The following is a 57671-nucleotide window of genomic DNA, read 5'->3' on the forward strand; positions in this document are numbered from 1 at the left end:
CCGTATTCCAGAGCTTTGGGCCCAGCGAGTCAAATGGCCGCCGGGTGGACTATTCTACCTTCTTGACTGAGGTGAATCAGGAGCAGGTCCGTGAAACACGTATTAACGGGCGTGAGATCAACGTTACAAGAAAAGATGGCAACCGCTACACGACCTTTATTCCTGTTAACGATCCCAAGCTACTGGATAACCTGCTGACCAAGAATGTGAAAGTGGTTGGTGAGCCGCCGGAAGAGCCGAGCCTGCTGGCGTCGATCTTCATCTCCTGGTTCCCGATGCTGTTGCTGATTGGCGTCTGGATTTTCTTCATGCGTCAAATGCAAGGCGGTGGCGGTAAAGGCGCCATGTCCTTTGGTAAAAGCAAAGCACGCATGCTGACGGAAGATCAAATCAAAACCACGTTTGCCGACGTCGCTGGCTGTGATGAAGCCAAAGAAGAAGTCAGCGAACTGGTGGAGTACCTGCGTGAACCGAGCCGCTTCCAGAAGCTGGGCGGTAAAATTCCAAAAGGTATCCTGATGGTGGGGCCGCCGGGTACCGGTAAAACCCTGCTTGCCAAAGCTATCGCTGGCGAAGCGAAAGTGCCGTTCTTCACCATTTCCGGTTCTGACTTCGTTGAAATGTTTGTGGGTGTCGGTGCTTCTCGCGTGCGTGATATGTTCGAGCAGGCGAAGAAAGCTGCGCCTTGCATCATCTTTATTGATGAAATCGATGCCGTAGGTCGTCAGCGTGGTGCGGGCCTGGGCGGCGGTCATGACGAACGCGAACAAACACTGAACCAGATGCTGGTTGAGATGGATGGTTTTGAAGGCAACGAAGGCATTATCGTGATTGCCGCTACCAACCGTCCTGACGTGCTTGACCCTGCGCTGTTGCGTCCGGGCCGTTTTGACCGTCAGGTCGTTGTTGGTCTGCCGGATGTGCGTGGCCGTGAGCAAATTCTGAAAGTGCATATGCGCCGTGTTCCGTTGGAGACTGATATCGATGCATCAGTGATTGCGCGCGGTACGCCGGGTTTCTCCGGTGCCGATTTGGCGAACCTGGTGAACGAAGCTGCATTGTTTGCAGCGCGCGGTAACAAACGCGTTGTCTCCATGGTGGAGTTTGAGAAAGCCAAAGACAAGATCATGATGGGTGCAGAGCGCCGCTCTATGGTCATGACGGAAGAGCAGAAAGAATCTACCGCCTATCATGAAGCGGGCCATGCGATTATCGGTCGTTTGGTGCCGGAACACGATCCGGTGCATAAAGTCACTATTATCCCGCGCGGTCGTGCGCTGGGTGTGACCTTCTTCCTGCCGGAAGGCGATGCGATCAGTGCTAGTCGTCAGAAGCTGGAGAGTCAAATTTCCACGCTGTACGGCGGTCGTTTGGCGGAAGAGATTATCTATGGTCCGGCCAAGGTTTCGACCGGGGCATCCAACGATATTAAAGTAGCGACGTCTATTGCGCGTAACATGGTGACGCAGTGGGGCTTCTCAGAGAAACTGGGTCCGTTGCTGTACGCTGAAGAAGAAGGCGAAGTGTTCCTGGGTCGCTCTGTGGCCAAGGCAAAACACATGTCTGATGAAACGGCACGCATTATCGATCAGGAAGTGAAACTGCTGATTGAGCGTAACTATCTGCGTGCGCGTGAGCTGCTGATGGCAAATATGGATGTGCTGCATGCCATGAAGGATGCGCTGATGAAATATGAAACCATTGATGCGCCGCAAATCGATGACCTGATGTTGCGCCGTGACGTTCGTCCGCCAGCGGGATGGGAAACGCCGTCAGCCAGCAGCAATGAGCCGGGTAATGGCGGCGGTGCGCCGACCGCAGCACAGCCAAGCTGATAAGCGACAGGTGCAGCCCAAGGCCTGCATGGTTATAGCAGCGTTACGTGATAGTGTTGTCCGGTCGTAGCGCTGTTGGCCACTTCTTTTAAAACCCCGGCAAGCCGGGGTTTTTCTTTTTTATACAACCGGCAGTTAAAGGAAGATGGTGATGAAACTTATTGCCCGTGATGCCATTCTGGATCTCACTCATCCTCAAGTGATGGGAATTATCAACGTTACGCCGGATTCATTTTCCGACGGCGGAAAATACACTACGCTTGATGAAGCAATACGCCATGCGCAAGAGATGGTGAACGCGGGGGCCACTCTGATTGATATCGGCGGCGAGTCTACCCGTCCCGGTGCTGCAGACGTCAGCGTGCAGGAAGAGTTGGATCGCGTTATTCCGGTGGTTGAAGCGTTAGCGGCGCGTTTTGATGCCTGGCTCTCCGTTGATACGTCCAAATCTGAGGTGATTACTGCTGCGGCACAGGCCGGTGCGCACCTGATTAATGATATTCGTTCATTGCAGGAACCGGGGGCGCTGGAAGCCGCGGCGGCAACGGGGCTGTCGATTTGCCTGATGCATATGCAAGGCCAGCCGAAAACCATGCAGCATAATCCTCACTATGACGATGTGGTGGCCGAGGTGAACACCTACTTCCAACAGCAGATCGCACGCTGCGCTGAGGTTGGTATTGAAAAAGATCGCCTGCTGCTGGATCCCGGATTCGGTTTTGGTAAGAATTTATCGCATAATTATCGCCTCCTGGCGCATTTGCAGGAATTGCATCACTTTGGTTTACCGCTGCTGGTCGGGATGTCGAGAAAATCCATGGTGGGACAACTGCTTAATGTTCCCCCGCTCCAGCGCGTACATGGTAGTGTCGCCTGTGCGGTGATTGCCGCGATGCAGGGTGCTCATATTATTCGCGTGCACGATGTAAAAGCGACGGTAGACGCTATGCGAGTTGTCGAGGCCACGTTGGCAGAGAAGGAATAACAACGAATGAGTAACCGCAAATATTTTGGTACGGATGGTGTGCGTGGCAAAGTGGGTGAGACGCCCATTACTCCTGATTTTGTGTTAAAGCTTGGTTGGGCCGCCGGTAAAGTGCTGGCAAGTCACGGTTCACGCAAAATCATTATCGGCAAAGATACTCGTATTTCTGGCTATATGTTGGAGTCCGCGCTGGAAGCAGGGCTTGCCGCAGCCGGATTATCGGCCTCCTTCACCGGCCCGATGCCGACACCCGCCGTGGCGTATTTGACGCGCACCTTCCGTGCTGAAGCGGGCATCGTTATCTCTGCATCGCACAACCCCTACTATGACAACGGCATCAAGTTCTTCTCTATCGACGGCACGAAACTGCCGGATGAAGTGGAAGAGGCTATTGAAGCTGAGCTGGATAAACCGCTGACTTGCGTGGAGTCGGCAGAGTTGGGTAAAGCGAATCGTATTGTGGATGCCGCCGGGCGTTATATCGAGTTTTGCAAGAGCACCTTCCCGAATGAACTGAGCCTCAGCGGATTAAAAATTGTGGTGGATTGTGCCAACGGTGCAACCTACCATATTGCGCCAAGTGTGTTGCGTGAACTGGGTGCGAAAGTGATTGCTATTGGTTGTGAGCCTGATGGCATGAACATCAACGAATCCTGCGGTGCAACAGATGTGCGCCAGCTTCAATCCCGCGTGCTGGCGGAGAAGGCGGACGTTGGTCTGGCGTTTGACGGTGATGGCGATCGGTTGATCATGGTGGATCATGAGGGTAATAAGGTCGATGGCGATCAGATCCTTTATATTATCGCTCGTGAAGGATTACGTCAGGGACAATTGCGCGGTGGCGCTGTGGGCACGCTGATGAGCAATATGGGCCTGGAGCTGGCATTGAAGCAACTTGGCATCCCCTTTGCCCGAGCCAAAGTGGGCGATCGCTACGTGCTGGAAAAAATGCAGGAGAAAGGCTGGCGCATCGGCGCAGAAAATTCTGGGCACGTCATTCTGCTGGATAAAACCACCACGGGCGACGGCATTATTGCGGGGCTTCAGGTACTGACTGCTATGGTGCGCAACCATATGTCACTGCACGATCTCTGTAGCGGCATGAAATTGTTCCCGCAGGTGTTGGTCAACGTACGCTTTACGGGCAATAGCGATCCGCTGGAAAGTGATACCGTGAAAAACGTGGTGCTGGAGGTGGGAAAAACGCTGGCCGGGCGTGGTCGCGTGCTGCTGCGCAAGTCTGGTACGGAGCCGCTAATTCGCGTGATGGTAGAAGGGGAAGACGAAGCGATGGTTATCCGTCTTGCCAATCAGATTGCCGATGTGGTGAAGGCGGCGCATTAATTTTTTGGGGGTCGGGTTGCCTTTGGTACGTCTAACGGAGACAACCCCATCACCCATTGATGCATTTAGCCGTTTTTTTCCGCAATCGCATTGATCTCTCTAAAATACACTTGCGTCGCCCAGAGGGTTTGGTTAGTATTCAGACCCGCTCTACCAGGGACAAACGCTGTCCGTCGAGCGAGATGTGTGCGGTTTTCCGCGAGAATTTAGCATCCTCATCTGACGATGAGGAAACAGTTACGGGTACTATCATGTACGAAGCTCTTTTAGTCATTTTCCTGTTGGTTGCATTAGGCCTGGTGGGTCTGATCATGCTGCAACAAGGTAAAGGTGCTGATATGGGCGCCTCGTTCGGAGCTGGGGCATCGGCAACGTTGTTCGGTTCGAGCGGTTCCGGTAACTTTATGACACGCATGACCGCTGCTTTGGCGACGCTGTTTTTCGTCCTCAGCCTGGTCTTAGGGAACATGAGTTCACATCAGGGCAAAAGCGGTAGTGAGTGGGATAATCTGAGCCAACCTGCTCAGGTTGAACAGCCTGCTACGCCGGCAGCACCTGCTGCACCTGCGAGTGATATTCCCAAATAATTGCTAGATTTCGGATGCCGGGGTGGTGGAATTGGTAGACACGCTACCTTGAGGTGGTAGTGCCCGATTGGGCTTACGGGTTCAAGTCCCGTCCTCGGTACCAATATATAAAAAAGACGTCGATTGACATCTTTTTTTATTTCAGTGACTTTATTCACTTGCCTGGTATTGCGTCTATTTTTCTGGCCGCTGTCTCCACTCTTGATGATTCCTTCCTATACCGTCTGCCGTATGAATTTATCGGCGGTTTGTTTATGCCTAATTGCTGAAAGGCGTTCTTTTAAAATTCCATTGTGCTGGTTATGGAATAATCAGCCTCACAAACGTTACCGCTATCTTGGTTATCAACATAGTCGTTAGTCGTGAAATGATATAATGAGCAACTCAATGTAAAGGTGGGATTATGGAAGTAGCATATGGAGTGAATACAATACCACAGCATATGAAGCGGGCAGCGACTATAGGCATCAAGGACGATACGCTTAGTAATCATGCTGAGGAAACGAGGGAATTACCGAAAGGTAAACTGCAACAGCTATTGACTGGCATCAGCAATAGTTCGCGCTCCTTTTCTAACGCGGTGAAAAATACGTTTATTAGTGTGGGAGAGGTCTTCAAGAGAATTGCTACGAAATTAGGTGACGGGGCGTCCAATCCTTCTCGCGTGTACACGAAAAATACATCTGCGGGTGATGCGATAGCATTGCATAATGCGGCGTTGCTCACGCTGGTCTCTGATTCGAGAGCAAATACCGTAACGCCAAAAAGCATCTTGAGTCCGCTGCTTAACGACGGAAAATCAGGCAGTAAAGATGAACAGCTTATTTTCGATTATCTCATCAAGAACCCGACTAGCCACTTGTTTAGCAGCGACAATATCCGTTGTCAGGGGGATAGCATTTATTTCAAGAAACCTATTTCGTTAGTTCGGCAGGGAGACGCGATCTTATTTATCACTAACCCGATGGAAGGAAGGGCGATCTCAAGGGTAAAGATTGACATGCGCAATGGGTCTAACGGGGAATTCCGTGGTGAAACCGCCATGAAAGTTTTGCGAGACGAAACGCTAGCATTCAATAATCTGGAAGATCTATGCCAAAAAATGACCGTTAATCCGCAACGCAATATCAGTGCGATGATGACGAGTCATATACTTAAAGATCTCTTTAATGCAGACAAAACGCAGGCAAAATCATTGCTAGCCGGTGAGCACGCGGAGCGTTTCAAAGCGTTTGTTTCATTGGCACCTTCCGGGCATTACGTCTCGAAATACCCCATTACCGATCTGGCGCGTCCGACGCAATGGCACAGCGCTGGGGCGGGCAGTGAGAATATTTATTCTCGTGCGAATGCTATGCCAGACAAAGCGTCACACGGTGTATCCGGCAATAACCTGTCTGCAACCCGTCGTACTATCAGTCCTGGACCAAGGCATGTGCGAGAGATGGCTAAGCGTTTTGACGTGCAAAAAAGTATCACCGATGACACTACCGTCCTGCATGATGTACAAGCCCGCAAACAGGATGTATCTCCTGCGATTAAGGCTCTACAAGAGAAATTGGCGGCGAACGCTAATCAGGGCAAGCCGCTACGTGGCGGTATTCGCCAGCGGTAGCGGTGAGTCGTACGGCAAAAACTCCACATAGGTGTAAGCGACTTCCAATTCGCGTGCCGTGGCGAATAACATGGCAGCCGAAACGCGCTTTCCTTTGATGGTCGACTCAATCCGAGCCGTTTCTTGTGCCAGTTCAGGGTAGCCACCTTCAACGATGACGCCTGATGGCACGGCATACAACTGTTCTGAACCTTGCGGCGCGTGCTGGCCCGTTGTCGCAGGCAATGTTATTCGCCCACTATCCTGTTGCTGAACCGACGCGTAGGTGGGTTGTGCTAATTGGCCTGCCGTTGGCGCGGTCGATGCCGCGTTGGTGTTAAGGCTGATACCGATGCACAGGCTGAGCAGTGTCGGTGATAAAAATGCGGGTGCGGTTTCTTAAAAGGGGCATACAATTGTAATGCTGCTTTTATCGCCATTTTGGCGCTAAAAGAGGGGATTTTTGTCAGTGTTTCGTGAGCGTGCGGCGGGCTGTTTTTCGAGGGTTGACAACTGTCTTTTCTTTTCAATAAAATAGAGAAAGATTTCAGATCTTGTCCTCGCATCATCTCTGATTGATAGCTTGCATTTTCACGGTTGGCGGCGTACTATTGCCACGTTTTCGGACGCGGGGTGGAGCAGCCTGGTAGCTCATCGGGCTCATAACCCGAAGGTCGTCGGTTCAAATCCGGCCCCCGCAACCAAATCACTTTTTTCGCTTAAGTTTTTTTCAAATGAACTGTGAGTGGCGGTATGATACCTACACCAGCTTTTTGAAAAAATCCTTGCGAGAAGTTATGCCGCAGCCTGTAGCGGTATATAGGGTCCAGTTGCATAAAACCTCGATATTTCGGGGTTTTTTGTTATTTGACAACAGCATGACTGGGCTTTTAGCCCTTTTTTTATGTCTTGGGGGTGGGCTTGTCCACATTAGAACAGAAATTGACAGTGATGATCTCGGCACCGGTTGAAGCGTTAGGCTATGAACTGGTTGGCATTGAGTTTATCCGTGGTCGCCAATCGACGCTGCGTATCTATATTGATAGTGAAGACGGCATCACAGTTGATGATTGTGCTGATGTCAGCCACCAGGTGAGTGCGGTGCTGGATGTTGAAGATCCCATTACGGTTGCCTATAACCTGGAAGTGTCATCACCTGGTCTGGATCGTCCTTTATTCACTGCGGGACACTATGTGCGTTTCCTCGGCGAAGAAGTGACTCTGGTGTTGCGCATGGCGGTACAAAACCGTCGTAAATGGGCGGGAATTATCAAATCCGTTGAAGGTGAGATGATTACCGTAACAGTGGAAGGCAAAGATGAAGTGTTCGCGCTGAGCAACATCCAGAAGGCGAACCTGGTACCCCACTTTTAAAGTTTGGATGAGGCAACTAGGATGAACAAAGAGATTCTGGCTGTTGTTGAAGCGGTTTCCAACGAAAAGGCCGTTCCGCGCGAAAAAATTTTTGAAGCACTGGAAACTGCGCTGGCAACAGCAACAAAGAAAAAATACGAGCAGGAAATTGACGTTCGTGTTTGCATCGATCGCAAAACCGGCGATTTCGATACGTTTCGCCGTTGGGTTGCGGTTAACGAAGTGACGCAGCCAACGCGTGAAATCACGTTGGAAGCGGCTCAGTTCGAAGATCCGTCTATCGAGCTTGGCGGCTATATCGAAGATCAGATCGAATCCGTCACGTTTGACCGTATCACCACGCAAACCGCTAAGCAGGTTATCGTGCAGAAAGTGCGCGAAGCTGAGCGCGCCATGGTGGTCGATCAGTTCCGTGAGCAGGAAGGGGATATTGTTACTGGCGTGGTCAAGAAAGTGAACCGCGACAATATTTCTTTGGATCTGGGCAACAACGCGGAAGCGGTGATCAGCCGTGAAGATATGCTGCCGCGTGAAAACTTCCGCCCGGGCGACCGCATTCGCGGTGTGCTGTATTCGGTAAGACCGGAAGCTCGCGGTGCACAGCTGTTTGTCAGCCGTTCGCGCCCTGAGATGCTGGTCGAACTGTTCCGTATCGAAGTACCGGAGATTGGCGAAGAAGTTATCGAGATTAAAGCCGCGGCCCGCGATCCGGGTTCTCGTGCCAAAATCGCTGTGAAAACCAACGACAAGCGTATCGATCCAGTCGGTGCGTGTGTCGGCATGCGCGGTGCGCGCGTCCAGGCGGTTTCCAGCGAACTGGGCGGTGAGCGTATTGATATTATCCTGTGGGATGATAATCCGGCGCAGTTCGTCATCAATGCCATGGCACCGGCAGACGTCGTTTCCATCGTGGTCGATGAAGATACCTGCACCATGGATATCGCCGTAGAATCCAGTAATCTGGCGCAGGCGATTGGCCGTAACGGTCAGAACGTGCGTCTGGCTTCTAAGCTGCTGAAACAACACCGTTCGGATGAGCGCTGGGAACTGAACGTGATGACCGTGGAAGACTTGCAAGCCAAACATCAGGCTGAAGCGCACGCGGCAATCGACGTGTTTACCAAGCACCTGGACATCGACGAAGAGTTCGCCACCGTGCTGGTTGAAGAAGGTTTCTCCTCACTTGAAGAGCTGGCCTATGTGCCCATCAAGGAACTCCAGGAGATCGATGGTCTGGATGAGGAAACCATCGAAGCACTGCGTGAACGTGCCAAAGCGGCATTGACCACCTTGGCGTTAGCGCAGGAAGAGAGCCGTGGCAGTGGCCAACCGGCAGAAGATTTGCTCAGTTTAACGGGTTTGCCGCGCGAGTTGGCATTCACTCTCGCCGCGCGTGGAGTATGTACGCTGGAAGATCTTGCTGAGCAGGGCGTTGACGACCTGACAGATATCGAAGGGCTGAACGATGAGAAGGCCGGTGAATTGATCATGGCCGCCCGTAATATCTGCTGGTTCGGCGACGAAAACGAATAACGACACTGTAGCAGGAAAGGAACAGCATGACAGAAGTGACCGTAAAATCGCTGGCCGTAAAGATTCAGACTCCGGTAGACCGCCTGATACAGCAATTTGCTGATGCGGGAATAACCAAGTCTGCATCGGATAACGTGTCCCAGCAGGAAAAAGAGACGCTGCTGGCGCATTTGAACCGCGAACGTGGTTCTGCGGCCGGTAAGCTGACTCTGCAACGTAAAACGCGTAGCACCTTGAATATTCCGAGCACTGGCGGAAAAAGTAAATCAGTGCAGATTGAAGTCCGCAAAAAACGCACGTATGTTCAGCGCGATCCGTTGAGCAGTCAGCAGGCTGAAGAAGAGCGTGCACGGCAGGAAGCGGAAGAACTGGCTCAACGTGAAGCTGAAGAGCAGGCCCAACGCGAAGCTGAAGCAAAAGCTCAGCGTGAAGCGGCTGAAAAAGCGAAACGTGAAGCTGAAGAGCAAGCCAAGCGAGAGGCCGCTGAAAAAGCCAGGCGTGATGCAGCGGAAAAAGAAAAAGTGAGCAACCAACAAAATACCAGTATGACGAAATCTGTTCCGGCGACAGAGAAGGCCCGCCGCGAGGCAGAGGCTGCTGAACTGAAGCGTAAAGCTGAAGATGCCGCTCGCCGCAAGGTCGAAGAAGATGCCCGCCGTGTTGCGGAAGAAGCGCGTCGTATGGTGGAAGAAAACGCTGCCAAATGGGCGAACGAGCAGGGTGACGATGAAGATAGCACCGACTATCACGTAACGACGTCTCACCATGCTCGCGTTGCAGAAGACGAAAACGATCGTGAAGTCGAGAGTAATCCTCGCGACCGCACGCGCAGCGCCAAAGTCACCAAGCAGAAGAAAGGCAACCGCCTGTCTGAAAGCAAGGCTGACCGTGAAGAAGCGCGTGCCGCGACCCGTGGCGGTAAAGGCAAGCGTAAAACCAGCACGTTGCAGCAAGGTTTTAATAAACCGGTTCAGGCTGTTAACCGTGACGTGATGATCGGCGAAACCATTACCGTTGCTGAGCTTGCCAACAAAATGGCAGTAAAAGGCTCTCAGGTCATCAAAGCCATGATGAAGCTGGGTGCTATGGCAACCATCAACCAGGTTATCGATCAGGAAACCGCGCAGTTAGTGGCGGAAGGAATGGGTCACAAGGTTATCCTGCGTCGTGAAAACGAGCTGGAAGAAGCGGTAATGAGTGACCGTGATATGGGGGTTGCCGCAGAAGCGCGCGCACCGGTTGTGACCATCATGGGTCACGTTGATCACGGTAAAACCTCTCTGCTGGACTACATTCGCTCCACAAAAGTGGCGGCGGGCGAGGCCGGTGGGATTACCCAGCATATCGGTGCTTACCACGTCGAAACCGACAATGGCATGATCACTTTCCTGGATACCCCGGGTCACGCCGCGTTTACCGCAATGCGTGCACGTGGTGCTCAGGCAACGGATATCGTGGTATTGGTTGTTGCTGCTGATGACGGCGTGATGCCACAGACCATTGAAGCTATTCAGCACGCCAAAGCGGCCAAGGTGCCGGTGGTTGTTGCGGTCAACAAGATTGACAAGCCAGAAGCCGATCCGGACCGCGTTAAAAACGAACTGACGCAATACGGCATTATCCCGGAAGAGTGGGGCGGTGATTGCCAGTTTGTCCCTGTGTCAGCCAAAGCCGGTACCGGTATTGATGATTTGCTCAACGCCATTCTGCTGCAAGCAGAAGTGCTGGAGTTGACGGCAGTTCGCAAAGGTATGGCAAGCGGCGTGGTGATCGAATCCTTCCTGGATAAAGGTCGTGGCCCTGTAGCAACGGTACTGGTACGCGAAGGTACGCTGAACAAAGGCGATATCGTGCTGTGCGGTTTCGAGTATGGCCGCGTGCGTGCCATGCGTGATGAACTGGGCCGAGAAATTACCGAAGCGGGTCCGTCCATTCCGGTAGAAATCCTCGGTATGTCCGGCGTTCCGGCTGCGGGTGATGAAGCGACCGTGGTCCGTGATGAGAAGAAAGCCCGTGAAGTGGCGCTCTATCGTCAAGGTAAATTCCGCGAAGTGAAACTGGCACGCCAGCAGAAATCCAAGCTGGAAAACATGTTCGCCAACATGACCGAAGGCGAAGTGTCTGAACTGAACATCGTGATGAAAGCAGACGTTCAGGGTTCTGTGGAAGCGATTGCCGATTCGTTGCAGAAACTGTCCACCGACGAAGTGAAAGTGAAGATTGTTGGTTCTGGCGTGGGGGGTATCACCGAAACCGACGCTACGCTGGCAGCCGCATCCAACGCTATCATCCTGGGCTTCAACGTCCGTGCCGATGCTTCTGCGCGTCGCATTGTGGAAGCGGAAAGTCTGGATCTGCGTTACTACTCGGTCATCTATGATCTGATCGATGAAGTGAAGCAGGCGATGAGCGGTATGCTGGCACCGGAATACAAGCAAGAGATCATCGGTCTGGCCGAAGTTCGCGACGTGTTCAAATCACCGAAGTTTGGCGCAATCGCGGGCTGTATGGTGACGGAAGGTATCGTGAAACGTCACAACCCGATTCGCGTGCTGCGTGACAACGTGGTTATCTACGAAGGCGAGCTGGAATCTCTGCGCCGCTTCAAAGATGACGTTAACGAAGTGCGTAACGGCATGGAGTGTGGCATCGGCGTGAAGCACTACAACGACGTGCGCGTTGGCGATAACATTGAAGTGTTCGAAGTTATCGAGATCAAACGTACTATCGCCTAACCTTTCAGAGCATGGCGAGAGGTGCAATGTTTGCACGTCACATTGATTTATAGGGGGCCTAGTGCCCCCTGATTTTTCCTTGAGGACTCGATTATGGCTAGAGAATTCAGTCGCACTCAGCGCGTGGCGCAAGAGATGCAGAAAGAGATCGCCATTATTCTTCAGCGTGAAGTGAAGGATCCCCGTGTAGGCATGGCGACGGTTTCCGGCGTCGAAGTGTCACGCGATTTGGCGTATGCCAAAGTGTTTGTTACGTTCCTGAACGATAATGAACCCGAGCAGGTAAAAAATGGCGTCAAGGCTTTGCAGGATGCCTCGGGTTTTATTCGTGTGTTGCTCGGTAAGGCAATGCGTTTACGCGTGGTGCCGGAATTGACTTTTGCCTACGATAATTCGTTGGTGGAAGGGATGCGTATGTCCAATCTGGTGACGAACGTTTTACGCAATGATGCCGAGATGCGTTCTGCCAACGGTGACTACGATCGGGAGGATTGATGGGTCGTCCTCGTCGTCGCGGCCGTGATGTTCACGGTGTGCTGTTGTTGGATAAGCCGCAAGGTCCGTCATCCAATGACGTGCTGCAAAAAGTAAAGCGCATTTTTAATGCCAACAAGGCTGGGCACACGGGGGCTCTGGATCCGCTTGCCACTGGAATGCTGCCGATTTGTCTGGGAGAGGCCACCAAGTTCTCTCAGTATCTGCTGGATTCGGATAAACGTTACCGCGTGATTGCTCGTCTGGGACAGCGCACAGACACTTCCGATGCTGATGGCAACGTGGTGGAAACCCGCACGGTGAATTTTACCGAGCAGGCGTTGGCTGAGGCGCTGGAAGGTTTTCGTGGCACCACGCAGCAAGTACCATCGATGTATTCCGCGCTGAAACATCAGGGGCGACCGCTGTATGAGTATGCACGTCAGGGGATCACCGTCCCGCGTGAAGCGCGCGACATTACCGTGTATGAGCTGTTGTTTATTCGTCACGAAGCGGATGAATTGGAACTGGAAATTTACTGCTCCAAAGGTACCTATATCCGTACCATCATTGACGATCTCGGTGAAAAGCTCGGCTGTGGCGCGCATGTGATTTACCTGCGCCGCGTGCAGGTTGCCACCTACCCAACAGAACGCATGGTGACGTTGGAGCATCTGCAAGCCCTGTTGGCGCAGGCGCAAGCGGAAGAGCAACCCCTTGAGGATGTGCTGAATCCGTTACTGATGCCAATGGACAGCCCGGTCAGTGATTATCCTGAGGTGAACTTGCCGCTCGCGGTGGCGGGTTACCTTAAGCTCGGGCAGGCCGTTGCGGCAGCAAATGCACCCGACCAAGGGATGGTTCGCATCACTGAAGGGGATGCGCGTACCTTTATCGGCATGGGGATTATCGATGATGCGGGACGCGTGGCTCCCAAGCGTCTGGTGGTCGAATTCTCGGAATAAGGCTTACCGTGTCTGCCTTGCGATCGGCCATGGCTGAGAGTAGAATAGCGCGGCCTATTTTTAATAGGTTACATAGGTTGCTGAATTAGAGATCGGCACCTGTTTTTTTATCTATACTGTTTTGGAGTATTACAATGTCTCTAAGCGTTGAAGCTAAAGCAAAAATCGTCGCAGAATTCGGTCGTGGCACTAACGACAGTGGTTCTACCGAAGTGCAGGTTGCTCTGTTGACTGCGCAGATTAACCATCTGCAAGGCCACTTTGCTGAGCACAAAAAAGATCACCACAGCCGTCGTGGTTTGCTGCGCATGGTTTCTCAGCGCCGTAAGCTGCTGGACTACCTGAAGAGTAAAGATGTAGCGCGTTATGCTACCCTGATCGAGCGTCTGGGTCTGCGTCGCTAATCTGGCGAGTTTCAGTGGAAAGGGGCCTCATCGGGCCCCTTTCTTCTAGGAAGTGCTTGCAAAACAGAGTAATGTATTACCGACTTTGTCATTGCCGTTCGCTACAGAGGTTCGCGCGGCTAATGAGAGGCTTTACGTCCCTTTTTGGACCTGTTCCAGCATGGCGTGAAGGTTGTCATTAGTCGCGAGGATGTAGTGAAATAGTTTGTAATCAACGGGGAGATGCTGTGCCGAACACATGTTGTGATGAACAGCGGAAACGGCTGGTATCTGGTAAACCCGAGAATGATAAACCCTGAGTAAAGGATATTATTTTGCTAAATCCTATCGTAAGTAAGTTTCAATACGGTCAGAATACCGTCACGCTCGAAACGGGCATGATGGCACGTCAGGCCACTGCTGCCGTGATGGTGAGCATGGATGACACCGCAGTTTTCGTTACCGTTGTCGGGGCGAAAAATGCCAAACCCGGTCAGGATTTCTTCCCGCTGACCGTTAACTACCAAGAACGTACTTACGCTGCGGGCCGCTTCCCGGGTGGGTTCTTCCGCCGTGAAGGCCGTCCGAGCGAAGGCGAAACCCTGATTTCCCGTCTGATCGACCGTCCGATCCGTCCGCTGTTTGCCGATGGTTTTGTCAATGAAGTGCAGGTTATCGCAACGGTTGTTTCTGTAAACCCGCAGATCAACCCGGATATCGTGGCGATGATCGGTGCTTCTGCTGCGCTGAGCCTGTCTGGTCTGTCGTTTAATGGACCGATTGGTGCTGCACGCGTTGGCTACATTAACGACCAGTTTGTGCTGAACCCGACTACGGATGAGCTGAAACAGAGCCGTCTGGATCTGGTTGTTGCCGGTACGCAAGGTGCCGTGTTGATGGTGGAATCCGAAGCGGATCTGCTGAGCGAAGATCAGATGTTGGGCGCTGTAGTATTTGGCCACGATCAGCAACAGGTTGTTATCGACAACATCAATGAACTGGTGGAAGAAGCGGGTAAACCGCGTTGGGATTGGCAGGCGCCGGCGGTTAACGTTGAACTGCTGGAGCGTGTGAAAGCGCTGTCTGAAGCGCGTCTGGGTGATGCTTATCGCATTACTGAGAAACAAGAGCGCTACGCACAGATCGACGTCATCAAAGCTGACGTTGAAGCTCAATTGCTGGCCGCTGATGAAACGCTGGATGCCGGTGAAATTCAGGACATCCTGGGTAGCATCGAGAAAAACGTTGTGCGCAGCCGCGTACTGCGTGGTGAACCGCGTATCGATGGTCGTGAAAAAGACATGATCCGTGCGCTGGATGTGCGTACTGGTGTGCTGCCGAGAACCCACGGTTCTGCGTTGTTCACCCGTGGTGAAACTCAGGCGCTGGTGACGGCAACGCTGGGTACTGAGCGTGATGCACAGAATATCGATGGATTGACCGGTGAAACCACCGATCGTTTCCTGCTGCACTACAACTTCCCTCCGTACTCTGTGGGTGAAACCGGTATGGTCGGCTCGCCGAAACGTCGTGAAATTGGTCACGGTCGTCTGGCGAAACGTGGTGTGCTGGCAGTGATGCCTACCGCAGCTCAGTTCCCGTACACCGTGCGTGTGGTGTCTGAAATCACTGAGTCCAACGGTTCTTCTTCCATGGCTTCCGTCTGTGGTGCCTCTCTGGCGCTGATGGACGCGGGTGTGCCGATCAAAGCCGCCGTTGCGGGTATCGCGATGGGTCTGGTGAAAGAAGGCGATAACTTTGTGGTGCTGTCCGATATTCTGGGTGATGAAGATCACCTGGGCGACATGGACTTCAAAGTGGCAGGTAGCCGTGAAGGCGTTACCGCGCTGCAAATGGATATCAAGATCGAAGGCATCACCCGTGAAATCATGCAGGTCGCGTTGAATCAAGCCAAAGGCGCTCGTCTGCATATTCTGGGCGTGATGGAACAGGCGATCGGCGCGCCGCGTGGCGACATTTCTCAGTTCGCACCACGTATCCACACCATCAAGATCAACGTTGACAAGATTAAAGACGTGATCGGTAAAGGTGGTTCTGTGATTCGTGCGTTGACCGAAGAAACGGGCACCACGATTGAGATCGAAGATGACGGTACGGTGAAAATTGCCGCAACTGACGGCGAGAAAGCGCGTCATGCCATTCGCCGCATTGAAGAGATCACCGCTGAGATAGAAGTCGGTCGTGTATACCAAGGTAAGGTAACGCGTATTGTTGATTTCGGCGCGTTCGTTGCTATTGGCGGCGGCAAAGAAGGTTTGGTACACATTTCTCAAATCGCTGACAAGCGCGTTGAGAAAGTCACTGACTACCTGCAAATGGGTCAGGAAGTTCCGGTTAAAGTGCTGGAAGTTGATCGTCAAGGCCGTGTACGTTTGAGTATCAAGGAAGCAACAGCTCAATCTCAGGATGCCGCAGCTGCAGCCTCTTCTGAGGAAGAATAACAGCCGTTTCGCTGTTGTTTTGCAACTCCCCGCCCAGGCGGGGAGTTGGGCATTTTGTAAGGCGCGGATAGCCTTACGTTGAGCGTGCGGGGACAGGATGTTCATCCAATGTTTGTCTTCGGGAGTGGGAAATGAAGCTTTTCTTGCGCTGGTGTTATGTTGCGACAGCACTTATGCTGGCAGGATGCAGCAACACGGATTGGCGTAAAAACGCGGTATTGGCAATTCCAGTGCAGCCTGCTTTACAGCAGGAAGTCATTTTGGAGCGCATGGAACAAATTCTTGCCAGTCGGGCGTTAACCGATGACGAACGCGCACAGCTGTTATATGAGCGCGGAGTGCTGTATGATAGCCTCGGACTGAGAGCGTTAGCGCGTAATGATTTTTCACAAGCGCTATCAATCCGTCCGGATATGCCGGAAGTGTTTAACTATCTCGGCATTTACTTAACGCAGGCAGGCAATTTTGATGCTGCCTATGAAGCGTTTGATTCTGTACTAGAGCTTGATCCAACTTACAATTATGCGCGTTTGAACCGGGGCATCGCCTTGTATTATGGCGGTCTTTACCTGTTAGTGCAGGATGATCTGCTGGCGTTTTATCGAGACGATCCGAACGATCCTTTCCGTACGTTATGGCTGTATTTGGCAGAGCGGGAGATAGATCCCAACAATGCCAAGGCCGCGCTGAAGAAGCATTACGACAGTGCAGAAAGAGGTCCGTGGGGATGGAATATTGTCGAATTCTACCTGGGCAACATCAGTGAAGCTGTGCTGATGGAGCGCCTGAAGGCAGAAGCAACGGATAACACTTCGCTCGCTGAGTATCTCAGTGAAACTGACTTCTATTTAGGTAAGCACTACCTAAGTCTGGGGGACAAGAACAGCGCCATGGCGTTGTTCAAGCTGACGGTTGCCAACAACGTACATAACTTTGTTGAGCACCGCTATGCATTGTTGGAATTGACGTTGTTAGGCCAAGAGCAAGACGACCTATCAGGAGCGGACCAGCAATAGCTGACGAACGTAATCAGCCGGAACCACTGTTTCTATCGCCTTAACGGGCGAGGGCTTTTTTGTTCGTTTTTTAATCTAATTTGAGCCAGTTCACACTTTTCAATGAAAATGACTGAGTATTTTCTCGACAAGTTACGTAGACTGGCCGCCATTTCACTATGAGGCACGTTTACATGGCAGAGTTTGAAACCTCTTTTGCTGATCTGGGGCTGTCTGCTCCTATTCTGAATGCACTGTCGGATCTGGGATATGAGAAACCCTCTCCCATCCAGGCAGAATGTATTCCTCATTTGCTTAATGGTCGCGACGTGCTGGGTATGGCCCAGACCGGTAGCGGCAAGACAGCCGCGTTTTCATTGCCGCTGCTGCACAATATCAAACCTGAACTGAAAGCACCGCAAATGCTGGTGCTGGCGCCGACCCGTGAGTTGGCGGTGCAGGTGGCTGAAGCCTGTAATGATTTCTCTAAACACATGCACGGTGTGAATGTGTTAGCGCTCTATGGCGGCCAGCGCTATGACGTTCAATTGCGTGCGTTGCGCCAGGGTGCGCAGATTGTGGTCGGTACGCCGGGACGTCTGCTGGATCACCTGAAACGCGGTACGCTGGATCTCTCCAACCTGAGCGGTCTGGTGCTGGATGAAGCGGACGAAATGTTGCGTATGGGCTTCATTGAAGATGTTGAAAACATCATGGCCCAGATCCCGGCCGAGCACCAGACAGCGCTGTTCTCTGCGACCATGCCGGAAGCGGTTCGCCGTATTACGCGCCGCTTCATGAAAGATCCGCAGGAAGTGCGTATTCAGTCAAGCGTGACGACGCGCCCGGATATCAGCCAGAGCTACTGGACTGTGCACGACATGCGTAAAAACGAAGCGCTGGTGCGTTTCCTGGAAGCGGAAGATTTCGACGCAGCCATCATTTTCGTGCGAACCAAGAACGCCACGCTGGAAGTGGCCGAAGCCCTGGAGCGCAGCGGGTATAACAGCGCGGCGCTGAACGGTGACATGAATCAGGCGCTGCGTGAGCAGACGCTGGAGCGCCTGAAAGACGGTCGTCTGGATATTTTGATTGCGACCGACGTTGCGGCGCGTGGCCTGGATGTGGAACGTATCAGCCTGGTGGTGAACTACGATATTCCGATGGATGCCGAATCCTACGTGCACCGTATTGGTCGTACTGGTCGCGCGGGCCGTGCAGGTCGTGCATTGCTGTTTGTGGAAAACCGTGAACGCCGTCTGCTGCGCAACGTTGAACGCACCATGAAGCTGACGATTCCTGAAGTGGAATTGCCGAACGCTGAACTGTTGGGTCAACGCCGCCTGGCGAAGTTCGCAGCCAAAGTGCAGCAACAGCTGGAAAGTAGCGATCTGGATATGTACCATGCGCTGCTGGCTAAACTGCAACCGGCTGAAGAGCTGGATATGGAAACGCTGGCTGCGGCATTGTTGAAAATGGCTCAAGGTGAGCGTCCGCTGATTCTGCCGCCGGATCCGGTGATTGAGCGTCGTCCGCGTCGTGAATTCCGCGATCGTGGCGACCGTCGTCATGGTAATGATGGTGACCGTCCTCAGCGCCGTGAACGCCGCGATGTGGGTGAAATGCAGTTGTATCGCATCGAAGTGGGTCGCGATGACGGTGTTGAAGTTCGCCATATTGTGGGCGCGATTGCCAACGAAGGGGATATCAGCAGTCGCTATATCGGTAATATCAAGCTGTTCGCATCGCATTCCACCATCGAATTGCCGAAGGGCATGCCGGGCGATTTGCTCACGCACTTTATCCGCACGCGTATTCTGAACAAGCCGATGAACATGCAGTTGTTGGGTGATGCTCAGCCGTTCGAACGTCGTGAGCGCAGTGACAGCCGTGGCGGACGCCCATTCTCTGGCGGTGAACGCCGTGAAGGTGGACGCCGTTCTTTCGGTGGTCAGGGTGATGCGCGCCGTGAAGGTCAGGGTGAACGTCGCGAACGCAATTTCAACCGTGATGGTCAACGCAGTGAAGGCCAGCGCGCTCCGCGTCGCCGCCCGGCTGATGTTGGTTAATAAAAATCACATCGGGTAATCGGCGTATTGGCTTACCTTTTGGGGCGAAGTTAAACACTTCGCTTCAAATGGTAAAATAGTGCATTGCACAACTTTTACCCTTGGTTTTTTTTGGTATAAGAAGCAGCCCTCCAATAATGGTGGGCCGCTTTTTTTGTGACTCACCAGCTGATCTTAATTTTATATTAAGGTGTTAAACGGATAGTAATGCTCTCTGGCGTTGTTTATTGCTGCGTTGGAAGAGATGCAATCAAAAAATAGACCCAATTAAAGTAGTGCTATTTGGCGCTGCATAAAAAATAACAACGTTGTGTGGAATTAAACATGTCTGAACTCTTTTTTAAAGAACGTTTTAGTTGGCGTTCGCTCGGATGGATTTTGCTCTATTTTTGGTTTTTTTCTTGCGCACTCCAGCTTGTCATTGTTCTGACCGGACATAGCGGCACTACAGGATTACTTGATTCATTACTCTACAGTTTGCTATGGTTAATCCCCGTTTTCCTTTTCCCCGCTCGAACCAAAGTCATCAGCAGCATATTGGGTATCCTGTTATGGGCTACTTCTTTGATCGCACTTGGTTATTACTCTAATTTATAAACAAGAGTTCTCACAAAGCGTAATGTTTGTGATGTTCGAGTCTAATAGCAAAGAAGCCGGTGAATATGTAAGCCAATATTTCAGTCTGAAAGTTTTGGCTATATTGCTTTTTTATACGGTGATTGTCGGATTTCTGTGGCGTAAAGTACGCCAGGTTTATTTACCGTTTAAATATAAAGTGACGGTCTGTTCCTTAATTGTTGTGGTGCTGTTTGGCGTCCCTCTTTATAAAAAAATGCACAACGAGGGTGAAACACTGGCTGAGGCCAGCGGTTATCTGGCAAGCCGTATGTCCACCACCGCGCCGTGGCAGTATATTGCGGGTTATGTTGAGTACCGCCAGCAACTGGAAAGTATGACGGAAATGCTCAAGCAGAATGCCGCGTTGCCACCTTTGGCAAACCTGAAAGATGCTAAGAGATACGCCGCGTACGCTGGTGTTAGTGATCGGTGAATCAACCACCAGCAGCCGCATGAGCCTGTACGGCTATGGCCGTCAGACCACCCCACGTCTGGATGCGCTGCGTAAAAGCGATCCCAATCTGGTGGTGTTCAACGATGTGGTGACTTCACGTCCCTACACCATTGAAATCTTGCAGCAGGCACTGACGTTCGCCGATGAGCAGCAACCGGATCTTTATCTGAGTAAGCCCTCGCTGATGAACATGATGAAACAGGCCGGATACAAAACGTTCTGGATCACCAATCAGCAGACGATGACCAAACGTAATACGCTCCTGACGGTGTTTTCTCAGCAGACGGACGAATAGTTCTATATGAACAATCAGCGCACACAAAGTGCGCGGCAATACGATGACGTCGTGTTCGCTCCGTTTGAAAAAGTGCTGGCCGACCCCGCTGAGAAGAAATTCATTGTGGTGCACCTGTTAGGCACGCACATGAAATACAAATTTCGTTATCCGGAAGAGGCAACTAAGTTTGTTGGCCGAGAAGGGGTTCCCGATGGCGTGAACGACAGCGATGTCGAAGTCTATAACGACTACGATAATGCTGAGCTGTACAATGATTATGTTGTCGAAACGCTGATCCGATCTTTTGAAAAAACGCAGCCTAATGGCTTCCTGCTCTACTTCTCGGATCACGGTGAAGATGTTTACGAGACGCCGCCGCACAACGTGCTGGGGAGAGATGAAGCTGCACCGACGCGCACCATGTACACCGTGCCGTTTATTCTTTGGATCTCACCGCAGTGGCAGAAAGATCACCCGATCGACTATGCCCCTTATGTCGACCGGAAATACAGTAACGCGCATCTGCTGCACACTTGGTCAACTCTGGCGGGGCTCAGCTACGATCTTCAGGAGCCTGAAAAAAGCCTGGTCAGCCCTGCATTCCGTGAATCAGAGCGCTGGATAGGCAATCCCTACAGTAAGAAAGGGCTGCGCACCTTTGACAGCTTGCCTTACACCGCAGGCGGCAAATAATTCTCAGGCTGCAACCGTGGTGGAGAGGGTGAGCCCTCTCCACCGTATCGCGTTGGGTAGGATTGCGTTAGCCAATCACATCCTGACGTATCTGCATGACCCGCTCGAAGGAGTCTTTGCGGGCTTGATGATCAAAAATCTGTCCGTTGATCATCACCTCGTCTGCTTTTGTCTCCCGCAGCAAGCTGCGCAAACCATGCTGCACTTTACTCTTGTCCCCCACGATTGCCAGACGTAGCGCTTGATCCACACCAAACTGTTCGGCAGGAGACCAGAGTGACTCCATATCTTGCACCGGCGCGGGCAGCGGGCCGGGTTGCCCGCGGCGCAAATTAAGAAACTGCTGCTGTATCGAGGTGAACAAGAAGCGCGCATCGCGTTCGCTTTCAGCCGCAATCACATTCACGCACACCATGGCATAAGGCTTGCTCAGAGTGGCAGAAGGTTTAAATTTTTCCCGGTACAGCGCCATCGCCTGAAGCAGCATATCGGGAGCGAAATGCGCCGCGAAGGCAAACGGCAAACCCAATGCTGCCGCTAATTGAGCGCTGTAGAGACTGGAGCCCAAGAGCCAGAGAGGCACCAGTAAGCCTTGGCCCGGCACGGCGCGTACCGTTTGGTCTGGCTGAACATCGGCAAAATAGCGTTGTAATTCCTGTGCATCACGGGGGAAATCGTCAATTTCCGCATTCTGGTGGCGACGCAAAGCCATCATGGTGCGTTGATCGGTGCCGGGCGCACGTCCCAGACCTAAATCGATACGCCCGGGGTAGAGCGACTCCAGCGTGCCGAATTGTTCGGCGATCACTAACGGAGAGTGGTTCGGCAGCATAACACCGCCGGATCCTAGCCGGATGCGCTCCGTTCCGGCAGCAAGATAGCCGATCAGCACCGAGGTTGCGGCGCTGGCGATACCGGTCATGTTGTGATGCTCAGCTAGCCAATAACGGTGGTAGCCCCATTTTTCCGCGTGCTGCGCCAGATCGAGCGAGTGATGAAACGCGTCTCTGGGCGTTGCCCCTTGCGGGATCGGCGCTAAATCCAGAATGGAAAACGGGACATCGTGAGAAAACAGTGCGGTTTGGTTATAGGTTGACATTGTGGCAGGCTCACTGTGTTTTTTTCACAGTATTGCGCACGTTCGCACATTTTTATATTCAAAAGGAGCGAGTCGGGCGCATCGACGCCCGACTCGCATCAGGACAGCAATTCCAGACCGGCAACGCGTCGCCAGTAGCCGTTACAATCGGCATTCTGCGTCAGGGTCAGTGGTGCATGCCCCTGTTCGTTCGCACGGAAGCTATCAACCATGGTCAGCGTATCCAGCGATTGCGGCGACAAACGGACGATATCCACCAAGCCTCGCATGGACGCCAGTTCATTACCGAGGTTATAACAGTAGCCGCTTTGCGTCTGGATACCATTGAGCACAAACACCTGCTGGTTTTCCTGCGACAACATGGCGCGCCCCTGCGGGTACTTGATGCAGCAGGTTTCACACTCATCCTTGGCGAGGTTTTCTGAACGGGCGGTAAAGCAGCGCGCCGAGTAGGCCAGAGGTGGGTGCCCGTAGCCCAACACTTCCACTTCGAACTGATGGCGGAAACCGAGTTCATCACATTGGTTGAGCAGATCGCTTAGCCAGTCGCGGGAAAGCTCTACCGGCATGCACCAGCGCATCATTCCTTGCTTATGCAACAGGCGCAGCGTATGGGCGTTATAGCAGTTGAGCGCGTGGCCAGCGACAAACGGTAAATGCCGATCCACGGCCATGTTTACCGCGCCGAGATCGTTGGCCTCCAGCAGGAACTCACCATTCTCCACATAGCGTTTCAGCTCACTGAGCTCTGAGGGGGCCTGAATCAACGCCAGCGTAGACAACACAATTTGCTTGCCGCTGGCGGCAAGCTGTTTCGCCAGATCAAGCCAGTCGCCCACTTTGATGGCGCGTCGCTTGCTGCACACTGTCTCACCCAGATAGATAATATCTGCGCTGCTCTGGCTGGCTGATAAAAGGCTTCCACATCCGTTTTTTGCCAATAATAGAGGATGGCACCTAACGCATATTTCATACTGTTCTCTTCTCTCACCTGCCACTTATTGCCATTTGCGGTGGTACGCGCCCAGCGTGGTTTGCGTGCCTTCCGCCATCGCCCCTAATGCCGACATCCACTCTGCACTTGGGGCGAAGGCGTTGGGGGAGGCGATGCCAGCGATCAATGGCTTGTCGCCATACGCGCGTGATTTGGCTGACGTAGGCCGGACTGCGTTGGCGTCCTTCGATTTTCACCGAGGTAATATTGGCTGCCAGTAGCTCTGGCAGTAATTCCCGCGTATTCAGACTGGTCGGTTCTTCCAGCGCATGATAGCGCTCGTCGCCGACCAGATAACGCCCTTTGCACAAGGTCGGGTAACCGGTATTTTTATCATCCTGATATCTGTCGATCAGGACATTGTTCAAGCGCGATTCCATCCCTTTTTCGGTTTGCTGCCAGCGCACAAAACGGGCGGGCGAACAGGCTCCTACGGTATTGGGCGATTCCCCCGTCAGGTAGGAAGAGAGGTAACAGCGTCCTTCGGCCATGATGCACAGGCTGCCGAACGCGAAAACTTCCAGCGGCACCGGGTTGGTACGCGCCAACTGTTTGACCTGGTGGATCGATAACACGCGGGGCAACACGATGCGATGAACCGCAAAGTGGCGCTGATAAAAACGAATTGCCTCTTCGTTAGTGGCAGATGCTTGCACAGAGACGTGCCGTTCAATATGCGGATAGCGCTCTGCGGCATACTCAAGCATGGCAAGGTCGGCCGGGATCAGCGCATCGGCACTCATCTGCGCCGCCATATCGACAGCGCGCTCCCAACGTTGATAGCCATTAGGGTGGGCAAAGGTATTGATGGCGATATGCAATTTGCGCTAGTGGCGATGCACATAATCGCTCGCTTCCTGCAACTTCTTGTTAGTGAAGTTCAACCCGGCAAAGTGGCGTGCGTTGGTATCGTCTTTTAGCCCGATGTAAACGGCGTCGGCACCGTTATCGATTGCCGCTTTCAGTGCGGGCAGGTTCCCTGCGGGACACAGTAATTCCATACGGGTTTCCTCATTCATCAGGCTGCCTGATGTCATGTCAGGGCTGATGCAGGGCGGGGGCATGCGGAAAATGGGAATAACAATCGATTATCAACGCATGACCCTTTTTTAACGTTAGGGAATCTTAATTAACCCGCTGGTGCAGGACTTTGATTTAGGCCAGCTTATCGTGTAATGAATAGGGATTGCTTGCATGTATTACCGAGATTTCCGTGCATAATAATGAAATTATTGACCCGGTATTGCTTCTGCTTTACTGGGCTGTGGCAAAATAGAGTGATGAGAAAAACAGCACATGCGCTGCGCATGCCCTGAGTGGCCATGTGTCCAGCGGGTGAGTGGCTTGGATTGAACGGTTTGCTTGATAAGGGGTACGTCAGTGTTGGAAAAACTACGGGCACAGATTGTGCGTCAAGGTCCTGGCTTGTTAGGTAAGCCTCTGAAGTTCACCCCATTTGTCTTACAGCGGCAGGTGTTGGAACGGGTGCTGGGTTGGCAGTTTCAGCAGGCACTAGACGAAGGCGAACTATCATTTCTGACAGAACGCTGGCTGAAAGTGGAAGTGCGTGATGTCGGGCTGACCTGGTTTGTCACATTGCGAGACGAGCGTCTGGTGGTGAGCCAGCATGAGGTGGAAGATGTCAGCTTTAGCGCCGAAGCCAACGATCTGGTGCTGATCGCTGCACGCCATGAAGATCCCGATACGTTGTTTTTCCAGCGTCGCTTGCGTATTGAAGGCGACACCGAACTGGGGCTGTATGTTAAAAAACTGATGGATTCTATCGATCTGGATGACATGCCTGCGCCGTTGCGTATTGGCCTGCTGCGTTTGGCCGATTTTGTTGAGGCGGGATTACATGAGGGCGCGGTGCACGCTGACGATCGCGCGCCTACCACATGTTAGTACGTGTGGAAATTCCGGTAGATGCAGCGGGTATTGATGCGTTGCTGCGTCGTGCGTTTCCCACCTCGGCAGAAGCCGATCTGGTTCATCAACTGCGGGAAGACGGGCTGTTAACGCTTGGCGTTGTCGCGACGGACGACGAAGGCGTGGTGATGGGGTACGTCGCTTTTAGCCCGGTGACCATTGCTGATGAAGACAGGCAATGGGTTGCTATGGGCCCGCTGGCGGTGGATGACACGCTGCGCCGTCAAGGGTGGGGAGAAAAGCTGGTTTACGAAGGGTTAGATGCGTTAAACGAGTTTGGCTACACCGCCGTGGTGGTGCTGGGCGATCCTGCTTATTATGCCCGTTTTGGCTTTGTTCCTGCTCGGGAGCAGCAGTTACGCTGCCGCTGGCCTGACAGTGACGCCGCCTTCCAGATGTACCCCCTTTCTGACAACCATTTCGAAGGTGTCAGTGGAATCGTGGATTATGCCGCCCCGTTCCAACGTCTTTTCCCCTGAAGCTTTACGGGGCATCAACGCCCATATAGTCGCAGAGTGCCGCAGGCTGGTCGTGTACCAGCCTCTCTTTTTGTTGTTTGCTCAGTTGCTTAAGACGATATTCCAGCCGCAATGCGGTAGCATGATCGCCAGCCTCACAGTGATACACCAGCGTCAGTTCACCTTTCCCTCGTAGTGCCTTCGCGCCTTTTCCACTTTGATGCTGCGCCACACGGCGCGATACATCGCGTGTGATGCCGGTATAAAGTGCGCTGTTAGCGGTGCGCAGCATATTAAAGTTGCCACTGTGGGCGTAAGGCGTCTGTCATTGTCGGCGGTAAATTGGTTAATAGCGGTAGCGGCAGTGTAACTTGATTTAGGCGTATATGCGTAGTTCTCCTCAGTTGTCTTGCTAATCACCCTATACTTAAAAAAGCAGTTACAAGAACAGTGACACTCACCCCACAAATGTTTTTTAAATTACATTAAACTTATTTTTTGTTATAATTTTCATAATTAAACGTGAAAAACCATGATATACAGGACATTGCTATGACTGACTTAACTGCTGTAGCGCAACGCGCGCTGGGGCTAATGGATTTGACTACCTTGAACGACGACGACACGCAAGCGCGGGTGGTCGCACTCTGTCAGCAGGCGCGTAGCACGGCAGGAAATACCGCCGCTATCTGTATTTATCCCCGTTTTCTTCCTCTGGCGCGTAAAATCCTGCGTGAGCAAGGCACGCCGGAGATCCATATTGCAACCGTAACCAACTTCCCTGAGGGCGGCGACGACATTGATATCGCCTGCGCGGAAACTCTGGCTGCGATCGCTTATGGTGCTGATGAGGTGGACGTGGTGTTTCCCTATCGTGCATTAATGGCTGGGGACACTGAAACCGGCCATACGCTGGTGGCGGCCTGCCACACGCTGTGCCAGAAGGCTGGCGTGGTGCTGAAAGTGATTATTGAAAGCGGCGAGTTGAAAACCGATGCCTTGATTCGTCAGGCGAGTGAAATTGCCATCGATGCCGGAGCGGATTTTATTAAAACCTCCACGGGGAAAGTGGCGGTTAATGCGACGCCACACAGCGCTGAAATCATGCTGCAAACCATTCGTGATAAAAACGCTGGCGATCGGGTGGGCTTCAAAGCCTCAGGCGGTGTGCGCACCGCACAGGATGCGGCGATTTACCTGAAACTGGCTGATGACATTATGGGAGAAGGCTGGGCAGATGCACTCCACTTCCGCTTTGGCGCGTCGGGCTTATTAAGCGATCTTCTTACCACACTGGGGCAGAAGGCCTCTTCCTCGTCATCTGGCTACTGATCGCGCGATGCGTAACGACAGTTTGATCAGGAGGCATGGTCGTGTTTCTGATTCAGGAAATCATTCGCAATAAGCGTGATGGCAAGACGCTGAGCGAAGATGAAATTCGTTATTTCATCAATGGGATATGTGATAACAGTGTCTCTGAAGGGCAGATCGCCGCGCTGGCGATGCGCGATGCGCGATGCGGGCAGCCGACTACACTGGCGCGATCTCAATCTTGATGGCCCGCTGGTAGATAAGCACTCGACGGGCGGCGTAGGCGACGTCACCTCCCTGATGCTGGGGCCAATGGTGGCGGCGTGCGGCGGTTATGTACCGATGATCTCAGGACGCGGTTTGGGCCACACCGGCGGAACGCTGGACAAACTGGAATCGATTCCTGGCCTCAACATCTTCCCTGAAGACGAGCAGTTTCGTAACATTATCCGTCAGGTTGCCGTGCTCAGTAAACCGGTATTTGCAACACGCAGCGGGATTGTCACCGCAATGGATACGCGTGCGCTCGGTATGGCGGTGGTCGCATTAGGTGGCGGGCGTCGTCAAGCAGGGGATGCTATCGATCACAGCGTGGGGTTAGACACCGTCATCAGCCTGGGCGATAGCGTGGATGCGGGGCGGCCTTTGGCGGTGATTTGCGCCAACAGCGAAGCCGCGTGGCAAGAGGCGGCGCAGGCGGTTCGCAGCGCGATCAGCATCGGTGATGAGGCCTCAATGGCAATGCCGATGATTTACCGCTGTATCGGTGCCGATCAGGCTGACTGATACCGGGTAACCGGCTTGGGTAAAGGCGAACAACTCAAACTCAGCTTACGAAAGACGAGAGAAAACAATGAAACGTGCATTTATTATGGTTCTGGATTCATTCGGCATCGGCAGCAGCGCAGATGCGGCACGTTTTGGCGATGCCGGTTCTGATACCCTTGGTCACATTGCGCAAGCGTGTGCTGACGGTAAGGCAAATCAAGGCCGCAATGGGCCCCTTCACCTGTCGAATTTAACCCGTTTAGGCTTGGGCAAGGCGGCAGAAGCCTCTACCGGGCGTTTCCCCGCGGGGTTGGATGCGAAGGCAGATATCATCGGTGCTTACGCGCACGCCAGCGAAATTTCCTCTGGGAAAGACACGCCGTCTGGCCACTGGGAACTGGCTGGGGTGCCGGTACTGTTCGATTGGGGCTATTTCAAAGATCAGGAAAACAGCTTCCCGCAGGCGCTGCTGGATTTGCTGGTGGAACGGACCAACCTGCCGGGTTATCTGGGGAATTGCCACTCCTCAGGCACCGTTATCCTTGAGCAACTGGGCGAAGAGCACATGAAAACCGGTAAACCGATTTTCTATACGTCAGCCGATTCCGTGTTCCAAATCGCCTGCCACGAAGAGACCTTCGGGCTGGACAGGCTGTATGAACTGTGCGAAATCGCTCGCGAGGCGCTCACCGAGGGAGGCTACAATATCGGGCGTGTGATTGCCCGCCCGTTTATTGGCGATAATCCGGAAAACTTTCAGCGTACCGGCAACCGTCACGATTTGGCTGTTGAACCGCCTGCGCCCACGGTACTGAAAAAACTGGTGGATGAAAAAGGCGGGCAGGTGGTTTCCGTGGGTAAAATTGCCGATATTTATGCGCAGGCGGGGATCACCAAGAAGGTCAAGGCAACCGGTATTGATGCGCTGTTTGATGCCACGCTGAAAGAGATGGACGCCGCAGGTGATGACACCATCGTCTTCACCAATTTCGTTGATTTTGACTCTTCTTACGGCCACCGGCGTGATGTGGCTGGCTATGCCGCGGCGCTGGAGCTGTTCGATCGCCGCTTGCCGGAAATGCTGGCGCGGGTCAAAGAGGGCGATATTCTGATCCTGACCGCCGATCACGGCTGCGATCCGACCTGGTCGGACACCAATCATACCCGTGAGCATGTGCCGGTATTGATCTATGGGCCGAATGTGACGCCGGGATCGCGTGGGCATCGCACCACGTTTGCCGATGTTGGCCAAACGGTGGCGCGCTATTTTGGCGTGTCTGACATGGACTACGGCACCTCGATGCTGTGATCGCTTGTACTTACTGAATTCACACGACGTACTCTATTAAGGAATCAAAAAATGGCAACGCCACATATTAATGCGGAAAAAGGGGATTTTGTCGATGTTGTACTGATGCCGGGCGATCCGCTGCGTGCGAAGTACATTGCCGAAACCTTTTTGGAAAATGCCCGTGAAGTCAACAATGTGCGTGGCATGCTGGGCTACACCGGCAGCTACAAAGGGCGCGCGATTTCGGTGATGGGGCACGGTATGGGCATTCCGTCCTGCTCTATCTACACCAAAGAGCTGATCACTGAATATGATGTGAAAACCATTATCCGTGTCGGCTCCTGCGGTGCGGTACGTGAAGATGTGAAGCTCTATGACGTGGTGATTGGCATGGGCGCCTGTACGGATTCAAAAGTAAACCATCTGCGCTTCAAAGATCATGATTTTGCTGCTATCGCGGATTTCGATCTGGTGCGCAATGCGGTTGACGCGGCTCAGGACAAAGGCATCACCGTTCGGGTGGGCAACCTGTTTTCCGCCGATCTGTTCTACACGCCAGACCCGCAGATGTTCGACGTGATGGAAAAATACGGCATTCTCGGCGTAGAGATGGAAGCGGCGGGGATTTATGGAGTCGCAGCTGAGTTTGGTGCCAAGGCACTGGCCATTTGCACCGTCTCTGACCATATTCGCACTGGTGAACAGACCACGTCGCACGAACGCCAAACCGCGTTTAATGACATGATCACCATTGCGCTCGAATCTGTGCTGTTGGGCGATCGCCGCTAGTCTGAGCGGTAACCCAAGGGTGGGCATTGGCAACAGAAGGAGGATTTTGCATAATACGACGCAAAATTGGAATGATAATATTACTTTTCTCATGATTGGCTTATCATGTGCCCTTTCTCGCCGTCATTTATTGAAACTGGCCGCGTTCTCTCCATTGTTCACGTCGGGCTTTGTCTCGGCATCAGACCCTATTGTCAGTCTTGACCGGATTATTGCGCTGGAGTGGCGGCCAGTGGAATTATTGATGGCATTGGGCATTACGCCGCTTGCCGTGGCGGAGAAGGAAAACTATCACCGCTGGGTCGTCGAACCTGCGTTGTCTCACCGTGTGATTGATGTCGGGTTGCGCAATGAACCAAATATGGAGTTGTTACAACGCCTCAACCCCTCTCTGTTTCTGGTGTCACAGGGGTTTGGGCCAGATATTGAGCCGCTGACCCGTTTAGCACCTTGCTTTGCTTCGGGTTTCCGCGATACGCAACACCAACCTCTCGATGCTGCCAGGCGTGACCTGCTTTTACTCGGCCAACGGTTGAACCTGATGGCTATTGCGGAGCAGCATCTGCTTGAATTTGATCGTGAACTGGACACCATTGCACAACGTCTTCGTGTGCATTCGCCCCGTCCCTTACTGTTGTTCTCCCTGCTTGATAGCCGCCGCGCGCTGGTTATGGGCAATAACAGCTTGTTTAACAACGTGCTCGCTCGGCTCGGTTTAACCAATGCCTGGCAGGAGGAAACCAACTTTTGGGGGAGTGCCGTTGAGGGTATTGAACGTCTGGTGCGCTATGAAGATGTGCAGGCGCTGTTCTTTGTTCGGGGAGATACTGCACTGCTGGATGCGGTGTCCCAGTCAGCGCTGTGGCGCATGATGCCGTTTGTTCGGGACAATCGCTGGCAGACCTTGCCTGCGGTCTGGTTTTATGGCGCGACGTTCTCTGCTTTACGCTTTGCGCGGCTTGTGGCGCAGGCATTGGAGTCGGAGGCATGAGAACATTTGGCCTTATGTGGTTATGCGCTCTGACACTCGTGGCTATCGGGCTGACAGGCATCAATTTTAGTCAACTGGTACCGGCACATCTGTGGTGGCACAGCGTGTGGACCCCGGATGGGCAAAATGCCAACCAGATGCTGTTTCATTTCAGTCTGCTACCACGTACGGCAGCTGTCGCTGCTGGTTGGTGCCTCGCTGGGGCTGGTTGGCGTATTGTTTCAGCAAATTTTGCGCAACCCGCTGGCCGAGCCTGCGACGCTCGGCGTTTCTGCCGGGGCGCAATTAGGGTTGGCATTGGCAACGCTATGGGCCTTGCCGGGAGGGGAGACAACGCGACAACTGGCCACCATCGCGGGTGCCATAGGTGCAGGCGCCATTCTGTTTGGTGTGGCATCGGGGCGGCGAATGTCGCCCATCACCCTGATTCTCGCCGGATTGGTGGTTGGGCTTTACTGTGGTGCGGTGAAAAGCTTGCTGACGCTGTTCAACCACGAGCGTTTGCAAAGCCTGTTCCTGTGGGGCAGCGGTATGCTCAATCAGTATGACTGGAGTGCCGTTTCGTTCCTTTGGCCCCGCATGCTGATCGGTTTGGTTATCGTGTTACTCATGATCCGTCCGTTGGCGATGTTGGCATTAGACGACGCCGTTATCCGCAGTCTGGGCGCCAACCTGACGTTGGCACGCATTGCTGGGTTGGGTATCGCCATGGTGTTAAGCGCCATGCTGGTCAGCGTATCGGGTGTGATCGGTTTTGTTGGTCTGTTTGCTCCTCTACTGGCACGCATGTTGGGTGCCAGAAGGCTAGGGCCACAGCTTGCGTTGGCGATGCTGGTGGGGGCACTGCTGCTGGCTATCAGCGATCAGTGCATTATTCAGCTCGCGCGCCACTGGCGCGAGGTGCCCACGGGGGTCGCGACAGCGCTGGTGGGCGCACCAGTCATGCTGTGGCTACTGCCTCACCTGCGCCATGTCAATGTGCCTTCGGTAGACATTGCCCGTCATTCCGTGCGTGAACGCGCACTGAGTCCGCCTTTGCTGGCGACCTACGGTATGTTGCTGTTGCTCCTCTTGCTGATCGCGTTGGGCAGTGGGCAGGATCAAAACGGCTGGTATTGGTCGCTGCATGAGATGTTGCAATGGCGCTGGCCACGCGTGGTCGCGGCGCTTTCTGCCGGTGCGATGCTTGCTGTCGCCGGAGCCTTGATGCAGAAGTTGACCGGTAATCCGATGGCGAGCCCGGAAGTATTGGGGGTGACCTCAGGCGCTGCTTTTGGCGTGGTCCTGCTGCTGTTATTGGTTCCAGGCGATGTGTCATCGTGGCGTTGGTTCGCCGGCAGTGCAGGCGCGGGTGCCACGCTGATTCTGATTATGCTGCTGGCGAACCGTGGCGGTTATTCTTCCAGCCGCCTTCTGTTGGTGGGGATTGCTCTGAGCACCGTATTTTCCACCTTGCTGACATTTATTCTGGCGAGTGGAGATCCGCGAACCGGATCGCCATTGGCATGGCTGGCCGGTTCAACCTATAAGGTCGGTCCTCAGCAGGCGTACATTTCGGCCCTCATTGCTGTGGTATTGCTGAGCGCAACACCCCTGATACGCCGCTGGATTGCCATTATGCCGCTGGGGGCAAGCGTGGCGCAGTCCGTAGGAGTCGCGCTGCGTCCTGCACGTATGCTGATTTTACTGCTGGCGGCAGGGTTAGTCGCGACCGCGACACTGGTGATTGGTCCGTTGAGTTTTGTTGGCCTGATGGCACCCCATCTCGCCCGTTTTCTGGGTTTTCGCCGCGCCTTGCAACAGATCGTTATCGCTTCGCTGCTTGGCGGCATGCTGATTACCGATTGGCTGGGGCGCGTCGGTTTCCTCGGCTAGCAAAACGCGCGCGATGTGCCGTTTAATGTCGTCAGCTACACCAGCAAAATGATTGACCGGGTCGAGATCCTGAAGGGGCCCAACGCGTTCCTCAACGGTGTTTCAGCAGGCGGCAGCGGCGTTGGCGGTTCGGTTAACGTGGAACCAAAACACGCTGATGACGTGCCGCTGACGCGCGCTACGCTGGACTACACCTCCTCCTCGCAGGTTGGGGGCGCGCTCGATATTGGGTGGCGTTTCGGCGACGATAACCGCTTTGGTGTGCGCGTCAACCTGCTGCACCGGGAAGGTGAAGCCGCAATTAACGATCAGCGCGAGCGGGTATCGCTGGCCGCCGTCGGACTGGATTATCGCGGCGATCGTTTCCGTACTTCGCTGGATGCAGGATACCAGCACCAATATCTTCACGGTGGCCGTCTGGGGATTAATGTTTCGGCTACCGGGCTACAAGCCATCCCAGAACCACCAACCAATACCTATAATTACAGCCAGCGCTGGGTCTATACCGATATGAAATCTCGTGTCGGGATGCTGTGCGGCGAGTACGATCTGGATAATCAATTGGACGCTCTATTCTGGCGTTGGCATGAGCAACACAGAAGAGATAGGTAATTACAGCACCCCAAAATTGACAGCAGTCGGTGACGGTAGCGCTACACTTGGGCGCTTAAGCTCGGCGTATATTGCTCAGAACACCTCCTCGTTGGCGGGAATTCGCGGCAATTTTGACACCGGCCCCGTCAAGCACGAAGTCAACCTGGGCTATTCGGGCATCTACAGTAAGACCAAAGCGGCGTACACCATGTCTAGGTATGACTATTATGACGCATATCTATAATACCCCGGTGGTTGATTTCCCTGCGATGAACCCCACTCCCACGGGCAGTGGAGGCAATATGGACGATCCGAAGCTACGCAGCCGCATGCACAACTGGGGGCTGGCGCTGTCTGATACGCTTTCGGTGTTAGATGACAGCGTGCGCTTTACCGCGGGGTTGCGCCGTCAGGAAATTCTGGTTCGCAATTATGAATACTCGGGCATTGAGAGCGGCACCGGGGGACGTTTCGATCGTATCAAGAACAGCCCGGTATTAGGCGTCGTGGTAAAACCCTGGGAACACGTTTCGCTCTATGCTAACCACATTGAGGCATTGCAGCCCGGCACGAAAGCCCCGAAAACCGGAGCGTTAAACTCAGGGCAGATATCAGGCATCTACGTCGCCAAACAAAATGAAGTCGGCGTCAAATTTGACTATCAGCGCGTGGGCGGTTCGCTGGCATTCTACGAGATCAAACGGCCAAACGGTGCTATCGATGATAAAACACAGCTCTACGGTCTGAACGGCGAACAGCGTAATCGCGGCGTGGAACTGAATGTGTTTGGTGAGCCGATGTACGGCCTGCGCCTCAACGGCAGCGCCACCTGGCTGGATGCCACCCTGACCAAAACGCACAAGGGTACCAATGATGGCAATGATGTGGTGGGCACACCCGGTTACCAGTTGGTGTTCGGCAGTGAATACGATGTGCCTACGGTGGAAGGCCTGACGCTTTCTGGCACCGTGTTGCGCTACGGCTCACAATACGCCAACGAGGCCAATACGTTAAAACTGAAGCCTTGGAAGCGATTGGATCTGGGCGTGCGCTACAGTACGCCAATGAATGACCATACGCTGGTGTGGCGTGCTAACGTCGAGAACATCACCAATGAAAAATATTGGGCATCCGTGGATGATACTGGCACCTATGTGACACAGGGCGATCCGCGCTCTCTGAAACTCTCGGTATCCGTGGATTTCTAACACCGACCGCGCCTGTTGCCATTATTTAATGGCGCAGGCGTTATTGTTTACAGCGGCAATGCCATGATCACCGCATCTTCGCGCCCGTTGGCTGCTGGGTAATAGTTACGCCGCAGTGACACTTCGTTAAACCCTAATTGCTCATACAGTGCGATGGCGTTGGCATTGGATGCGCGAACTTCCAACCACAGTGTTGTTATACCGCGTGCTTCCAGCGTTTCAATCAACTGTTTCAGCAGGTGCCGACCATGGCCTTGCCGCTGGTGTAAGGGGTGAACGGCGATATTGAACAACGTCGCTTCATCCAGCACCACCTGCGTAATGGCAAACGCCACCAGCGTATCGTCGAGCGTCAATTTCAGGTTCAGGTAACGTTCGCCCTGATTGCTATTAAAGGTGCTTTCCGTCCACGGAAAAGCGTGGTTTGCCTTTTCAATGGCAAAAGCGGCAGGCAAATCGTTGGCCGTGAGGGGAGAAATAACGTGCATGATAAACAACCTGAATTAATGGGCCTCTGATGCTGCCAGCAAGGGAAGATGCTCACTGATTTGCTGCCACAGGGCGCGTTTGGCACTGGGGCTGGCGTAAAGCTCGTCCAGCGTCGGGCTACTCAATTGCACACCCGTCCATGCGGGCGACACATCAACCCCCAAGCACCAGGTATGGCAGTGTGTCGAGGCGGGCAGCATGGCAATCTGTTCCGGCGTGAGCGGATACACCTGTTCGGGGCTCAGTGACAAACTGTGCAACACATCGCCAATCAAGGGGTCATGGGAAGCAGGGAGTGGGGTGGCAACAATTACCAGACGCGTTTGTGCGGGCAGGGTAACGGCAATCTCGCCCTGCAACACCGTGGGGCGACGTAACGTCCACTGCGTAATCCCCATCTGTTGTAAAAGCCAATCGCGTCTTGGTGCCATGATTTCCATTGCTCTGTTCGCCATGATAGCCGCGCTATGCTAACAAACCTGATGCGGATGCGCCAATAAAGCGCCCCTGCAACCGGGATAATTTAGGGTATAATCGCCGTTCTATTTTTGAGGAGCGAACACCTGATGTCAGTATTAACCCCCGCCAGTGAAGTGATCCTGCGCCACAGTGACGAATTTATTTCCCGCTGCGTGCTGTTTGCCGGCGACATTCAAGACACGTTGCCAGCGCAGTTTGACGCGGCGGAGGTGCGCGCGCATCTCACGCAATATCACCATTGGCTGCCGCTGAACAAAACCATGGGCGACAACGCGCAGTTTGGCTTGCTGGTGGATGCTGAGCAGGTGGCCGCCTGCGATACCCTGATTTACTACTGGCCGAAGAGCAAACAGGAAGCACAGTTCCAGCTCGCCGATCTGCTGTTGCATCTTGCCGTTGGCAGCGAGATTTTTGTGGTAGGTGAGAACCGTAGCGGTGTGCGCAGTGCAGAGGGCATTCTTGAAGATTTTGCACTGTTAACCAAGATTGACAGTGCGCGGCGCTGTGGGCTCTATCACGGTCGTCTGGAGGCGTCTGCGCAGTTCAACCTGGATGACTGGAAAGACAGTTATTACGTCGAAGAGGTTCCGGTGGCTACGTTGCCCGGCGTATTTAGCCGTGATGGCCTGGATGTTGGCAGCGCATTGCTGTTGTCGACCTTTGCGCCGCATATGAAAGGTAAGATGCTGGATATTGCCTGCGGCAGCGGCGTGGTGGCGGCGGTGTTGGCAAAACAGTCTCCCAAGCTGCGTTTGACGCTGAGCGATGTTAATGCAGCGGCGCTGCTGACCAGTCGGGCAACGCTTGCGTTAAACGAATTGGAAGGTGATGTGATTGCCAGCGATGTCTACTCGGATATTGCCGGGTGTTTTGACCTGATCGTTTCCAACCCACCGTTTCATGATGGCTTGCAAACCAGTCTGAGAGCGGCAGATCGTCTGATTCGAGAAGCGCCCAAGCATTTGAATATCGGCGGACAGTTACGCATTGTCGCTAACGCCTTCCTGCCTTATCCGGCATTGCTGGATGCCACTTTCAGTAACCACAAAGTGCTGGCGCAAACCGGACGTTTCAGGGTGTATCAGGCCACATTAACGCGCGCTAGCAAGCATGCAAAACCGGCTGCGCGCTAGCCGTGTGCGGGCCTCGGTGTATCGCCGAGGCCCGCTATCTTGCTACTCGCTTTTAACGGAGATTATCTTTCAGCGGAGATTGTTAATGGCGGCCATGCTCTCTGTGCCATAACGATCGCCCGCTGCTGCCGCGAAGGGGAAGATGGCTTCAATCGTTGCCAGTTCCTCTTGTGTTAGCTGAACATCCAGCGCGGCAATATTTTCTTCCAGATAGCGGCGGCGTTTGGTGCCCGGAATCGGCACGATATCGTCACCCTGCGCCAATACCCATGCCAGCGCCAACTGTGAAGGGGTTACGCCTTTCGCCTGTGCCAGTTTTTCTACCTGTTCAACCAGCGCCAGGTTTTTGGCAAAGTTATCCCCCATAAAGCGCGGGTTAGTGCGGCGGAAATCGTCCGGTGCCAAATCCTCTGGGCTACGTAACGTGCCGCTCAGGAAGCCACGTCCGAGCGGGCTGTAGGGCACAAAACCAATTCCCAACCGACGGCACGCTGGGAGGATTTCTGCTTCCACATCGTGCGTCCAGAGAGAATATTCCGTTTGCAGTACGGTAATGGGGTGTTCGCGGTGCGCGCGCTCCAGCAACGAAACCGGGGCTTCACTTAATCCGATGTAGCGGATTTTACCCGCGGTGACCAGATCGCTCAACGCGCCGACCGTTTCTTCAATTGGTACGTTCGGATCGACGCGGTGCTGATAGTAAAGATCGATTTCATCCACACCAAGGCGCTTCAGGCTACCTTCTACCGCCTGACGTACGTAATCTGGGCGGCCGCAGATGCCACGTGCATGGGGATTGTTCGGATCGCGCATTATCCCGAACTTGGTGGAGAGTACTACCTGCTGGCGTTTGCCTTTGATGGCGCGCCCGACCAACTCTTCGTTAGTGTGCGGACCATACATATCGGCGGTATCCAGCAGCGTGACGCCCAGTTCCAGAGCACGGTGCAGCGTGGCGATAGCCTCTTTTTCATCCTGCGCGGTCGAGTAAAAATCGCTCATGTCCATGCAGCCAAGCCCAATGCTGGAAACCAGCGGTCCCGTTTTGCCAAGTTGACGTTGTTGCATCGTGTGTTCTCCCTCGCTCGTAAGATGGAAGCAGTGTGATTGTTCAAAGAATAAAGATAAATGGCGAATAATGTGCAACACTGTTTAAAAATCACCAACAATGGCGGTGTTGATGGACCACATTCAGGCGATGCGCACTTTTGTGCGGATTATTGAACTGGGCAATTTCAGTCGGGCAGCCGAAAAGCTGAATTTACCGCGCGCCACCGTCAGCCACACCATTAAACGGCTCGAAGCGCGCCTTGGGGTTAGGCTGTTGCTGCGCACTACGCGCCAGGTACAGGTGACGGCTGAAGGGGAGATTTACTACCAGCGTTGCCTGCGGTTGCTGGCAGAAATAGACGAAACGGATACGCTGTTTTCGCGCCAGAAATTGCGCCCTTCCGGACGAATTCGCGTTGATATGCCGCACTCGCTGGCGCGTGAAATCGTGATTCCTGAGCTGCCACAGTTTTATCAGCGCTACCCGGATATTACGCTCTGTTTGAGCGCCAATGATGCGTCCATTGATGTGCTGCGCGAGGGGGTAGACTGCGTGCTGCGCGCCTGGCAAGTAGAAGATGATTCGCTGATTGCGCGCCACCTGCCCGCGTTGCCGCAGGTGACCTGTACGTCAGCGGCTTATCTGGAACGCTATGGTGTGCCGCAAACTCTGGACGATTTAGCCACACATCAGGCGGTGGGCTATTTCTCCCAGCGCACGGCGCGCCACTATCCGCTGGATTTTATGTCACCGCCACCGGATATGCCTTTGTATATCATGTATCCTGCCGGGCATTTCCTTGCGCCGCGCGTCAGCGTGTTTATCGATTGGCTGCAGGAGTGGCTTCGCGCGTCCGTTATGACGCCGATATGACGATTTTTGCAGCAAACCCAGCGCGCAAGCGGAAATAATCATTGACGTTGTTGAGAAAATCTCTAGAATTCGCTCCCGTGGTGGCACGATGTCGATCGTGTGACGGCGTTGCGAAGGTGGCGGAATTGGTAGACGCGCTAGCTTCAGGTGTTAGTGTCCTTCGGACGTGAGGGTTCAAGTCCCTCTCTTCGCACCAACGAGCATCATCAACAGTCAGCGTGATACACTGATAGCGTTGAAAAAAGTATTTCGGCGAGTAGCGCAGCTTGGTAGCGCAACTGGTTTGGGACCAGTGGGTCGGAGGTTCGAATCCTCTCTCGCCGACCACTTTAATGTGAAAAACGGCTGTTCCTGAGGAACAGCCGTTTTTTGCTTTCTGCATACGTGTAAAATGCTCTGTAGAACAAGCCCTCGCGTTACGAGGGCGCAGGCGTTTACTCCGCTTTACCGCCTTCCAGCACCTTATCGCTACCGAAATACTTCTCTGCCAACGCTTTTAACTGACCGTTTTGACGCAGTTCTTGCAGCTTCTGGTTGAATGCTGCCAGCAGTTTGTCGCCTTCCGGTGTTTTGGCAAACGGGAAAGTGACCTGCTCGTTGGAGATGGGCTCACCCACCAGTTTTAGCGGCAGGTGACGTTTATTAATCTCTGCCAACAGAATGGGGCGAGAATTGACATAGCCTTGAACGCGATTGTTGATTACGTCATTCATCGCTCCGTCGCGGGTTTCATAAGTGCGGATGGTGATGTCATTGTTGGGAAAGGCGTTGCGCAGGTTGGTCACGTGGGTCGAGCCTAAAACGCCAGATACCGTTTTGCCCTTGAGATCGTCCAGTGATTGAATGTCTTTGTTCTCAACGCTGGTGACGATTTGCGATGCATAAGTGAGATAGGCATTGGTGAAATTGTATTTTTTCTGGCGCTCGGTGGTTTTGACGAAATTATTGGCCACGGTATCCAGTTTCCCCGCTTCCAGTTGGCCCATCAGGCCTCTGAAATCAGCGGTAGTCCAGGCAATCTGGTAGCCCAACTCACGAGCAATGGTTTCTGCGACCTCCACGTCATAGCCCACCAGTGTGCCGTTCTCTTTATAAGAGCCCGGGAAGCTTTGGCCCGTAGTGCCTACGCGCAGGACTTTACTTTGCGTTTCTGCACTCTATGTTATTATCACAGCCTGCCAGCGTGACTGCGGCAAGCAGTGTCAGTAGAGCGGCGCTCAAGTGGCGGGTCAATCGGTTTTTCATCATGGGATTCCTGTTTGAACATTCCTGGTTTAAAACGAAATCGGGTTAAAAATAGTGCAACGCGCTCATCAGCCCTGAGGGCAATAGCAGGCAAACGGCAGTGGGATGTACATTGAAGGGGAGTGGGGAGCGTTGTCTGTTCGATTGACTATATCATTCAAAAAAAAGGGGAATTTATATCATCAGGTTATATCTTGTCACCATTTGATCGGTTACAACGCACTGACGGGCTTTTACTATTGCTACTTATTGCCTGTGCGTATGCGTTGGCACAGCGTAGAGAAATCAATGAATTGCCGTGTTTGCCATAAAATCTCCCGGTGTTTATCACCACCAGTCTGGTCTGCTTTCACGCGTCGGTGAGCTGATCGCGCCGTTTTCACGCCACATTGCGGTGTTGACCAGTCCACGCGCCTGGGCGGCGGTAGAAGGTGCGCTTTTCCACCAGCCTGACGCAGTCCGACGTGCAGTTTGATGTGTACCTGTTGCAAGGGGAGTGTACGCGCGAGGCTATTGCACACCATCAGCGTGAAATTGCTCAACGCGGTGTGCATTTTGTCCTCGGTGTTGGCGGCGGACGCGTGATGGACTGTGCCAAGGCGGTTGCCGACGGGCTGGATAACGGCCAGGCGGCCACGTTGCCGACCATTGCCGCCACCTGCGCGGCCTGGTCCCCAATCAGCATTCTGTATGATGAGCAGGGAAGGCATCAGGGAACGCAGGCATTGCGACATATGCCGGTGATGGTATTGGTGGACAGTGAGGTGATCGCCCACAGCGATGTGCTCTATCTGAAAGCGGGCATCGTCGATGCGCTTGCAAAATGGTATGAATTTCAGCCTTGTCTGGCGAAAAACGGCGATAACCTGGCGCTCAACCTTAAGGTTCAGGCGGCGGCGCTGGCCCGCGATACTTTTGTTCAGTGGGGTGAGCAGGCGCTGCGTGATAATGCAGAGCAGCGCGTCACGCTGGCACTGCAAAAAGTGATTGATGCCAATATTGCACTGGCCGGGTTGGCGAACAGCATGCGCGATGATTCGCCCTCGCCGAGCGTGGCCCATGCGATTCATAACCGGATGACGCACGTTCCTGAACTGCACGCCTGGTTGCACGGTGAAAAAGTGGGTTACGGATTGCGGGTTCAATCGCTATTGGCGCGCGGTGATGGCTCGGTTGATCCCGATTTATTGGCGCAGTTGCAACGCTATGATGCTCCTGTGCGTTTACCGTTGGAGGAAGCGCGCTATGCCGAACTGGCTGACACGCTGTCTCACTCGTTTAAATTTCCTGCTGCCAGCGCCGCGCTTCTGCCGTTTTCGCTAGCGCCAGAGGCGATTCAGCGGGCCGTATTAATAACGCAATACAGCAAGTGATGCGGTTTCGCGGAGTGTGATGGATATCAATATAGCGTTATGTCTGGATGTGTGGTAAACGATCTACTTTCTGGATCTAAGATAGCTCCAGAAGATATATAGGGGCTGATTTGTCGCATGCTATATTCCCAAGATTAGAACGACGACAAAAATCCCGCCTGACACATCCAACGAACGAGTAAGCTATGGCATCACATCTCATTGATTTTCTCCTTATAGGGAATAACTTTGGCACGCCCGAAATGCGCGCTGTCTGGTCAGAACATAACCGCCTGACAAAACAAGTTGACGTTGAAATCGCGCTGGCGCTAGCCGAAGGAGAGCTGGGGGTGATCCCCTCAGACGCAGCACAAACCATTGCCGCGAAAGCGGATGCGAGCGCACTGAACGTGGAAGAGATCGCGCAAGACGCGGTCCGTATGAAACACTCCCTAATGCCCACCATCACCGCGATTCAAAAGCAATGTGGCGAGGCGGGCGAATATATTCACTATGGTGTTACCACGCAAGATATCGTGGATACCGCCACCGTGTTGTAATTACGGCAAGCTTTTGCCATTGTGGAACGCGACACGCAGTTATTGGCCGTAGAGTTGAAGCGACTGGCGAAGCAGTATCAATATACGCCGATGACTGGGCGTACCCACGGTATGCAGGCGTTACCCACCACGTTTGGTTTTAAATTGGCGGTATGGCTGGATGAGTTTGTTCGCCATCTTGAACGTCTGAAAGAGATCAAAGCCCGCGTATTGGTGGGCAACGTGAACGGGGCGATTGGCACCTATGCATCGTTTGGCGAACTGGGGCCGCAGATTGAGCTCCTGACGCTCGATAAATTGGGGCTGGGCACGCCGAACATCGGCTGGCAGTCTGCGCGCGATCGTTTCTCCGAATATGCCTCTGTAGTGGTATTGATCAGCGGCACGCTGGGCAAAATTGGCAACGAACTGTATAACCTGATGCGTACGGAAATCAACGAAGTTGAAGAACCGTTCTCGGCAGGCAAAATTGGCTCTACCACCATGCCGCACAAGCGTAATCCGGCGGCATTGGAAGGGCTGGCCAGCCTGACTGCACCGATTTTTAAAAGCGCATCGCTGATCCATGAATCCATGAAAGTGGAACATGGGCGTGACGCCATGAGCTGGCGTGCAGAGTGGATCGCACTGCCTGAAGTGAACATTTACCTCTCTGCACAATTGCAGAATGCGCTGGGTATCCTGCGCGGTATGTCGGTGAATGAGAAGCAGATGCTGGCGAATCTTGAACTGCAAAACGGCCTGTTGCTCTCTGAGAAAGTGATGTTTGAAATTGGCAAGCGTCTGGGCAAACAAACCGCGCACCATCTGGTGTACGAGTGCTCCATGAAAGCGTTTGAACAGAATCGTCACTTTAAGGATGTGCTGCTGGAAGATCCGGTGCTGTCAGCGCAGGTCACAGCACAGGAACTTGACGCGTGGCTGAACCCGGTCAACTATTTGGGCTGTGCACCGCAGAAAGTGGATGAAGTGATTCGTTATGCCGACAACTCTGGCCTGCTGCCAGCGTAAGTGAGCGTTAAACATGAGTACGGTTTTTCGCCAGCTCACGCTGGAAGATGACGAAGCGTTTCTGACGTTGGCGCTGGCGGCTTTTGAGCCGATTCGTCAGTTGGGTATCCACTTTGCTGCTGCCCATGCGGATATCGACATGGTGCGTCGCCATATCACGCGCCACGGTGTCTATGTGCTGGAAAAAGACGGCGTTATGGTGTCGTCTTTTAGCATCCGCTACCCTTGGGGGCCGGAGCCAGGCCCGTATGGTTTGCCGCATTTGGGGTGGTTCGCCACTCACCCAGATTATAAAGGACAGGGATTTAGCCGCCAGATGATGCAGTGGCTGGAAGAAACGGTGCTGATTGGGAAACTCAAAGCCCCGGCGGTTTCTCTCGGTACGGTGCAAAGCCATCCCTGGCTAATCAATATGTATAAACATTACGGTTTTAATGAAGTCGGGCAGGCGAATCTGGGTAAAGGCCACCTGACGATTTATATGGAAAAAGTGTTGGACCAGGACGGTTATCACCAGTGGAAGAAGAAAAACTCCCAATGAGAGGCATGAGTATGATAATGAAAAAACTCACTTTGTCTGCGTTAGCGCTTACCACTGCCTTTCTGATGGCGGGTTGTAATTCCCAGGACAAAAAAGCGGCGGCAGGCGGTGAAGCAAGTACGGTACTGCGCGTGGGTTCTACCGGACAAAGCTACCCGAGCGGCTTTAAACAGGATAACAAGCTGGTGGGTTTTGACGTTGAAGTCACTGAAACCATCGCTAAAGATCTGAATTACAAAATCGAGTGGGTTACCGCCGATTTCAGCGGCCTGAGGGGCCAACTGGAAGCGGGGAAACTGGATACCGTGGCCAACGTTGTGGCGATTACGCCGGCGCGCAAAGAAAAGTATAACTTTGCCGATGTCTACAGCTACTACGGCAGCCAGATTGTCACGCAAAAAGACAATACCGATATCAACACGCTGGATGATCTGAAAGGCAAAACCGTGGCGGGCGTATTAGGCTCTAACCACGTGAATAACCTGAAGAAAGCCTTTGCCGACGGCAGCGTAACCATCCGTACCTATGAAACCCGCGACGGTGCGATGAATGATGCCCTGTCCAAGCGTATTGAAGGCTATGTGAACTCCCGCCCGATCCTGCTGGCGGAGATCAATAAGCGTAACCTGCCGTTCAAACTGGTGGGCGATCCGCTGGTGATCGAGGAAGTCAGCTTCCCGTTCCACAAAGATGAAAAAGGCGGCAAGCTGCGTGAGCAGTTTAATGCCGAGCTGGCGAAAATGCGTGCTGATGGCCGTCTGAAAGATATTTCTGTGAAATATTTCGGTGAGGACATCACGACCGCACCGCAAGCATACTAACAGACGCTTTTTTTGTCATCTCCCTTCCACCGGTGCTTGCGCCGGTGGAAGCATTAATGGTACTGCTCATGAATATCGATTTTGCTTACCTGCTGAAGGTGTTTCCTCAGGTTTTGCTCTATTTACCGACCACGCTGCTGTTAGCCGTGGTATCCATGATTTTCGCCATGATACTGGGTCTGGTGCTAGCGCTGCTGCGGGAAAGCAAGATCACGGTATTGGTGAAGGTGATTGAGTTTTATATCTCACTGTTTCGTGGCATTCCGTCGCTGGTTCAGCTGTTTATCATCTACTTCGGCTTGCCGCAGCTTTTCCCGGCGCTGAGCGACCTGACGGCGATGTCGGCAGCGATTATCGGTTTTAGCCTGAAAACCTCGGCGTATATGGCGGAAATTTTCCGCGCCGCGCTGGCCTCTGTCGATTGGGGGCAAACGGAAGCCGGGCTGTCGATTGGTATGAATCGTTCGCAGATTTATCGCCGCATCGTGCTGCCTCAGGCGATGCTCAATGCGTTGCCGGCAACAGGCAATACCTTTATTTCCTTGATCAAAGACACCTCGGTGGCCTTTGCGCTTGGCGTATCCGAACTGTTTGCCGAAGGCAAGATGATCGCTGCGGAATCGCTGCGTTTCTTCGAAACCTTCCTGGTGGTGGGGCTGATTTACTGGCTGGTCATTTTGGTCTATTCCTGGCTGCAAAACTGGCTGGAAAAGAAACTGAACCACTCATTACAGCGCTAAGGAGACCCCGCTATGATCAGTGTAAAAAATCTCTCAAAACGCTTTGGCGACAAAGTGGTGCTGGACAACATCAGCCTGGATATCGAACAGGGCGAAGTGGTGGCGATTATCGGGCCATCTGGGTCAGGTAAATCCACCCTGCTGCGTTGCCTCAACCTGTTGGAAAAGCCGGAATCCGGCACGATTGAAATTGGCTCGCCTGCTGGATACGCGCTGTTATAGCACCAAGGAAGCCTATGCACTGTGCCAGCAGACTGCGATGGTGTTCCAGAACTACAACCTGTTCAAGAATAAAACCGCGCTGGAAAACATCACCGAAGCGCTTATCGTTGTGAAAAAAATGCCGAAAAAGCAGGCGCAGGATATCGGTATCAAACTGCTGGAACAGGTCGGCCTGTTGCCGGAAGCCAGGTGACCTTGTCCGGCGGGCAGCAGCAGCGCGTGGGCATTGCGCGGGCGCTGGCCGTGGATCCGAAGGCCATTCTGTTTGATGAGCCCACTTCGGCGCTGGATCCGGAACGCGTGCACGAAGTGCTGCAAGTGATTCAGAACCTGGCGAAAAACAGCACTATGATGGTTATCGTGACCCATGAGATGCAGTTTGCCAAAGAGATTGCAGATCGGGTGATTTTCATGGCCGATGGGCATATCGTCGAGCAGGGGCCAGCGGAGAAGGTCATCAGTTTCTCCGACAATCCGCAGACGCAGCGCTTCTTACGTCAGATGACCAAGATGCCGGAACATACGGAATACGACATCTGACGATGCGGTAATACAAGCTATTTAGATAAAAACACCCTGCGCGCCGCGGGTTTAGTCCGCGGCGTTAAGTACGGACAGTGTGGAGAATACATCGTGAAAACAGCACTTCAGCATGCGCCTTTAGCGCAATTTATTCAGGCGTTTCGGCACGATTTGCACCAGGACCCTGAATTATCAAACCAGGAATTTGAAACAACCAAGAAAATCCGCGCCGCGTTGGAGAAGGAAGGCATCCGCATTCTGGATCTGCCGTTGAAAACCGGTCTGGTCGCCGAAGTCGGGAGATTGCAGGAAGGCCCGCTGGTTGTCGTGCGTTCTGATATTGATGCGTTGCCGATAGAGGAAGAATCTGGCGTTGAATTCACGTCTCAGCGTCAGGGCGTGATGCACGCTTGTGGTCACGATTTTCACTCTTCCGCTGCGTTGGGCGCTGCCATTTTGCTGAAAGGTATCGAGTCTGAGTTAAAAGGCACGGTGCGCATTCTGTTCCAGGCGGCAGAAGAGACAGGGCTGGGCGCGCCAGAAGTGATCGCGACCGGTGCACTGGATAATGCCGTGGCAATCTTTGGCATTCATAACGACTCAACGCTGCCTGTCGGCGTAGTGGGGGGTAAGGATGGCGCGTTGACCGCAGGTGTCGATCGTTTTGAAATCAAGATCGCCGCCAAAGGCTGCCATGCGGCCAAACCCCATGAAGGTAATGACCCTATTATCATTCTGGGCCAGTTAATCAGTGCTGTGCAGACTATTATCAGCCGTACGGTGCCTGCGGATGACACCTCTGTGGTGTCAATCACTCAGGTACACAGTGGCAGCACCTGGAACGTGATCCCGGATACTGCCTATGTGGAGGGCACCGTTCGTACCTTCAGTCAGACGGCGCGCGATCTGATTGAACAGCGCTTCCGCCAGATTGTGGCAGGTATCGCCAGTACTTTTGGCGCTGAGCTGGAGTTTATCTGGCATGCGGGGCCGCCATCGGTGGTCAATACGCCGAAATGGGTTGATTTTGCACTGCGCGTTGCCGATGAAGAAGGCTTTGAAGCTCGCCGCGTGGATGCCAGCCCGATAGGGGAGGATTTTGCCTTCTATCAGCAAAAACTGCCGGGCACGTTCATGATGGTGGGGTCGGGCGGACCTTATGCACTGCATCACCCGAAATTCCGTGTTGATGACAGTGCGCTGTTCCCCACAGCGCACTACCTCTATCAGTTGGCAAAACAGAGTCTGGAACAACTGGCCTCGCGTTGATGCTTTCCTCCGCGCCGTGCCCACGGCGCAGATAATTTATTTATCCCTATTTTATTTAAGAAAAACAGCTAAATATCCCACCCTTCTTGCTCGATACTTCCTTTTTTCACGATAAATGTAAGTTAAACGACGTGTTATTTATTATGTCAATTGATGTTCAAGGAATGAACCAATAATACGATTTCATGCCGAATGGTAAGAAATCTGTATTAAAAGGAATCGAAATGAAAAATAAATTTACACTGCTTGTTACCGTTCTCTTGCTTTCCGGTTGCACGACGCAATGGGTGACGCAATGGGTTAAGAACAGCGCAAATGCCGAGGACTTCACGATCTCCAAAGCGGCCTGTGAAGTACTGAGCGAGGAAAAATTCCCGGTGAAAAATGAAAAATACATCAGTGGGAAACGACTAGAAACACAAAGTTACGTGATGGATGTTAATGCAGATAGCCGTCAGGCGCTTTTCAAACAGTGCATGAAATTGAGAGGGTGGACATCAGAAACCAAGTGGTTCCAATAAGGAAGAATATTTTAAAAGGAATAATATGAATAGCCTGCAACGTTTTGTTTTTCCATTTACTTTTTTATGTTTAAGCCCCGCTTTTGCCATGCCTGTATCACCGCCTGCGCTAGAACAGGCTCAGATGCAGAGTGATGTTGTGGTGAGCGAAGGGAAAGTGAAAATCAATCAGAGCAACCTTGACTATCATGCCGAAGTAGGCGCGTTAGCACTGAACACGGACGATCCCGATGCGCCGGTCGCAACCTTGTCGTATGTGGCTTACTTCAAGATGATGGATAAGAAAGAGAAGAAGGAAAATCGTCCGATCACGTTTATTTATAACGGCGGTCCCGGCTTCTCCTCTGTGTGGCTGCACATGGGCGGGTTAGGGCCGAAACGGGTGGTTACCAGCACGCCGGACAAGCCCGTTTTGCCGCCTTATCCGGTTATTGACAATGCTTATTCCCTGCTTGATGTCAGCGATTTGGTGTTTATCGATGCGCCGGGGACCGGGTTTGGCCAGTTTATTAGTCATGCAACCAACGCTCAGGAGCGGCAGGCGCAAAAGTACCAAAAGGCGAATGAAGCTTACAGTATTGATGGCGACGCACAGGCGTTTGCTCAATTTATCACGCAGTTCCTGAGCCGCCATCAGCGCTGGAATACCCCGCGTTATCTGCTCGGTGAGAGCTATGGTACGACGCGCTCGGTGGCACTGGCCAACAGGCTAAAGACGCAGTACAACGTAGATGTTAACGGCATTATTTTGCTATCGCAGTATTTAAGCCAGGACATTGATATCGATTTCCCGGAATCCAACCCTGGCATCGATCAGCCTTATTATCTGGCGTTGCCCACCTATGCCGCTATTGCCCATTATTACCATCGCCAGTTACATGTCAGTGAAGATCTGGGAGAGTTGCTACGAGAGGTCGAGCTGTTTTCCCTTGGCCCATATGCCCAAGCGTTGGCACAGGGGAATCTTTTGCCAGAAAAGCAGAAAGGCGAACTGGCTGAAAAACTCGCCCGATACACGGGGATATTCGCCCGGGAGTGGATCAATGCAGACTTACGCCTTTCAGGCCCGGTGTTTGTTAAAAAGCTGCTCGCAGAGCAGGGCGAAACCGTTAGTCGCTCAGATGGCCGCTATCGCGGGGCGTCGCTGCATAAAATGGCCGCGTGGAGCGATTACGATCCGATTATGACCATCGGTTCCGGGTTTGTTTCCGCGTATCGTGACTATTTGACGCAGGCTTTGAAAGTGAACACGGTGCAAGACTATGTTTCTGACTCGAACGCCATTTCCCATTGGAATATGACGCCAGAAAACCGTTCTTTCAATCTGTTGCCTGCATTGTCTCAGACCATGAAAATGAACCCGCGTATGAAAGTGATGGTGCTCGGTGGCGTTTATGATCTGGCGACACCTTACTTTGTCGCGCAATACCACCTTAATCACCTTTCCTTGCCTGAAAAGCTCCGTAAGAATTTGCAATTTCACCGGTATGAATCGGGGCACCTGCCTTATCTTGATGAAAAATCCCTGCAACAGTTGCATCAGGATCTGAGTCGCTTCATTGCTGGATAATTCAGCGGGTTGTTGGAAAATGGCGACAGATACCATGTTTATATGTCTCCATAAGGAGACATATAACTAATTAAAAAAATAATGATAAAAATAAAATATTACGGTTCTGTCTCTGTTTGGAGACAGTGTGAGGGTTGGCATTCAGCCCCATGGGATAACCTGTGTGTGATATCTATTAGCTGGGTGTGTTTTATTTTATTATTATTTTCAATGCATTAATTAATTTCTGTTTTTTTACTTCCAGAGTGACAAGATATTGGCACATTTTATGCTAATATTATCGCGTAGATGCTCATTCCACCTTCTGTGTTTGCTTCGGCTTCATAATCCTGGGAATGATGCAGAGCCATTACGGGTGCTTATCGTCCACCTCCAGATGACGTTGCGGTTGGCAGTTTTGCTGCGTTTCACAACACCATCGGACTTTTCGGACATTACGTTGAGTGAGGCACTTCACTGCAGTCTTTTATGACCTGATCTTATTCAACGCTTGCCGTTTATTGGCAAGCGTTTTTTTTACGCTATTTTCAGAGCGCGACGTCCTCACCATGGGTGGCAATGACCTTTTGATACCATAAGAAGGATTTTTTCTTATGGCGCTCGCCACTGCCGGAGAGGGTGTCATCCAGATCGACATAAATAAACCCGTAGCGCTTGGACATTTCACCGGTGGACATGCTGACCAGATCGATACAGCCCCAAGGGGTGTAGCCCATCAGCGTCACGCCGTCGGCAATGGCATCGGCCATTGCATCAATGTGTTGCCGTAGATAATTGATGCGATAGTCATCCTCAACGTAGAGATTGCCGTCGGGTTTATCGACCGCGCCTAACCCATTTTCGACGACAAACAGGGGTTTACCGTAACGGTCATAAAGCTGATTCAGCGCAATACGCAGGCCAGTCGGATCAATCTCCCAACCCCATTCGCTGGCGTCAAGGAACGGGTTGCGCTTCCCGCCGAGCAGATTGCCTTCGGTATTGTCACCCTGCGCCTGAGTTTCATTCACGGTGGTCGACATGTAGTAACTGAAACCGATGTAATCGACGGTATGGTTCGCCAGCAATTCCAGATCGCCAGGTTCAATGGCCAGAGTGACGCCGAGTGAATCCCAAAGTCGTTGTGCATAGTAGGGATATTTGCCGTTGGCCTGCACATCGGCACAGTAGAAGTTAAAGGATTGCATCCGCTGCATGGCGGCCAACTGGTTTACCGGGTTGCAGTCGTAAGCGTAGGTAGTGGCATAAATAATCATGCAGCCCATTTGGATCTGCGGATTGACATCGCGGGCAATTTGGGTTGCCAGACTGCTGGCGACAAACTGGTGGTACCACGCCTGGAATTTCGCCTGTGCGTCCCGGGCACCCGTTTTGGCAATCAGCCTCTGACTCATGATCGGGAAATGTGCCGCGCTGTTGATCTCATTGAAGGTCATCCAGTATTTGACCTTGCGACCAAAACGCTCAAGAACCGTGCGGGCGAAACGTTCGAAAAAACCGACCAGCGCGCGGTTTTTCCAGCCGCCATAAGCGGTCGCCAGATGCAGCGGTAACTCATAGTGAGAAATCGTGATAACGGGTTCAATGCCATGGGCGAGGCAGGTATCAATCACCGCATCGTAATGCGCCAGGCCAGCTTCATTAGGGATTTCTTCTACGCCGTTGGGGTAGATGCGGGTCCAGGCAATGGAAAAACGGTAATACTTGAAGCCCATTTCGGCGAACAGCACGATGTTTTCCCTGAAACGGTGGTAATGATCTATGCCTTTGTGGTTAGGGTAAGTGTAGCGAGCGGTATCCAGCGAAAAATCAAAGGATTCAGAGGCTACGATGGCTAAGCGCGCTTTGCCGCCGGGGATGGCATCCACAATCGATAATCCTTTGCCCTCTTCATCGTATGCCCCTTCGACCTGATTGGCCGCGGTGGCGCCGCCCCAAAGAAATTCGGGAGGAAATCGTGTGTTCATGGGCTTCTCCTGTAGTGAAAGATGTTCAGCACTAGCGGATAAAAACCGCTCTTGGCTTTTATGAAACCGGTTTCAATCTTCGGCAATAATCATAGCACCCTGAAATTTTTTACGCACGCCAACCCCTGGCACCTATGCACCGAGTGATCCCTTGAACGCTATTTTTCCTGGTTTTACGCTGTGAGAAATAATCTCGGCGTATTCATTACAGTGATAATTTTATTGATTTTAAGGTTTTTACTTGATTGCTGTGATTGGCGTGTTTCAGATAAATTATTTATTGCATACAAAGGCGTTTTTTCATATTTTCAGTGCGAAAAAGAGTAATGAAGCAATAATGTTGAATATTCTTTTAAATGGGAGGTGTTTTAATTTCTTGAATGAGGAAAGAAATAAAACCAGCATATTGTCATTTTCAGGTGTTGGCATCAGCGAAAATGGATATGACTGAGATACAAGGGCGAGCGGCGAAAATGTTTCAGCGGAAACCGCGAATTCCCTTTGCGCATTCTGCTCCGAATAAACGAACCGCATTCACGATGTCTGAAGTGCAAGGTCAACTTGGCCACCAGGGCTGCCTGTATTAAGCATGCTGCTCCCCTTGTATCAATATGAACGATGATTATGAATTACGTATTGCAGGATGATGGCTTAATTCCCCTCACATTAGCCGTCGGGTGATGTATAAATTTCATATCTACGGCGTCCATAGCGTAGCTTCGCGCCCAGAATAGATCTGCTCTACCCTTCACGCACTGTCGGTGTATCAACAGACACACGAGAATGCATCTCTGTGCGGTCAGTATGCTAGTGTGCCCAAGGTAAAGTGGCACACCAGTCGGTGGGATGTATCAGTTTTGCGGCGCTTGCAGCGTTAGCAATAGCCCTTCACGACGCATCTGAGCCGCTTCTTCCGGCTGTCGCAGGTGATCAAAGGCATCGGCACGCCAGGCATAATCGAAGGCATCCGGACGCAGCGCCAACGCGGCGGCAAACGCATCGCTCGCTTGCTGCCATTCCCCTTGTTTCAGCATTAACTGTCCCAGCGTACTGTGCAGTAGCGCATTGTCCCCATGTTGTTTAAGCAACTGGCATAACAGTTTTTCCAACGGGGCAGGTTCACCGGCAGCCAGACGCGGCATCAGCAGTACCAGACGCTCATCGTAGTGGCGCTTCAAGCCGTCAATGACGATCTGCTGAGCGGTTTGGTGATCATCACACGCAATCAGGTGCTCCGCCATGGCCACTTGTAACGGCAAGTCTTGCCGCACCTTACGGCTTTGTTCCTTCCACCACTGCTTCAGACCTTCACTGCTACCTTCCGCCATCGCCTGTTCCATCAGACCGAGCAGGGCGGATTGGCGCAAAGCTTCCAACTCCTCCTCGGTGCGGATTTGGGTTTTGCGCATGGCTGGCAGAATATCCAACAGTTCACCGTAGGCGTGGGTACGCTGGAATGCCAGTTCAGCCAGACGCAATACTTCAGGGTGGCGCGGTGCGTATTCCAGCAGACGATCGACGCCATGGCGTGCGGCGTGGTCCTCATTACGAGCCAGTTGGATACGCACGCGGGTAATGTCTACCGGTAGCTGATCGGTGTCGGCCATTTCAGCCGCCCGCTCAAGATACTGTCGGGTGTGGAACTCGTCGCCGCGCTGCTGTGCCGCTTCAGCAGCCAGCAGGTAGTTAACCACCGGCTGTTCCGCGTGATCGGCATTGCGCGTCATCAGTTTTTCAACCTGCAGATAATCGCCTTCGGCCAGTTTAAGTAGGGCTGCTTTGGTCTGTTTTCTGGCGCGCGTGCGTTTACGGCCCAGGAACCAACCCCGTGTGCGTGCGCCGGTACGAAAAACACGACGTAACAGCCATTCCAATGCAAACAGCATGATTAATAGCAGCACCAGCATGATCGCCAGCCCTGTAACGCTGGTTTCGATATTGTAGGTGTCGGTTTGTATCAACACGTAACCCTGACGCCCGGCGAGCATCGGGCCAAGCACTACGCCAGCAATAAGGATCAGGAACAAGAACAGCACTTTCAGCATGATCAGCCCTCCTGTTGCTGTGCAGGCGATTGCGCCAGCAAATTACGCACTCGCGTTTGCATCAATTTTTCCAGCAACGGCTGGCTTTGCAGCGTAGTCGGAACATCAAGAGAGACGGGTTGCTGGCTCAAGCTGTCAACCTGCTCCAAAAAGGCTTTAGTACCAAGATCGCTGGTATCGAAATAGGCGCGAACCCAGGTGGATACCGCCTCCAGCGACTGTTTATAGGTCTCGTTCTGATGGCGCGGCACGGCTTGTGCGGCGGTCAGCAGGCGCGCACGAATGTTTTCACGCAGGTAGAAATCCTGATTTGGTGCCAGCAGCGGTTCTGCATTGCTGTCGCGACGGCGAATGGTAATAAAATCGGACATAAAATTGTGCCAGCTTTTACTCAGATTCTGTCGCCATTCGCTGAGTGTGGCTGAAAGCTCGCCATCGGTTTCATCCATCGGCGCGTCATCTTCCTGAGTGTTATCGGCCAGACGGAGATTGTCGACCTGATCGGTTAATTGATTCACTCGCAGAATGATGCCATCGAAATCCACCTGGCCGACTGATGCCAGCGCGCTGATATCATTGGCAATAGCGCGGCGCAGCTCGAGCAGGCTAGGGTCGTTCATGTCGGCCAAAGTGCCATCGGCGCTTTTCAGGAGCGCGCCTGCGGTCAGCACATCTTTATCACTCCAGAGCTTGTGTCCGGCCAGCTTGACCAGAAAATCCGCCTGTGCCAGCAGCCAGGTGCTGGTGTCGTGATTGGAGAGTGCCGCCAGTTTTTGGCTGAGCTCACCGGATTCACGCGTGACCACGCTCAACTGGTGCGTGGTGCTGTCCTGCCACTGTTTTTGTTGCGCTTGCGAGGCCTGCCACGCCGTTTTTTCCTGTTGATACTGCTGCTGTAGCGCCGTCAACTCACCCTTTAGCTGTGCCATGGATGCGGCGTTTTGCTTCTCTTGCTGCTGCCCGAGGTAATACACGCCCCCACTCAGCAGCAGGGCGATAACAATGGCAAGCCCGCCCAGCACACGGCCATTTCCCGCATTGTCCTGGCGCGGCGTATCCTGTGACGCAGCGTTGGATTGTGAAAATGTCGCGTCAGGGCGTTCTGTCACCGTTTCCGATGGGGTTGAAGGGGTATGGTGTTCCGTCATAATGGGTCATCCCATGGTCTGGTTTGTTGTACGGTTGGCCGTGCAGTCACGACAGCAGACGCACAAGCGCGTCGTTATCGGCATTGTCTGCGATGAGCACGTCACGCCAGCCAAGCTGACGTGCTTCTGACGCCAACCGTTCGCTTACAACGATAACCTGGCAGTGGAGCAGCCAGGATTCGCGATAATAATTTGGCACCAGCGCATACAGCTGGTGCAGCATATCGCCGCTGGTTATCACCAAACGATCGATACCCAGTTGCTGCCAATGTCTGCTCTGTTCCGGCCCATCATAATAGACCGGGCTGCGCTGATAACATTCACAATAACTGACTCGCGCGCCACGTTCTGCGAGCGTTGTTGCCAGCAGTTCTCTGCCGCCATTCCCTCGTAATAATAGCGCGTTTTTGCCGCTAATATTTTGTAATTCTGGTAGTTGTAGCAGCATTTCGCTGGTTTCCCGCTCTGACGGAAAGGCAACGGCGCGGGATGCCGCCTGATGCAGCGCCAGCGCGGTCGTGCGTCCGATGGCGTAATAGATGGGGGCGGTGGGCCAGCGTAAATTTGCTTGATTGAGTGTGGCGGAAGCATAGTGCACGGCATGTTGTGACAGCGCGAAGACCATGTCGCCATCGCGCAGCGCCGCCAGCCGTGCAGGCAGGGAAGGTAATCCACTGCCGGGGGAAAAATCAATCAGCGGGCTGTGGCAGGCCGGGTGGCCGAGCTTGCGCAGCCGTTCAACCAGCGCCTCCCCCGCAGGTGACGGGCGGGTCACCAGAATGGTCATGATGAACCTGCGCCTTGATAGACGGCGTGCAGAATGGCGTGTGCGCCATTAGCCAGGAGTTCTTTGGCCAGATCGATGCCCATGCGCTCCGCATCGCTGGCGGGGCCGATGCGCTCGCCGCGAATCATCTTGCTGCCATCCGGTGCGCCGACCAAGGCTCGCAGCCAGAGTTGCCCTGCGTTCAGTTCGGCATAGCTGCCAATCGGTACCTGGCAACCGCCGTCGAGGCGAAGGTTCATGGCTCGTTCAGCAAGAACGCGGCAGGAGGTTTGTGCGTGATTGAGCGGTGCCAGCAGCCCGCGCACGCGAGCGTCATTTTCCCGGCATTCGATGCCAATGGCACCCTGTCCAACGGCGGGCAGCGACTCTTCCGGCGTGAGCGGTGTGCGGATGCGCTCCGCCAGATTTAGCCGTGACAGCCCGGCAACGGCCAGAATGATGGCGTCATAGTCGCCGTTATCCAGCTTGCTCAAGCGGGTGCCGACGTTGCCACGCAAATCGCGGATAACCAGATCGGGACGGTGGGCGCGCAGCTGGCACTGGCGGCGCAGGCTGGAGGTGCCGACACAGCTACCGAGCAGGAGATCGTCCACGCTGGCATAGTGGTTTGAGACAAAGGCATCACGCGGATCTTCGCGTTCACAAATGGTGTACAAGCCAAGACCATCAGGGAATGACACCGGAACATCTTTCATCGAGTGCACGGCGATATCGGCGCGGTGTTCCAGCAAAGCGCGTTCCAGCTCTTTAACAAACAACCCTTTACCGCCCACTTTGGCCAGCGGCGTATCCAGAATAATGTCGCCGCGCGTGACCATGGGAACCAGTTCAACCTGTAAGTCCGGGTAGTGCTCTTGCAAGCGCTGTTGAACATATTGTGCTTGCCACAGGGCTAGCGGGCTTTGTCGGGTGGCAATTCTAAGGGTGTTGTCTACCATGCTTAATACCGTTTTTATCATTTAGCGCCATCGTATCACTGAGACGCACAGGTGTCAGCGTTCCGGCGCTGAAGGTGCTGCATAGCGACGGGAAGATGCGCGTTTTCACCATAAGGTGAGAGGATAGCGGCGTAATCATGCCAGAGAATGCGGAGCAATAAGAGAAAGTAAGCCAATAGTGTCTAACTTTCTTTAGTTTCTTTACGCTCAATGAGCAAGGTGTTAAATTGATCACGTTTCTAGCACTATCTTATCAGTCACTCCTCTAATTCTATTGCTGATGAGTTTGGAGCACGGGGTTTTTTCTAGGCACTGGGATAATCAGGCGGACCGTCTTGTACTTCTACATCGAGACTTTGAAGCAGAGACTGGACGCGATCAACCAATTGCGAGTTGACCGCGCTCTGGAAGCAATGAAACCCGCTTTTCAGCAGGTTTATCGCCTTCTGCCCGTATTATTGCACCACCATCATCCGCTCATGCCGGGCTACCTTGAAGGCAAGGTTCCGCACGGTGTGTGCACTTTCACGCCTGATGAAAACCAACAGCGTTACATCGACAGCATTGAGCTGCGCTGGGGAGAGATCCCTGCCATCAATTCGCAGGGTGAATTGCCTATCACCGGCGTCTACTCCATGGGTAGCACCTCCTCCATCGGTCAGAGTTGCTCTTCCGATCTGGATATCTGGGTGTGCCATCAATCCTGGCTGGACCACGAAGAGCACCAGCGTTTACAGCAGAAATGTACCCTGTTGGAGCAATGGGCGGCGGCGCAAGGGGTGGATGTCAGCTTCTTCCTGATTGACGAAAACCGTTTTCGTCACAATGAGAGCGGCAGCCTGGGCGGTGAAGACTGCGGTTCGACGCAGCATATCCTGCTGCTGGATGAGTTTTACCGCACTGCGGTGCGCATGGCGGGCAAACGCCTGCTGTGGCATATGGTGCCGGTTGAAGAAGAACACTACGACGAGTATGTCCTGTCGCTCTATGCGCAGGGTGCGCTTGCACCCAACGAGTGGCTGGATCTGGGCGGCTTGAGCTTGCTCTCGGCAGAAGAGTATTTCGGTGCCAGCCTGTGGCAGTTGTATAAAAGCATCGACTCTCCCTACAAAGCGGTATTGAAAACCCTGTTGCTGGAAGCTTACTCCTGGCAATACCCGGACACACGCTTGCTGTCGATGGATATCAAAGCCCGACTGCACAAAGGGGAGATCGTCGCGCTTGGGCTCGATCCCTATTGTATGATGTTGGATCGGGTGACCGAATATCTCACGCAAATTGAAGACCCGACGCGCCTCGATCTGGCGCGGCGTTGTTTTTATCTGAAAGTCTGCGAAAAACTGTCACGCGAAAAAGCCTGTGTAGGCTGGCGGCGGCAGATCTTAAGCCAGTTGGTGCAAGAGTGGGGCTGGGGCAGCGAACACCTTGCCATGCTGGATAACCGCGCCAACTGGAAAATCGAGCGCGTGCGTGAAGCGCACAATGAGTTGCTCGACGCGATGATGCAAACCTATCGCAACCTGATCCGCTTTGCGCGACGCAATAACCTGAGCGTCAGCGCCAGCCCGCAGGATATCGGCGTTCTGACGCGTAAGCTGTACGCGGCCTTTGAAGCCTTGCCGGGAAAAGTGACGCTGCTCAACCCGCAGATTTCACCGGATTTGTCCGAAGGGGATCTGACCTTTATCTACGTTCCGACCGG

The 57671-nt window shown here is 53.2% G+C and carries 40 protein-coding genes, 4 tRNA genes and 9 pseudogenes (2 of these 53 cut by a window edge); 39 read left to right on the plus strand and 14 right to left on the minus strand.

What is annotated here, in order from left to right:
- The 6 genes from ftsH to ACMZI0_RS18730 all read left to right on the plus strand — a co-directional run.
- Positions 1-1835, plus strand: partial view of an ATP-dependent zinc metalloprotease FtsH gene (gene ftsH, locus ACMZI0_RS18705; protein WP_415674086.1) — the 3' portion only. Its footprint begins 58 nt before the window's first position; 1835 of the gene's 1893 nt are visible here — the last part of the coding sequence; the start codon falls outside the window, past its left edge; it ends in the stop codon at positions 1833-1835.
- A gap of 151 nt (positions 1836-1986) precedes the next feature.
- On the plus strand, positions 1987-2820 hold the full coding sequence (gene folP / locus ACMZI0_RS18710; RefSeq protein ID WP_415674087.1) for a dihydropteroate synthase: 834 nt from the start codon (positions 1987-1989) through the stop codon (positions 2818-2820).
- A gap of 6 nt (positions 2821-2826) precedes the next feature.
- Positions 2827-4164 (plus strand): phosphoglucosamine mutase, encoded by a 1338-nt coding sequence (gene glmM, locus ACMZI0_RS18715; protein WP_415674088.1) that lies wholly within the window; start codon positions 2827-2829, stop codon positions 4162-4164.
- A 251-nt stretch (positions 4165-4415) separates the two neighbouring features.
- On the plus strand, positions 4416-4751 hold the full coding sequence (gene secG / locus ACMZI0_RS18720; RefSeq protein WP_415674089.1) for a preprotein translocase subunit SecG: 336 nt from the start codon (positions 4416-4418) through the stop codon (positions 4749-4751).
- Between the two features lie 16 nt (positions 4752-4767).
- Positions 4768-4854 (plus strand) — tRNA-Leu (locus ACMZI0_RS18725).
- Positions 4855-5154: 300 nt separating this feature from the next.
- Positions 5155-6366 (plus strand): hypothetical protein, encoded by a 1212-nt coding sequence (locus ACMZI0_RS18730; RefSeq protein WP_415674090.1) that lies wholly within the window; start codon positions 5155-5157, stop codon positions 6364-6366.
- On the opposite strand, the gene ACMZI0_RS18735 is transcribed toward ACMZI0_RS18730, so the two are convergent.
- A complete protein-coding gene (locus tag ACMZI0_RS18735; protein ID WP_415674091.1) occupies positions 6340-6591 on the minus strand; it encodes a hypothetical protein in 252 nt (83 codons plus the stop codon). The genes ACMZI0_RS18730 and ACMZI0_RS18735 overlap by 27 nt on opposite strands.
- 381 nt (positions 6592-6972) lie before the next feature.
- On the opposite strand from ACMZI0_RS18735, the gene ACMZI0_RS18740 reads away from it, so the two are divergent.
- From ACMZI0_RS18740 to cptA, 11 genes and pseudogenes are all read left to right on the plus strand, one after another.
- Positions 6973-7049: transfer RNA gene (locus ACMZI0_RS18740), tRNA-Met, on the plus strand.
- A 217-nt stretch (positions 7050-7266) separates the two neighbouring features.
- Entirely contained in the window at positions 7267-7719 is a 453-nt protein-coding gene (rimP, locus tag ACMZI0_RS18745) for a ribosome maturation factor RimP (protein WP_415674092.1), read from the plus strand.
- Positions 7720-7740: 21 nt separating this feature from the next.
- The gene (gene nusA / locus ACMZI0_RS18750; protein WP_415674093.1) at positions 7741-9252 is read left to right on the plus strand and encodes a transcription termination factor NusA; all 1512 of its coding nucleotides are present in this window, start codon (positions 7741-7743) and stop codon (positions 9250-9252) included.
- Positions 9253-9278: 26 nt separating this feature from the next.
- Positions 9279-11987 carry a translation initiation factor IF-2 gene (gene infB, locus ACMZI0_RS18755; protein WP_415674094.1) on the plus strand — a complete coding sequence of 903 codons (2709 nt, stop codon included), beginning with the start codon at positions 9279-9281 and terminating at the stop codon, positions 11985-11987.
- 93 nt (positions 11988-12080) lie between these two features.
- Positions 12081-12482, plus strand: coding sequence for a 30S ribosome-binding factor RbfA (gene rbfA, locus ACMZI0_RS18760; protein WP_415674095.1), 402 nt, complete (start codon positions 12081-12083; stop codon positions 12480-12482).
- Positions 12482-13426, plus strand: a complete 945-nt coding sequence (gene truB / locus ACMZI0_RS18765; protein WP_415674096.1) for a tRNA pseudouridine(55) synthase TruB — start codon at positions 12482-12484, stop codon at positions 13424-13426. Before rbfA ends, truB begins: the two co-directional genes overlap by 1 nt.
- 134 nt (positions 13427-13560) lie before the next feature.
- A complete protein-coding gene (gene rpsO, locus ACMZI0_RS18770; RefSeq protein WP_415674097.1) occupies positions 13561-13830 on the plus strand; it encodes a 30S ribosomal protein S15 in 270 nt (89 codons plus the stop codon).
- Between the two features lie 314 nt (positions 13831-14144).
- A complete protein-coding gene (gene pnp / locus ACMZI0_RS18775) occupies positions 14145-16271 on the plus strand; it encodes a polyribonucleotide nucleotidyltransferase (RefSeq protein WP_415674098.1) in 2127 nt (708 codons plus the stop codon).
- Between the two features lie 131 nt (positions 16272-16402).
- Complete coding sequence (nlpI, locus tag ACMZI0_RS18780; protein ID WP_415674099.1) at positions 16403-17287, plus strand: lipoprotein NlpI; 885 nt, start codon at positions 16403-16405, stop codon at positions 17285-17287.
- A gap of 173 nt (positions 17288-17460) precedes the next feature.
- Positions 17461-19335, plus strand: a complete 1875-nt coding sequence (locus tag ACMZI0_RS18785) for a DEAD/DEAH family ATP-dependent RNA helicase (protein WP_415674100.1) — start codon at positions 17461-17463, stop codon at positions 19333-19335.
- A gap of 324 nt (positions 19336-19659) precedes the next feature.
- Positions 19660-21377: pseudogene (gene cptA / locus ACMZI0_RS18790) on the plus strand (phosphoethanolamine transferase CptA).
- Between the two features lie 67 nt (positions 21378-21444).
- Here the strand turns inward: cptA and ACMZI0_RS18795 are convergent.
- From ACMZI0_RS18795 to ubiU, 3 genes and pseudogenes are all read right to left on the minus strand, one after another.
- Positions 21445-22476, minus strand: coding sequence for a luciferase-like monooxygenase (locus ACMZI0_RS18795; protein ID WP_415674101.1), 1032 nt, complete (start codon positions 22474-22476; stop codon positions 21445-21447).
- A gap of 98 nt (positions 22477-22574) precedes the next feature.
- Positions 22575-23449, minus strand: a pseudogene (locus ACMZI0_RS18800) (U32 family peptidase).
- A gap of 25 nt (positions 23450-23474) precedes the next feature.
- Positions 23475-24471: pseudogene (gene ubiU, locus ACMZI0_RS18805) on the minus strand (ubiquinone anaerobic biosynthesis protein UbiU).
- A 379-nt stretch (positions 24472-24850) separates the two neighbouring features.
- Between ubiU and ubiT the strand changes: the two are divergent.
- Complete coding sequence (gene ubiT, locus ACMZI0_RS18810; RefSeq protein ID WP_415674102.1) at positions 24851-25375, plus strand: ubiquinone anaerobic biosynthesis accessory factor UbiT; 525 nt, start codon at positions 24851-24853, stop codon at positions 25373-25375.
- Positions 25369-25878 carry a GNAT family N-acetyltransferase gene (locus tag ACMZI0_RS18815; RefSeq protein ID WP_415674103.1) on the plus strand — a complete coding sequence of 170 codons (510 nt, stop codon included), beginning with the start codon at positions 25369-25371 and terminating at the stop codon, positions 25876-25878. Before ubiT ends, ACMZI0_RS18815 begins: the two co-directional genes overlap by 7 nt.
- A gap of 4 nt (positions 25879-25882) precedes the next feature.
- Here the strand turns inward: ACMZI0_RS18815 and ACMZI0_RS18820 are convergent, their stop codons facing one another.
- Complete coding sequence (locus tag ACMZI0_RS18820) at positions 25883-26149, minus strand: GIY-YIG nuclease family protein (protein ID WP_415674104.1); 267 nt, start codon at positions 26147-26149, stop codon at positions 25883-25885.
- A 260-nt stretch (positions 26150-26409) separates the two neighbouring features.
- Here ACMZI0_RS18820 and deoC point away from each other — a divergent pair, with 260 nt between their 5' ends.
- The 6 genes and pseudogenes from deoC (at position 26410) to fhuB (ending at position 34684) form a co-directional block, all read left to right on the plus strand.
- Positions 26410-27189: a deoxyribose-phosphate aldolase gene (gene deoC, locus ACMZI0_RS18825; RefSeq protein ID WP_415674105.1), complete on the plus strand. Its 780-nt coding sequence runs from the start codon at positions 26410-26412 to the stop codon at positions 27187-27189.
- 41 nt (positions 27190-27230) lie between these two features.
- Positions 27231-27954 (plus strand): annotated as a pseudogene (locus tag ACMZI0_RS18830) (hypothetical protein).
- 67 nt (positions 27955-28021) lie between these two features.
- Positions 28022-29245 carry a phosphopentomutase gene (deoB, locus tag ACMZI0_RS18835; protein WP_415674106.1) on the plus strand — a complete coding sequence of 408 codons (1224 nt, stop codon included), beginning with the start codon at positions 28022-28024 and terminating at the stop codon, positions 29243-29245.
- 51 nt (positions 29246-29296) lie between these two features.
- On the plus strand, positions 29297-30016 hold the full coding sequence (gene deoD / locus ACMZI0_RS18840) for a purine-nucleoside phosphorylase (RefSeq protein WP_415674107.1): 720 nt from the start codon (positions 29297-29299) through the stop codon (positions 30014-30016).
- 91 nt (positions 30017-30107) lie between these two features.
- On the plus strand, positions 30108-31007 hold the full coding sequence (gene fhuD / locus ACMZI0_RS18845) for a Fe(3+)-hydroxamate ABC transporter substrate-binding protein FhuD (RefSeq protein WP_415674108.1): 900 nt from the start codon (positions 30108-30110) through the stop codon (positions 31005-31007).
- A pseudogene (gene fhuB / locus ACMZI0_RS18850) lies at positions 31004-34684 on the plus strand (Fe(3+)-hydroxamate ABC transporter permease FhuB). Before fhuD ends, fhuB begins: the two are co-directional and overlap by 4 nt.
- 47 nt (positions 34685-34731) lie before the next feature.
- Here fhuB and rimI read toward each other — a convergent pair.
- Together rimI and ACMZI0_RS18860 are read right to left on the minus strand one after the other, a co-directional pair.
- The gene (gene rimI / locus ACMZI0_RS18855) at positions 34732-35172 is read right to left on the minus strand and encodes a ribosomal protein S18-alanine N-acetyltransferase (protein ID WP_415674109.1); all 441 of its coding nucleotides are present in this window, start codon (positions 35170-35172) and stop codon (positions 34732-34734) included.
- Between the two features lie 15 nt (positions 35173-35187).
- Complete coding sequence (locus ACMZI0_RS18860; protein WP_415674154.1) at positions 35188-35604, minus strand: DNA polymerase III subunit psi; 417 nt, start codon at positions 35602-35604, stop codon at positions 35188-35190.
- A gap of 135 nt (positions 35605-35739) precedes the next feature.
- Between ACMZI0_RS18860 and rsmC the strand changes: the two genes are divergently transcribed.
- Positions 35740-36786, plus strand: a complete 1047-nt coding sequence (gene rsmC, locus ACMZI0_RS18865) for a 16S rRNA (guanine(1207)-N(2))-methyltransferase RsmC (RefSeq protein ID WP_415674110.1) — start codon at positions 35740-35742, stop codon at positions 36784-36786.
- A gap of 69 nt (positions 36787-36855) precedes the next feature.
- Here the strand turns inward: rsmC and ACMZI0_RS18870 are convergent, their stop codons facing one another.
- The gene (locus ACMZI0_RS18870) at positions 36856-37854 is read right to left on the minus strand and encodes an aldo/keto reductase (RefSeq protein WP_415674111.1); all 999 of its coding nucleotides are present in this window, start codon (positions 37852-37854) and stop codon (positions 36856-36858) included.
- A 112-nt stretch (positions 37855-37966) separates the two neighbouring features.
- Between ACMZI0_RS18870 and ACMZI0_RS18875 the strand changes: the two genes are divergently transcribed.
- From ACMZI0_RS18875 to ACMZI0_RS18885, 3 genes are all read left to right on the plus strand, one after another.
- The gene (locus ACMZI0_RS18875) at positions 37967-38710 is read left to right on the plus strand and encodes a LysR family transcriptional regulator (protein ID WP_415674112.1); all 744 of its coding nucleotides are present in this window, start codon (positions 37967-37969) and stop codon (positions 38708-38710) included.
- 110 nt (positions 38711-38820) lie between these two features.
- Positions 38821-38906: transfer RNA gene (locus tag ACMZI0_RS18880), tRNA-Leu, on the plus strand.
- A 54-nt stretch (positions 38907-38960) separates the two neighbouring features.
- Positions 38961-39037, plus strand: a tRNA-Pro gene (locus ACMZI0_RS18885).
- 107 nt (positions 39038-39144) lie between these two features.
- On the opposite strand, the pseudogene ACMZI0_RS18890 reads toward ACMZI0_RS18885, so the two are convergent.
- A pseudogene (locus ACMZI0_RS18890) lies at positions 39145-39955 on the minus strand (amino acid ABC transporter substrate-binding protein).
- Between the two features lie 298 nt (positions 39956-40253).
- Between ACMZI0_RS18890 and ACMZI0_RS18895 the strand changes: the two are divergent.
- From ACMZI0_RS18895 to ACMZI0_RS18935, 9 genes and pseudogenes are all read left to right on the plus strand, one after another.
- Positions 40254-41328 (plus strand): annotated as a pseudogene (locus ACMZI0_RS18895) (iron-containing alcohol dehydrogenase family protein).
- Positions 41329-41513: 185 nt separating this feature from the next.
- Positions 41514-42878: pseudogene (gene purB / locus ACMZI0_RS18900) on the plus strand (adenylosuccinate lyase).
- 13 nt (positions 42879-42891) lie between these two features.
- Positions 42892-43419 (plus strand): GNAT family N-acetyltransferase, encoded by a 528-nt coding sequence (locus ACMZI0_RS18905; protein WP_415674113.1) that lies wholly within the window; start codon positions 42892-42894, stop codon positions 43417-43419.
- Between the two features lie 11 nt (positions 43420-43430).
- The gene (locus ACMZI0_RS18910; RefSeq protein WP_415674155.1) at positions 43431-44240 is read left to right on the plus strand and encodes a transporter substrate-binding domain-containing protein; all 810 of its coding nucleotides are present in this window, start codon (positions 43431-43433) and stop codon (positions 44238-44240) included.
- A gap of 68 nt (positions 44241-44308) precedes the next feature.
- Positions 44309-44980, plus strand: a complete 672-nt coding sequence (locus ACMZI0_RS18915; RefSeq protein WP_415674156.1) for an amino acid ABC transporter permease — start codon at positions 44309-44311, stop codon at positions 44978-44980.
- 12 nt (positions 44981-44992) lie between these two features.
- Positions 44993-45742, plus strand: a pseudogene (locus tag ACMZI0_RS18920) (amino acid ABC transporter ATP-binding protein).
- A 93-nt stretch (positions 45743-45835) separates the two neighbouring features.
- The gene (locus ACMZI0_RS18925) at positions 45836-46993 is read left to right on the plus strand and encodes a M20 peptidase aminoacylase family protein (RefSeq protein WP_415674114.1); all 1158 of its coding nucleotides are present in this window, start codon (positions 45836-45838) and stop codon (positions 46991-46993) included.
- Between the two features lie 224 nt (positions 46994-47217).
- Complete coding sequence (locus ACMZI0_RS18930) at positions 47218-47514, plus strand: hypothetical protein (protein ID WP_415674115.1); 297 nt, start codon at positions 47218-47220, stop codon at positions 47512-47514.
- Positions 47515-47638: 124 nt separating this feature from the next.
- Positions 47639-49084, plus strand: coding sequence for a S10 family peptidase (locus tag ACMZI0_RS18935; protein ID WP_415674116.1), 1446 nt, complete (start codon positions 47639-47641; stop codon positions 49082-49084).
- Positions 49085-49611: 527 nt separating this feature from the next.
- Here the strand turns inward: ACMZI0_RS18935 and ACMZI0_RS18940 are convergent.
- The 5 genes from ACMZI0_RS18940 to hemC form a co-directional block, all read right to left on the minus strand.
- Positions 49612-51051 carry a glycoside hydrolase family 1 protein gene (locus ACMZI0_RS18940; RefSeq protein WP_415674117.1) on the minus strand — a complete coding sequence of 480 codons (1440 nt, stop codon included), beginning with the start codon at positions 51049-51051 and terminating at the stop codon, positions 49612-49614.
- A gap of 851 nt (positions 51052-51902) precedes the next feature.
- Positions 51903-53096 carry a protoheme IX biogenesis protein HemY gene (gene hemY / locus ACMZI0_RS18945; protein WP_415674118.1) on the minus strand — a complete coding sequence of 398 codons (1194 nt, stop codon included), beginning with the start codon at positions 53094-53096 and terminating at the stop codon, positions 51903-51905.
- Between the two features lie 2 nt (positions 53097-53098).
- Positions 53099-54244 (minus strand): uroporphyrinogen-III C-methyltransferase, encoded by a 1146-nt coding sequence (hemX, locus tag ACMZI0_RS18950; protein ID WP_415674119.1) that lies wholly within the window; start codon positions 54242-54244, stop codon positions 53099-53101.
- A 46-nt stretch (positions 54245-54290) separates the two neighbouring features.
- Positions 54291-55031, minus strand: coding sequence for a uroporphyrinogen-III synthase (gene hemD / locus ACMZI0_RS18955; protein ID WP_415674120.1), 741 nt, complete (start codon positions 55029-55031; stop codon positions 54291-54293).
- A complete protein-coding gene (hemC, locus tag ACMZI0_RS18960; protein ID WP_415674121.1) occupies positions 55028-55969 on the minus strand; it encodes a hydroxymethylbilane synthase in 942 nt (313 codons plus the stop codon). The genes hemD and hemC overlap by 4 nt, the downstream gene beginning before the upstream one ends.
- 335 nt (positions 55970-56304) lie before the next feature.
- Between hemC and ACMZI0_RS18965 the strand changes: the two genes are divergently transcribed.
- On the plus strand, positions 56305-57671 hold the 5' portion of the coding sequence (locus tag ACMZI0_RS18965; RefSeq protein ID WP_415674122.1) for a class I adenylate cyclase. It continues 1186 nt past the right edge of the window; the window shows 1367 of its 2553 coding nt (coding positions 1-1367); it begins with the start codon at positions 56305-56307; the stop codon falls past the right edge of the window.

This window comes from Symbiopectobacterium sp., assembly GCF_047692315.1.
Lineage (GTDB): Bacteria > Pseudomonadota > Gammaproteobacteria > Enterobacterales > Enterobacteriaceae > Symbiopectobacterium.

Bases quoted from the DNA above. Each gene is read 5' to 3' on its own strand.
- folP (WP_415674087.1), top strand. From the start codon at position 1,987: ATGAAACTTATTGCCCGTGATGCCATTCTGGATCTCACTCATCCTCAA.
- glmM (WP_415674088.1), top strand. From the start codon at position 2,827: ATGAGTAACCGCAAATATTTTGGTACGGATGGTGTGCGTGGCAAAGTG.
- secG (WP_415674089.1), top strand. From the start codon at position 4,416: ATGTACGAAGCTCTTTTAGTCATTTTCCTGTTGGTTGCATTAGGCCTG.
- ACMZI0_RS18730 (WP_415674090.1), top strand. From the start codon at position 5,155: ATGGAAGTAGCATATGGAGTGAATACAATACCACAGCATATGAAGCGG.
- nusA (WP_415674093.1), top strand. From the start codon at position 7,741: ATGAACAAAGAGATTCTGGCTGTTGTTGAAGCGGTTTCCAACGAAAAG.
- infB (WP_415674094.1), top strand. From the start codon at position 9,279: ATGACAGAAGTGACCGTAAAATCGCTGGCCGTAAAGATTCAGACTCCG.
- rbfA (WP_415674095.1), top strand. From the start codon at position 12,081: ATGGCTAGAGAATTCAGTCGCACTCAGCGCGTGGCGCAAGAGATGCAG.
- truB (WP_415674096.1), top strand. From the start codon at position 12,482: ATGGGTCGTCCTCGTCGTCGCGGCCGTGATGTTCACGGTGTGCTGTTG.
- rpsO (WP_415674097.1), top strand. From the start codon at position 13,561: ATGTCTCTAAGCGTTGAAGCTAAAGCAAAAATCGTCGCAGAATTCGGT.
- nlpI (WP_415674099.1), top strand. From the start codon at position 16,403: ATGAAGCTTTTCTTGCGCTGGTGTTATGTTGCGACAGCACTTATGCTG.
- ACMZI0_RS18785 (WP_415674100.1), top strand. From the start codon at position 17,461: ATGGCAGAGTTTGAAACCTCTTTTGCTGATCTGGGGCTGTCTGCTCCT.
- ACMZI0_RS18795 (WP_415674101.1), bottom strand. From the start codon at position 22,476: ATGTCAACCTATAACCAAACCGCACTGTTTTCTCACGATGTCCCGTTT.
- ACMZI0_RS18815 (WP_415674103.1), top strand. From the start codon at position 25,369: ATGTTAGTACGTGTGGAAATTCCGGTAGATGCAGCGGGTATTGATGCG.
- ACMZI0_RS18820 (WP_415674104.1), bottom strand. From the start codon at position 26,149: ATGCTGCGCACCGCTAACAGCGCACTTTATACCGGCATCACACGCGAT.
- deoC (WP_415674105.1), top strand. From the start codon at position 26,410: ATGACTGACTTAACTGCTGTAGCGCAACGCGCGCTGGGGCTAATGGAT.
- deoB (WP_415674106.1), top strand. From the start codon at position 28,022: ATGAAACGTGCATTTATTATGGTTCTGGATTCATTCGGCATCGGCAGC.
- deoD (WP_415674107.1), top strand. From the start codon at position 29,297: ATGGCAACGCCACATATTAATGCGGAAAAAGGGGATTTTGTCGATGTT.
- fhuD (WP_415674108.1), top strand. From the start codon at position 30,108: ATGATTGGCTTATCATGTGCCCTTTCTCGCCGTCATTTATTGAAACTG.
- rimI (WP_415674109.1), bottom strand. From the start codon at position 35,172: ATGCACGTTATTTCTCCCCTCACGGCCAACGATTTGCCTGCCGCTTTT.
- ACMZI0_RS18860 (WP_415674154.1), bottom strand. From the start codon at position 35,604: ATGGCACCAAGACGCGATTGGCTTTTACAACAGATGGGGATTACGCAG.
- rsmC (WP_415674110.1), top strand. From the start codon at position 35,740: ATGTCAGTATTAACCCCCGCCAGTGAAGTGATCCTGCGCCACAGTGAC.
- ACMZI0_RS18870 (WP_415674111.1), bottom strand. From the start codon at position 37,854: ATGCAACAACGTCAACTTGGCAAAACGGGACCGCTGGTTTCCAGCATT.
- ACMZI0_RS18875 (WP_415674112.1), top strand. From the start codon at position 37,967: ATGGACCACATTCAGGCGATGCGCACTTTTGTGCGGATTATTGAACTG.
- ACMZI0_RS18905 (WP_415674113.1), top strand. From the start codon at position 42,892: ATGAGTACGGTTTTTCGCCAGCTCACGCTGGAAGATGACGAAGCGTTT.
- ACMZI0_RS18910 (WP_415674155.1), top strand. From the start codon at position 43,431: ATGATAATGAAAAAACTCACTTTGTCTGCGTTAGCGCTTACCACTGCC.
- ACMZI0_RS18915 (WP_415674156.1), top strand. From the start codon at position 44,309: ATGAATATCGATTTTGCTTACCTGCTGAAGGTGTTTCCTCAGGTTTTG.
- ACMZI0_RS18930 (WP_415674115.1), top strand. From the start codon at position 47,218: ATGAAAAATAAATTTACACTGCTTGTTACCGTTCTCTTGCTTTCCGGT.
- ACMZI0_RS18935 (WP_415674116.1), top strand. From the start codon at position 47,639: ATGCAGAGTGATGTTGTGGTGAGCGAAGGGAAAGTGAAAATCAATCAG.
- ACMZI0_RS18940 (WP_415674117.1), bottom strand. From the start codon at position 51,051: ATGAACACACGATTTCCTCCCGAATTTCTTTGGGGCGGCGCCACCGCG.
- hemY (WP_415674118.1), bottom strand. From the start codon at position 53,096: ATGCTGAAAGTGCTGTTCTTGTTCCTGATCCTTATTGCTGGCGTAGTG.
- hemX (WP_415674119.1), bottom strand. From the start codon at position 54,244: ATGACGGAACACCATACCCCTTCAACCCCATCGGAAACGGTGACAGAA.
- hemD (WP_415674120.1), bottom strand. From the start codon at position 55,031: ATGACCATTCTGGTGACCCGCCCGTCACCTGCGGGGGAGGCGCTGGTT.
- hemC (WP_415674121.1), bottom strand. From the start codon at position 55,969: ATGGTAGACAACACCCTTAGAATTGCCACCCGACAAAGCCCGCTAGCC.